This window comes from Paraburkholderia sp. GAS32, assembly GCF_050434225.1.
GTDB classification, from domain to species: Bacteria; Pseudomonadota; Gammaproteobacteria; order Burkholderiales; family Burkholderiaceae; genus Paraburkholderia; species Paraburkholderia madseniana.
Window position 1 is genome coordinate 285,181 of the sequence record NZ_JBNPVS010000001.1, and the last position, 57,671, is coordinate 342,851.

The 57,671-nt window shown below is 61.7% G+C and carries 48 protein-coding genes (2 of these 48 only partly in view); 23 read left to right on the plus strand and 25 right to left on the minus strand.

The features are described from left to right. Both P3T25_RS01325 and P3T25_RS01330 read right to left on the minus strand, forming a co-directional pair. A protein-coding gene (locus P3T25_RS01325) for an NAD(P)/FAD-dependent oxidoreductase (RefSeq protein ID WP_154559203.1) crosses the window boundary here: on the minus strand, window positions 1-808 show its 5' portion. It extends 995 nt beyond the left edge of the window; 808 of the gene's 1,803 nt are visible here — the first part of the coding sequence; the start codon lies at window positions 806-808; its stop codon lies off the left edge, out of view. Between the two features lie 81 nt (window positions 809-889). Beyond that, entirely contained in the window at window positions 890-2,032 is a 1,143-nt protein-coding gene (locus tag P3T25_RS01330; protein WP_154559204.1) for a sigma-54-dependent Fis family transcriptional regulator, read from the minus strand. Window positions 2,033-2,265: 233 nt separating this feature from the next. Here P3T25_RS01330 and P3T25_RS01335 point away from each other — a divergent pair, with 233 nt between their 5' ends. After that, window positions 2,266-2,580, plus strand: a complete 315-nt coding sequence (locus P3T25_RS01335) for a helicase (RefSeq protein ID WP_154559205.1) — start codon at window positions 2,266-2,268, stop codon at window positions 2,578-2,580. A gap of 90 nt (window positions 2,581-2,670) precedes the next feature. Here P3T25_RS01335 and P3T25_RS01340 read toward each other — a convergent pair whose 3' ends face one another. Further along, window positions 2,671-3,444, minus strand: a complete 774-nt coding sequence (locus P3T25_RS01340) for an MBL fold metallo-hydrolase (RefSeq protein ID WP_154559206.1) — start codon at window positions 3,442-3,444, stop codon at window positions 2,671-2,673. 184 nt (window positions 3,445-3,628) lie between these two features. Between P3T25_RS01340 and P3T25_RS01345 the strand changes: the two genes are divergently transcribed. The 4 genes from P3T25_RS01345 (at window position 3,629) to P3T25_RS01360 (ending at window position 6,193) form a co-directional block, all read left to right on the plus strand. Beyond that, on the plus strand, window positions 3,629-4,861 hold the full coding sequence (locus P3T25_RS01345; protein ID WP_171925991.1) for an NAD(P)/FAD-dependent oxidoreductase: 1,233 nt from the start codon (window positions 3,629-3,631) through the stop codon (window positions 4,859-4,861). Window positions 4,862-4,985: 124 nt separating this feature from the next. Next, window positions 4,986-5,561: an RNA polymerase sigma factor gene (locus P3T25_RS01350; protein ID WP_429357290.1), complete on the plus strand. Its 576-nt coding sequence runs from the start codon at window positions 4,986-4,988 to the stop codon at window positions 5,559-5,561. 12 nt (window positions 5,562-5,573) lie between these two features. Then, window positions 5,574-5,888, plus strand: a complete 315-nt coding sequence (locus P3T25_RS01355) for a hypothetical protein (RefSeq protein WP_154559209.1) — start codon at window positions 5,574-5,576, stop codon at window positions 5,886-5,888. Then, window positions 5,885-6,193 carry a 4Fe-4S dicluster domain-containing protein gene (locus P3T25_RS01360; RefSeq protein ID WP_154559210.1) on the plus strand — a complete coding sequence of 103 codons (309 nt, stop codon included), beginning with the start codon at window positions 5,885-5,887 and terminating at the stop codon, window positions 6,191-6,193. Before P3T25_RS01355 ends, P3T25_RS01360 begins: the two co-directional genes overlap by 4 nt. A gap of 17 nt (window positions 6,194-6,210) precedes the next feature. On the opposite strand, the gene P3T25_RS01365 is transcribed toward P3T25_RS01360, so the two are convergent. Continuing rightward, the gene (locus P3T25_RS01365) at window positions 6,211-9,009 is read right to left on the minus strand and encodes a bifunctional diguanylate cyclase/phosphodiesterase (RefSeq protein WP_429357291.1); all 2,799 of its coding nucleotides are present in this window, start codon (window positions 9,007-9,009) and stop codon (window positions 6,211-6,213) included. After that, a complete protein-coding gene (locus tag P3T25_RS01370) occupies window positions 9,006-9,800 on the minus strand; it encodes a substrate-binding periplasmic protein (protein ID WP_168435607.1) in 795 nt (264 codons plus the stop codon). Before P3T25_RS01370 ends, P3T25_RS01365 begins: the two co-directional genes overlap by 4 nt. 429 nt (window positions 9,801-10,229) lie before the next feature. Between P3T25_RS01370 and P3T25_RS01375 the strand changes: the two genes are divergently transcribed. Next, on the plus strand, window positions 10,230-11,738 hold the full coding sequence (locus P3T25_RS01375) for an MFS transporter (protein WP_154559234.1): 1,509 nt from the start codon (window positions 10,230-10,232) through the stop codon (window positions 11,736-11,738). A gap of 45 nt (window positions 11,739-11,783) precedes the next feature. On the opposite strand, the gene kdgD is transcribed toward P3T25_RS01375, so the two are convergent. From kdgD to P3T25_RS01390, 3 genes are all read right to left on the minus strand, one after another. Then, complete coding sequence (gene kdgD / locus P3T25_RS01380; protein ID WP_154559211.1) at window positions 11,784-12,701, minus strand: 5-dehydro-4-deoxyglucarate dehydratase; 918 nt, start codon at window positions 12,699-12,701, stop codon at window positions 11,784-11,786. 61 nt (window positions 12,702-12,762) lie between these two features. Beyond that, entirely contained in the window at window positions 12,763-14,112 is a 1,350-nt protein-coding gene (gene gudD / locus P3T25_RS01385) for a glucarate dehydratase (protein ID WP_154559212.1), read from the minus strand. Window positions 14,113-14,164: 52 nt separating this feature from the next. Then, the gene (locus P3T25_RS01390; RefSeq protein WP_171925927.1) at window positions 14,165-15,496 is read right to left on the minus strand and encodes an MFS transporter; all 1,332 of its coding nucleotides are present in this window, start codon (window positions 15,494-15,496) and stop codon (window positions 14,165-14,167) included. 431 nt (window positions 15,497-15,927) lie between these two features. Here P3T25_RS01390 and P3T25_RS01395 point away from each other — a divergent pair, with 431 nt between their 5' ends. Beyond that, the gene (locus tag P3T25_RS01395) at window positions 15,928-16,638 is read left to right on the plus strand and encodes a FadR/GntR family transcriptional regulator (protein WP_154559214.1); all 711 of its coding nucleotides are present in this window, start codon (window positions 15,928-15,930) and stop codon (window positions 16,636-16,638) included. A 174-nt stretch (window positions 16,639-16,812) separates the two neighbouring features. Here the strand turns inward: P3T25_RS01395 and P3T25_RS01400 are convergent, their stop codons facing one another. From P3T25_RS01400 to P3T25_RS01410, 3 genes are read right to left on the minus strand one after another with little or no spacing between them, the layout of a single operon-like run. Next, a complete protein-coding gene (locus tag P3T25_RS01400) occupies window positions 16,813-17,148 on the minus strand; it encodes an AtuA-related protein (protein WP_429357292.1) in 336 nt (111 codons plus the stop codon). 1 nt (window position 17,149) lies between these two features. Beyond that, window positions 17,150-18,508: an acyclic terpene utilization AtuA family protein gene (locus P3T25_RS01405; protein WP_171925926.1), complete on the minus strand. Its 1,359-nt coding sequence runs from the start codon at window positions 18,506-18,508 to the stop codon at window positions 17,150-17,152. 33 nt (window positions 18,509-18,541) lie between these two features. After that, complete coding sequence (locus tag P3T25_RS01410; RefSeq protein ID WP_154559217.1) at window positions 18,542-19,846, minus strand: CitMHS family transporter; 1,305 nt, start codon at window positions 19,844-19,846, stop codon at window positions 18,542-18,544. A gap of 99 nt (window positions 19,847-19,945) precedes the next feature. Between P3T25_RS01410 and P3T25_RS01415 the strand changes: the two genes are divergently transcribed. From P3T25_RS01415 to P3T25_RS01425, 3 genes are all read left to right on the plus strand, one after another. Further along, the gene (locus tag P3T25_RS01415; RefSeq protein WP_429357293.1) at window positions 19,946-20,857 is read left to right on the plus strand and encodes a LysR family transcriptional regulator; all 912 of its coding nucleotides are present in this window, start codon (window positions 19,946-19,948) and stop codon (window positions 20,855-20,857) included. Window positions 20,858-21,057: 200 nt separating this feature from the next. Beyond that, window positions 21,058-21,564 carry a DUF2844 domain-containing protein gene (locus P3T25_RS01420; RefSeq protein ID WP_233464774.1) on the plus strand — a complete coding sequence of 169 codons (507 nt, stop codon included), beginning with the start codon at window positions 21,058-21,060 and terminating at the stop codon, window positions 21,562-21,564. Window positions 21,565-21,594: 30 nt separating this feature from the next. Then, a complete protein-coding gene (locus P3T25_RS01425) occupies window positions 21,595-22,905 on the plus strand; it encodes a DUF3443 family protein (RefSeq protein WP_429357294.1) in 1,311 nt (436 codons plus the stop codon). A 235-nt stretch (window positions 22,906-23,140) separates the two neighbouring features. Here the strand turns inward: P3T25_RS01425 and P3T25_RS01430 are convergent, their stop codons facing one another. From P3T25_RS01430 to P3T25_RS01450, 5 genes are all read right to left on the minus strand, one after another. Beyond that, entirely contained in the window at window positions 23,141-23,353 is a 213-nt protein-coding gene (locus P3T25_RS01430) for a hypothetical protein (RefSeq protein WP_266262263.1), read from the minus strand. Between the two features lie 27 nt (window positions 23,354-23,380). Next, window positions 23,381-24,040: a gamma-mobile-trio protein GmtX gene (gene gmtX / locus P3T25_RS01435; protein WP_429357295.1), complete on the minus strand. Its 660-nt coding sequence runs from the start codon at window positions 24,038-24,040 to the stop codon at window positions 23,381-23,383. Next, window positions 24,037-26,619 carry a gamma-mobile-trio integrase GmtZ gene (gene gmtZ / locus P3T25_RS01440; protein WP_154567794.1) on the minus strand — a complete coding sequence of 861 codons (2,583 nt, stop codon included), beginning with the start codon at window positions 26,617-26,619 and terminating at the stop codon, window positions 24,037-24,039. The genes gmtX and gmtZ overlap by 4 nt, the downstream gene beginning before the upstream one ends. A 9-nt stretch (window positions 26,620-26,628) precedes the next feature. Next, window positions 26,629-28,029 (minus strand): gamma-mobile-trio recombinase GmtY, encoded by a 1,401-nt coding sequence (gene gmtY, locus P3T25_RS01445; RefSeq protein WP_154567796.1) that lies wholly within the window; start codon window positions 28,027-28,029, stop codon window positions 26,629-26,631. A 322-nt stretch (window positions 28,030-28,351) separates the two neighbouring features. Then, a complete protein-coding gene (locus tag P3T25_RS01450; protein WP_171925924.1) occupies window positions 28,352-29,203 on the minus strand; it encodes an IclR family transcriptional regulator in 852 nt (283 codons plus the stop codon). A 143-nt stretch (window positions 29,204-29,346) separates the two neighbouring features. Here P3T25_RS01450 and P3T25_RS01455 point away from each other — a divergent pair, with 143 nt between their 5' ends. The 5 genes from P3T25_RS01455 (at window position 29,347) to P3T25_RS01475 (ending at window position 35,907) form a co-directional block, all read left to right on the plus strand. Further along, entirely contained in the window at window positions 29,347-30,555 is a 1,209-nt protein-coding gene (locus tag P3T25_RS01455) for an acyl-CoA dehydrogenase family protein (protein ID WP_154562705.1), read from the plus strand. Between the two features lie 8 nt (window positions 30,556-30,563). Further along, window positions 30,564-32,801, plus strand: coding sequence for an acetate--CoA ligase family protein (locus P3T25_RS01460; RefSeq protein ID WP_154562706.1), 2,238 nt, complete (start codon window positions 30,564-30,566; stop codon window positions 32,799-32,801). 140 nt (window positions 32,802-32,941) lie between these two features. Continuing rightward, on the plus strand, window positions 32,942-34,336 hold the full coding sequence (locus P3T25_RS01465; protein ID WP_154562707.1) for an MFS transporter: 1,395 nt from the start codon (window positions 32,942-32,944) through the stop codon (window positions 34,334-34,336). A 138-nt stretch (window positions 34,337-34,474) separates the two neighbouring features. Beyond that, window positions 34,475-35,281: an alpha/beta fold hydrolase gene (locus P3T25_RS01470; protein ID WP_154562708.1), complete on the plus strand. Its 807-nt coding sequence runs from the start codon at window positions 34,475-34,477 to the stop codon at window positions 35,279-35,281. A gap of 398 nt (window positions 35,282-35,679) precedes the next feature. Further along, window positions 35,680-35,907, plus strand: coding sequence for a hypothetical protein (locus P3T25_RS01475; RefSeq protein WP_154562709.1), 228 nt, complete (start codon window positions 35,680-35,682; stop codon window positions 35,905-35,907). Between the two features lie 161 nt (window positions 35,908-36,068). On the opposite strand, the gene P3T25_RS01480 is transcribed toward P3T25_RS01475, so the two are convergent. Beyond that, on the minus strand, window positions 36,069-38,297 hold the full coding sequence (locus tag P3T25_RS01480) for an NADP-dependent isocitrate dehydrogenase (RefSeq protein WP_154562711.1): 2,229 nt from the start codon (window positions 38,295-38,297) through the stop codon (window positions 36,069-36,071). A gap of 412 nt (window positions 38,298-38,709) precedes the next feature. Here P3T25_RS01480 and P3T25_RS01485 point away from each other — a divergent pair, with 412 nt between their 5' ends. Continuing rightward, on the plus strand, window positions 38,710-40,899 hold the full coding sequence (locus P3T25_RS01485) for a TonB-dependent siderophore receptor (RefSeq protein ID WP_429357296.1): 2,190 nt from the start codon (window positions 38,710-38,712) through the stop codon (window positions 40,897-40,899). 48 nt (window positions 40,900-40,947) lie between these two features. Here P3T25_RS01485 and P3T25_RS01490 read toward each other — a convergent pair whose 3' ends face one another. Further along, window positions 40,948-41,865, minus strand: a complete 918-nt coding sequence (locus P3T25_RS01490) for a LysR family transcriptional regulator (RefSeq protein WP_171925920.1) — start codon at window positions 41,863-41,865, stop codon at window positions 40,948-40,950. Between the two features lie 319 nt (window positions 41,866-42,184). Here P3T25_RS01490 and P3T25_RS01495 point away from each other — a divergent pair, with 319 nt between their 5' ends. From P3T25_RS01495 to P3T25_RS01510, 4 genes are all read left to right on the plus strand, one after another. After that, window positions 42,185-43,699: an MFS transporter gene (locus P3T25_RS01495; protein ID WP_233464954.1), complete on the plus strand. Its 1,515-nt coding sequence runs from the start codon at window positions 42,185-42,187 to the stop codon at window positions 43,697-43,699. A 165-nt stretch (window positions 43,700-43,864) separates the two neighbouring features. Then, window positions 43,865-45,025: an iron-containing alcohol dehydrogenase gene (locus P3T25_RS01500; RefSeq protein ID WP_171925918.1), complete on the plus strand. Its 1,161-nt coding sequence runs from the start codon at window positions 43,865-43,867 to the stop codon at window positions 45,023-45,025. Window positions 45,026-45,292: 267 nt separating this feature from the next. Further along, entirely contained in the window at window positions 45,293-46,798 is a 1,506-nt protein-coding gene (locus tag P3T25_RS01505) for a collagen-like triple helix repeat-containing protein (RefSeq protein ID WP_429357297.1), read from the plus strand. A 77-nt stretch (window positions 46,799-46,875) separates the two neighbouring features. After that, complete coding sequence (locus tag P3T25_RS01510; protein ID WP_171925916.1) at window positions 46,876-48,144, plus strand: isoprenylcysteine carboxylmethyltransferase family protein; 1,269 nt, start codon at window positions 46,876-46,878, stop codon at window positions 48,142-48,144. Between the two features lie 208 nt (window positions 48,145-48,352). On the opposite strand, the gene P3T25_RS01515 is transcribed toward P3T25_RS01510, so the two are convergent. Continuing rightward, window positions 48,353-49,234, minus strand: a complete 882-nt coding sequence (locus P3T25_RS01515) for an EAL domain-containing protein (RefSeq protein WP_429357298.1) — start codon at window positions 49,232-49,234, stop codon at window positions 48,353-48,355. Window positions 49,235-49,667: 433 nt separating this feature from the next. Between P3T25_RS01515 and P3T25_RS01520 the strand changes: the two genes are divergently transcribed. Further along, complete coding sequence (locus P3T25_RS01520; protein ID WP_171925914.1) at window positions 49,668-49,946, plus strand: transposase; 279 nt, start codon at window positions 49,668-49,670, stop codon at window positions 49,944-49,946. A gap of 95 nt (window positions 49,947-50,041) precedes the next feature. Here P3T25_RS01520 and P3T25_RS01525 read toward each other — a convergent pair whose 3' ends face one another. The 6 genes from P3T25_RS01525 to P3T25_RS01550 form a co-directional block, all read right to left on the minus strand. After that, the gene (locus tag P3T25_RS01525) at window positions 50,042-50,461 is read right to left on the minus strand and encodes a histidine kinase (RefSeq protein ID WP_216674178.1); all 420 of its coding nucleotides are present in this window, start codon (window positions 50,459-50,461) and stop codon (window positions 50,042-50,044) included. A gap of 74 nt (window positions 50,462-50,535) precedes the next feature. Continuing rightward, on the minus strand, window positions 50,536-51,291 hold the full coding sequence (locus tag P3T25_RS01530; protein WP_154562813.1) for a COG4705 family protein: 756 nt from the start codon (window positions 51,289-51,291) through the stop codon (window positions 50,536-50,538). A gap of 229 nt (window positions 51,292-51,520) precedes the next feature. After that, on the minus strand, window positions 51,521-52,219 hold the full coding sequence (locus P3T25_RS01535) for a response regulator (RefSeq protein ID WP_154562727.1): 699 nt from the start codon (window positions 52,217-52,219) through the stop codon (window positions 51,521-51,523). Between the two features lie 25 nt (window positions 52,220-52,244). Then, window positions 52,245-53,627, minus strand: coding sequence for a sensor histidine kinase (locus P3T25_RS01540; protein ID WP_171925913.1), 1,383 nt, complete (start codon window positions 53,625-53,627; stop codon window positions 52,245-52,247). Window positions 53,628-53,812: 185 nt separating this feature from the next. Next, window positions 53,813-55,207, minus strand: a complete 1,395-nt coding sequence (locus tag P3T25_RS01545) for a sensor histidine kinase (RefSeq protein WP_429357299.1) — start codon at window positions 55,205-55,207, stop codon at window positions 53,813-53,815. Next, window positions 55,197-55,874, minus strand: a complete 678-nt coding sequence (locus P3T25_RS01550) for a response regulator (protein ID WP_027778124.1) — start codon at window positions 55,872-55,874, stop codon at window positions 55,197-55,199. Before P3T25_RS01550 ends, P3T25_RS01545 begins: the two co-directional genes overlap by 11 nt. A gap of 283 nt (window positions 55,875-56,157) precedes the next feature. Between P3T25_RS01550 and P3T25_RS01555 the strand changes: the two genes are divergently transcribed. Together P3T25_RS01555 and P3T25_RS01560 are read left to right on the plus strand one after the other, a co-directional pair. After that, complete coding sequence (locus P3T25_RS01555; protein WP_429357300.1) at window positions 56,158-57,177, plus strand: ABC transporter substrate-binding protein; 1,020 nt, start codon at window positions 56,158-56,160, stop codon at window positions 57,175-57,177. Between the two features lie 67 nt (window positions 57,178-57,244). After that, window positions 57,245-57,671: the 5' portion of an ABC transporter ATP-binding protein gene (locus tag P3T25_RS01560; RefSeq protein ID WP_097395642.1), read on the plus strand. 368 nt of this gene lie beyond the right edge of the window; the window shows 427 of its 795 coding nt (coding positions 1-427); it begins with the start codon at window positions 57,245-57,247; its stop codon lies beyond the right edge, outside the window.

Consider the following 57,671-nt stretch of genomic DNA (forward strand, 5'->3'; position numbering starts at 1 on the left):
TCGCTTCGTCATAGCGCGCGGACTTGCAAATAGTCGATCCCCAATAGTTCAATTCCATGACCTTGGTGTACATCTCGAGCCAGTCGCCGATCTTGTCCTTGGGTGTGAAAACCGGCCAGTTATCCGGGAACGGCAAATAAGGCATATGGTCGTACCACACCGGATCATGCAGACACAGTGACTTGTAGCGGTTACGCCACTGGTCGCCAGGACGGGGATTCTTATCGACGATGATCGTCGGCACACCCAGTTGCCGCAGACGCGCGCCCAGTCCAATTCCACCCTGCCCGCCACCCACGATCAAACAGTAGGGCTGCTCCGCTCGACCCAGCGCCTGCGCTTCGGCTTCCCGACGCTCCTTCCAGCTCGTTCGGTCCATGCGTGCGCCGTGTTCCGCACCCATCGGACGACGGTTGCCTTTGGGTTCCTCATGGCCTTTCAGCTCGCCCATGGTGGTCAGCAAAGTCCAGATCAGGCCATCCTTCACGCGGATAAAACCGCTGCCGCGGGCAACTTCCGTTTCGAAGGTGATCCAGGCCTGGGCTACACCGCCGGCTTCGGTCGGCACTTCATTTTCGGCGATCCGCAGCCTGGTCGGCTTGATGGCGCCGAGTTGCGCATCGAGCATGGCGCCGATCTGGTCGCGGCCCTCCATGGTTTTGATATTCCAGGTGAACGCAACCAGATCGCGCCAATAGCACTCAGGCTGAAACAACGCGACGGCCGCAGCGGTATCACCGCGTTTAAGCGCTGACTCCAGGGATTCCAGAACATTTCCGATAATCTTGCTTGCATTATTTTCAGGCATGGTTGCTCCTCCATTCGATACGGATTGGTGAAACGTCGAAGTAATACGCGGGTTCTTTGCCCGCTGGATAAGCGTGGACCGCTAGCGCCGGTGAGGCGGGACAATGCCGAACTTCGCGATCCGTCTGTAAAGCGTCGCGCGCGACATGCCCAAGGCTTTGGCTGTCTCGTCCGGATGCCATTTCGCATCCGTCAGGGCGGCGACGATGCGATTACGCTCAAGGGCGTCGATATCGGTGAGTGTGGGTTGCGCCTGAGGCGCGGGATTGCGGGGCTTCGGCGCAGCTTGCCGTTGTGCGCGAATGACGGGCGGACGAACGCGGGCATAGAGCGGCGAGCCGTTGCCCGCGAATTTGATCGTGACCATGTCGCGGCCTGGTCTGACATCCAGAAGACGCTCGGCGCGGACATCGAAGAGCTCGGAGACAGGTCGCGGCAGCCGATCGAGGCCCGGCACGCACTCTTTTGCCCGGCGATTTGCCGCAATTGCGTTTCCGTGCGCATCGAATGCGATCAGAATTTCCGGCTGGGCCTCCACGTAGTGACGATTGCGGTGCGCCAGCAAAACCCAGTAATGCGTGGTCGCGTTGAGAAAGAAGCTGTCCTCGATCAACACTGCGCTATGACGCACGATGTGGTTGATCAGACGCTGGCTTTCGCGTTCGTCGGGCGAGCGAATCGCCGATGCATCCAGCACGCCGATCAGTTCGCCTTCCAGCCCGAAGATGGGCGAGGCACTGCAGGTCAACGTGGTAAAGGCGGCCCGAAAGTGATCGGTCTTATGAACCGTGATCGGTTGGGAATCGAGCAGCACCGTCGCGACGCCGCAAGTTCCCTCTTCCTGCTCGGACCAGCAGGAGCCCAAATACAATCCCGCTCGTTTGAAATCGTGGCGACGATCCCGGTCAACGCGATAATCGATCGTCACGCCCTGCGCATCGGTGAGCATCACGCAGTAGTCCGCTTCGCGAACCGTCTCATGCAGACGCGAAAGGCATTCTCCCGACGCCCGTAAAACCGATTCTTCCCGATGCTGTACGTCGCGCAGTTCGGGCACGGTCAGAATCCGCGGCCCCTTTGTCAGGTCAGGATCGAGATGATATTGCTCGAGCGAGCGCCAATACGACGAAGTCAGCCGCGTAGCATCGCCGCCGCGATCAGGCATTCGGCCTTCGATCAACCTGCGGATCCGATCGATGTGTCTCACTTGCGGAACATAGGGCATGAATGTCTCCGGTCGGCTCGGCGCGCATCGTCATTCAGTGGCACGCTTAGGATGACTTTTAACATGCGGGTTCCGGAACAGCACATTGCAGTGCACCATCATTCCGGATGAGACTTTTGTCTCAGTCTGTTTGTCGTTGTGGGGACTGAGCGTAACCCGATTTCCAGAGTGAGGAAAACGGGGATGCGTTACGCCCACTGCTAGAATACTTGCCCTTTTCCTTGGAGACGCACATGTCCTGGTTCATCTATGAAGTGCCCGAATACAACGAAGACGGGGCGCGCATCGAACCGTTCAGCGACCTGCGTAGCCGTGTCCTGAAAGTAAGTGGTCAGGCAATGGTCGACGAACTGGAAAGCGTCCGCGAGAACGCCGCGACGACGGCGAACACGCCCGCCCACCCGCTGCGCACCGCGGAAAATCCTCACGTATTCCCGATCCCGTATGCCGACTCCATGATCCTGGTCGGGTTCATCTTCGAACTGAAACGGGAGTCCCGGCATCTGGTGGTGTCACCGGTGGAAATGCCCTGGCTGAAAGACGCGTAAGACGGGCTGTCGAGTTGGACCGTGCGCCAACCGTTTGCTGGCGCGCGAAGTCCGGCAGGTCACGCGCCAGTTTGTCGAGCCGGCCAGTGATCAGGTGCGTTTAGCCAGATAGGCGTCGACCAACTCAATCAGCCGTTCTCGCCCGAAGCTCCCGTCGTGCCCGGCGTGAACCACTTGCACGGGCAATTCGCGCAGCCGCTTCATAGTGCGCACATAGGTCGGAATATCCGCGCCACCTATCTCATCCAGCAGCGGGCCGTCGTAAATCGCATCGCCCGAGAACAGCGTGCCGGATGCCGCTTCCCATAGGCCAATGCTGCCCGGTGAGTGGCCGGGCAGATGCAGGACCTCAAAATGCCGGTTGCCGAGATCGACGATGTTCCCTTCCTTGACGATCTCCGTGACCGTTGCGGCCCGCACGCAATAGTCGGACATCGAGTAATCGGCGCTGGGAAGGGCCGTGATCAGATCGCCGTCGAACGGATAGCCTGCTTCGCGATACCGGCGAATGGCTGCGTCGCCCAATACCGATGCCAGAAGGGTGCCGCGCTCGCGCGGCGCACGCAGGTTGTCTGCCTCCAGCTCGTGAACCAGCGTGTGTTCAAACTCATGATGTCCGCCGATATGATCCGAGTGCGTATGCGTCGCAACGGCGGTGACGTCCTTCTGCAGCAGGTGCTTCGCGGCATCCTGCAGACTGGCGATACCCATCCCCGTGTCGATCATCAGATCCCGGTCACGGCCACGCACATGCCAGATATTGCAACGCATCAGCGGGACGACATGAGGTTCCCAAAGCAGCGTGATGTCGTCGCTGATGCGTTTGAGTTCGAACCATCGGTCGGCAATTGGTAATCGAGTCATGCGAGGTCGCTCCACGAGTGAGAGTCGTTACTCTGACACACTCTGCATCAACGGGCGGCAGTTGGTGGCATAAATGCCTCCGTCCCACGTCGCTCTGCCCTTCCTTTTCAATGAGTCCGGCCATGTAGAATTCGCTGCAACGGCGCGGCTGGCGTAACCGGCAACAGGTAAATTCATGACCACAATAAAATTCGATACCGTCGTGCTCGGCGCAGGCATTGTCGGCGTGAGCGTTGCCGTGCATCTCCAGAAACGCGGCCGCAGCGTCGCCCTGGTCGACCGCAAGCAGCCCGGCAACGAAACGTCGTTCGGCAACGCCGGGCTGATCCAGCGCGAAGGCGTGTACCCCTATGCCTTTCCACGCGACCTCGGCACCCTGCTTCGGTACGCGCGCAACCAGTCGCCGGACGTTCGCTACCATGCCGACGCCATACTCAAGACCGCACCATTTCTTTGGCAATACTGGCGCAATTCTCACCCGGCCAAACACGCCGCCATCGCGAAGTCGTACGCGACGCTGATCGAGCATTGCGTGGACGAGCACCGCGCGCTGGCGGCCGAGGCCGGCGCGAGCGCGTTATTACGCCCCACCGGCTGGATCAAGGTGTTTCGCACCGAAAAAGCATGGGACGCGGAAACCCGGGTCGCTGAACGGTGGCATCGGGAATATGGCGTCGAGTTCGAATCACTGGATGCGGGCCGCCTGCAACAGAAGGAGCCCGATCTCGACAAAGCGCTGACGGGCGGCTTGCGCTACTCGGCATCCGATTCCGTGAGCGATCCCAACGCACTCGTTACCGCCTACGCGAAGTATTTCGAAGCGCTGGGGGGACGGATTTTCATCGGCGATGCGGACTCGTTTCGCGAGGGTTGGGCGGTCGATACGCAAGCGGGAACGATCACGGCTTCATCAGCGGTAGTCGCATTGGGGCCGTGGTCGGATCGCCTGAGTTCGCGGCTCGGGTATCGCTTGCCGCTCGCCGTCAAACGCGGGTACCACATGCACTACGCACCCGAGGCAGGGGCTCGCCTGAATCATCCGGTTCTGGACGTCGAGAAGGGCTACGTGCTGGCTCCCATGGCAAAAGGCATCCGCTTGACCACGGGAGCGGAGATCGCGCACTGCGATGCGCCCAAAACGCCCACGCAGCTCGCCGCGGTCGAGCCGATTGCGCGTACGCTGTTTCCATTGGGCAAGCGTCTCGACGAAGAACCCTGGATGGGACGGCGCCCCTGCACGCCCGACATGATGCCGATTATCGGGCCCGCGACACGTCACAAAGACTTGTGGTTCGCGTTTGGTCACGCGCACCACGGGCTGACGCTAGGCCCGGTTACGGGCCGGCTGATCGCCGAGATGATGACCCACGAGGAGACGCTCGTGGACACCCAGCCGTTCAGGGTGGAGCGGTTCTAGAATCTGGCCGCGCAGCGAACGGCCGATATCACCGTCTTCGGACCAAACACCCCTGCCACCGGCGTAATAACGCCATTTTTCGCGGCGCCCACAATATTCCTGATCGTGAACCGTCTACAGACGTATGGAACCGCCGCGCACCCCGAAATCGATGATCGAACGAGATACCGACATCACTGCAACTGTGTTGCGTGAGCGTACGCAGCTCGGGAATTTCATCCGGCGTCGCGTGCACGATCAGGGCGACGCTGAAGACATCTTGCAGGATGTCTTTCACGAGTTCGTGCAAGCCTACCGTCTCCCTGCGCCGATCGAACAGGTTAGCGCGTGGCTGTTCCGCGTGGCGCGCAACCGCATCATCGACCGCTTTCGCAAGCGCCGGGAGCAACCGCTGGCCGACATGGTCGACGCCGCCGATGACGTCGAGTATCGACTGGATCTCGCCCTCCCGGCAACGGACGCCGGCCCGGAAGCCCTCTATGCAAGGTCGGTGCTGCTGGAAGCCCTGCAAGACGCGCTCAACGAATTGCCGGCGGATCAGCGCGATGTGTTCGTCGCTCATGAACTGGAGGGGCGCAGCTTCAAGGAGCTCGCCTCCGAGAGCGGTGTCGGCGTGAACACGCTATTGGCACGCAAGCGTTACGCGGTCCTGCATCTGCGCGTTCGCTTGCAAGCCGTGTATGACGAACTGGATATCTAAAGGAGCAGATAGATGAGTTTCAAACTGAGATGCTTCGGCAAGGCACTGCTGGTTCTGGTGGGCATCGCCGTGCTGGGATGGATGGTGATGGCGCTATGGAATTGGGTGATCCCGGCGCTATTCATCGGCGGCCGTGCGATCGATTTTCCGCACGCGATGGGCCTGCTGATTCTAAGCCGGATTCTGTTTGGCGGATTTCGAGGACGCGGCGGTTGCCACGGACGCCGGCATTGGCGCCGCTGGGAACGGATGACGCCCGAGGAGCGCGAAAATTTTCAGAAGAACCTGTCGTCCGTTGACGGCAAGCGCCCGGAGGATCGCGCATGAGCACCGCTTCGACATCCACATCCGCATGCAAACAGGCCGCCGGCGTGATTGCTCCCGTGGTCAATCTGAAACGGTGCGAAGGCAAGGGCGATTGCGCGGTAGTCTGTCCGGAGAACGTTTTCGACATCCGCCGGATCGATAAGGCCGACTACCAGCAATTGGGCGCGCTGCACAAATTCAAGCTGCGCGTACATGGAATGAAAGTCGCGTACACGCCAAACGCCGATGCGTGCCGGGCGTGCGGCTTGTGCGTGACTGCATGCCCCGAACGTGCCATTACGTTAGCCAGGATCGGGGCGTCATAACGATACCGATCGATTGATCAGCTTACCGTACCCGAACCGACGTTTCTCCCGTCACTCCCCGTCGACCGAACGTCCCTCCGGCTGCGGGAGCTGAACAGGTTCACAAACTGCTCGAAACCCTGAATCGGCAGCGGCTTGCAAAAGAGAAACCCTTGATAGGCGTGGCATCCTGCGACTGCCAGGAAATCTCGTTGCGCTTCAGTTTCGACGCCCTCGGCGATGACACCCAGGTTAAAACTTCGGGCCAGCGCCACGATCGTTCTCGCGATGTCAGCGTCGTTGGAGTCGACCAGGATGTCGCGCACGAACGACCGGTCAATCTTTAACTGGTCCAAGGGCAATCTTTTCAGGTAAGACAGCGACGAGTAACCCGTCCCGAAGTCATCCAGCGAAAAGGTCACGCCTCGAGCGCGAAGGGCGGTCATCTTTTCGATAATGTCCTGCACGTTCTCAACGAGAACACTCTCGGTCAGCTCGAGCTTCAACCTGTCCGCCCTCGCCCCAGTCCGGTTGATGACGTCAAGCACAGTGTCTACGAAGTCGGGCTCGCGAAATTGCCGGGCGCTGACGTTCACGGCCATCGACAGATGCGCCATCGATGGCCGCGTCGCCCATACTGCCAACTGGGTGCATGCGGACACCAATACCGTTCGCCCCATCTCGAGAATCAGCCCAGACTCCTCCGCGAGCGGGATAAACTCGCCTGGCGGTATCAGGCCGCGCTCAGGATGCTCCCAACGCACCAGCGCTTCCGCACCGGTTATGTGATTGCCGTCAACGACCTGCGCCTGATAGTGAAGAACAAACCGGTTCTCCTCGATGGCGTTGCGCAGCCCCACCTCCAGCTCGGCTCGCTTCAGCACCGCCGTCTGCATCGCGGGGTCGAAGAAGCACATGGCATTGCGGCCGCGCTCCTTCGATTTATACATGGCGAGATCGGCCTGCTTGAAAAGCTCGTCGGTGGACGTCTGGTCCCCATTGAATACGGTGACCCCTATGCTGGCGGTGCTTCGGAACCGAACACCGTTGAGCTCGTAGGCGTTCCCCAACACGGCGAGAATTTTTTCTCCCACCGCCACGGTTTCCATGGTCGCCTCGGCCTCGTCCAGATTCAGATTGCCCAGCACTACAACGAACTCGTCGCCACCGACCCGGGCAACCGTGTCTCCCTCATTGACGCTGCTCGACAGGCGATACGCGACCTGTCGCAGGAGCAGGTCGCCCTTGTCGTGCCCAAGCGTATCGTTCAGCGTTTTGAAGTGGTCAAGATCGATGAACATGAGGGCGCCGCAAACCCTGTTCTGCCGGCTGGTTACCATTGACTGTCTCAGCCGATCCAGAAGAAGCGCGCGATTGGGCAGGCGCGTCAGCGTGTCATAGAAGGCAAGTTCCAGGATTTTCTCCTCCGACTTCTTGCGCTCCGTGATGTCGCGGCCGCTGGTCCGAAAACCAACGAAGTCACCCCTCTGATTGCTGATCGGCACCCAGGAGACCGACAGCCAGAGGAGCGATCCATCCTTGCGCACGCAACGAAACTCGAGATCGTCGCCGCGCGAACCCTGAAGCCCCTTTTTGAATTCCGGCGCAACGCGCGGGATGTCCTCCGGATGGATGAGCGTGCGGGCGAAATCAGGCATTGCCATGCATTCGGCAACCGTGTAGCCCGTGTAGTACTCAACCGAGGGATTGATCCAGCGCGGTGTGCCGTCCGGTCCCCACCAGATTTCCAGGTTCACCGTGCAGTCGGCAATGGCGCGAAATTTCTCTTCGTTCTCGCGCAACTCCCGCGTCATCGCCGAAGCGAGGCGCATGGCACGCTCCCGCCCTGTCATCATGAGCCAGGTCAGAAGCGCCAGCAGCAGACTCAACCCCGTGCCGGTTCCGGCAATTAGCACCTCCGCATTACGCCCTAACCGGGATCGAAACTCGTCGGAGGCGCTCATCGACAGCATCCAGTCGTGTCCGTCCACAACCAGATATTCGTTTGCGGAGATGAGCGCGGGCGCATGCCGGTTGTTTGCTTCTGAAGTGCGATGCAGCAGCGCTGCCTCCAACGGCTCCACGCCATCGTAAATCGCCAACGAGACGCCACGGGGCTGTTCGCCGTAGAGACTGGCCATCACATCGTGCATACGGAACGATGCGTAGACCCAGCCGACAATGTTCGCCCGACGCTGCGCGACGTTGTCCTGCGTTTTGCCGGAAGCGTAGATCGGAAGATACAGGATGAAGCCGGGCCGGGGGTCCGCATCCATGTCGACCGAAAGGCGCACCTTTCCCGAGAGAACCGCGAGGCCAGAGTCGCGGGCTTTCTCCAACGCCGAGCGCCGCACCGGCTCGCCCCAGGCGTCAAAACCGGGCGAGCTGCGTGCAAGGCCAACAAAGGGCTCGCGCTGAACGACCGGGGCATAGTCCTCGCGCAGCCCGTCGGGATAAATCGTGTAGTCTGGAACGCCGCTCTCGCGCATGTCCGCTATGTGGGCCGCCTTACGCGCCGCGGGCACCCATTCGACCACACCCACGGCGTGGACCCCGGAAAAGTTCGCGTCAAGATTGAGCGCGCTCACATAGCGCCGGAACCTGTCGCGATCGATCATTCCGTTCGCGGCAAACAGGCTCTGCACGCCTCGCAACATCAGCTCGTAGGTCGCCATCCGCTGTTCGACGCGGCTTACTACGTCACTCACGGTGTAATCAAACTGGGTGCGAAGCTCTTTGCGAGTCGCCTGCCGTTCGTGATCCCACACTGTCCACGTCACGCCAAGCGACGCGGACAACACCAGCAATGGCAGCAGGACAGAGCGCAGCCGGATCACGGCGACGCCTTGAAGTTGACCATGGACTCGGCCAGATCCGGCCTGAAGTACTTTTCGAAAATACGGCGCACCGTTCCATCAGCACGCATTTCATCTACCAGCGCTCGCCACTTCTCCCGCTCGGCGGCCGGGAGTGCTTTCTTCGACATGATCAGACCGTGCGGCACCGAAGGATCGTTGAACTCAACGATCGTCGTCACGTCGCGGATCTTTTTCTCGTCCAGCGCGGGGTAATCGAAGGGCTCGATAATCATGCCCTGAATCTGTCGAAGAATAAGCGCCTGGTAAAGCGGTTCGAGCCCGCCCGCGAGGCTTACCCGGTTTTCCGACGTCAGTCTGTCGACCAGTTCGTTGGCCGAGGTGCTGTAGCGGAAACTGCGGATCACGCCGAGCTGGGCGCGTTTATTGTTTTCGAAGTCCGCGACGTTATGGATACCGGCGTCCTTGCGCACGAGCAGATAGTATTTATTACTGAAGTACCACGCAAACGAAGCATATTGATTGCGTTCGTCATTCGCGATTCCAGAAAGACTGAAGTCGAGTGCGCCCGACTCGATCAGTTTCCAGATACGTGCGCGTGACATCAGACTGACCTTGATCTGGCAACCGCTACGCCGGATCAACTCATCGGAGAAGTCTTTGTCGATACCGGTATCGGTGTCGAGCGAATAGAGCAGCCCATGGTCGTGCAATGCAAGCGTAAACGGCCGGGAACAATCCGGCCCGCCTGCGAACGCATTGCTGACGAAACACACTGCAAACAACACCCCGCCAAGCCAGTTTCGAATCACAACGCCTCCGTAGCGGAACGACGCCCAGTTAAGTTCTTATCCGTGATCACAATCCGACGGCATGTCCAGTCAGGCTTTTTTCTAAAGACCTGACTTTTATCACATATTCCGGGATGTTTTACCGCTTCAATGCGTCGCCGATGTGCCGCGAGCGCGCAAGATTTTCCTTCGCAAAACTTCCATACGCATTGTCGGCACCGTGCTGTCGTTCTTGAAGGCCTCCTGGCGACTTCTTGCCGTTGAGAATAGTTTTATGTAAGGGGAAACCCGTATAATCGCCGGGCGAGAGGTCAGACAACTATAAGACACAATAGTGGTCAAGACCCTGGCCGCGCCCTGCCGCGCAGCGCCTACCCTGACAAGCCCTTCTTTCCCAGCCCCGTGAATCCGACTGCGACTGCCCTGCCTTTCCGAAACGCCCTGCTCGCGATGCTCGGCATCGGCCTCGTCAACATGCTGGTCGCACTCGACCAGACCGTCGTCAGCACCGCGTTGCCCTCGATTGTCGCCGAACTACATGGCTTCGAGTACTACGCGTGGATTGCCAGCGCGTACCTGCTGGCGTCGGTGGTGACGGTCCCCGTGTTCGGCCGTCTCGGCGACTATTTCGGCCGCAAGCGTTTCGTGATCGCCGCGGTCATCACGTTCACGGTGGCGTCGGTGCTCTGCGGCGTGGCGAACGACATGCTGTTCCTCGTCATCGCGCGTGGTCTGCAAGGGGTCGGCGGCGGAATGATGGTAGGCACGGCGTTCGCGTCGATCCCGGATCTTTTCCCCGATCCGCGCGCACGGGTGCGCTGGCAGGTGGTGATGGCGGCCGCGTACGGGATCGGCACCGCGGCGGGTCCGTCGCTGGGTGGCTGGATGAGCGAGCACTGGGGCTGGCGCTCCACCTTCCTGATCAACCTGCCGGTCGGCGCCGCGGCGCTCTATTTCATCTGGGCGCATCTGCCCAACTTCCAGCGGCCGCACGAGGGCGAGGTCAAGATCGACTGGCTTGGCGCGGCGCTGGTCGCCATCGTGTTGGGCGGCCTGCAGGCTTTCATCGAAGCCGTGCCGAAAGACGGTCTGACGGCCGGCAACCTGGCGCTGGCGGCTTTCGTGATCGTGGGCGCCATCGCGTTGCTGGTGTGCGAGAAGCGCGCCACGCATCCGATCATTCCGCTCGACCTGTTCAAGGACGCGCAACTCGTCACGCTGTTCATCCTCGGCTTCCTGTCCGGCTTCGTGATGTTCTCGCTGATCTTCTTCGCGCCGCTGCTGTTGCAAGGCGGCTTCGGACTGTCGCCGCAACAGGCCGGCCTGCTCGCAACGCCGATTGCCGCCTGCATCGCACTCGGCAGCCTGCTGAATACGCGCATCGTCATTCACATGAAGAAGCCCACGCGGATTCTGTCGATCGGTTTTGCGCTGCTGCTGTTTGCAGCGATCGCATTGGCGTTTGCCAATCCGGAGACACCGCACGTGTGGATCGAATTGCCGATGGCGGCCGTCGGCATCGGCCTGGGTTTCATCCTGAACAATCTGAACGTGTTCGGCCAGGAGATTGCCGGGCGTGAACGCTTCGGCATCACGACGGCACTGCTGCAGTCCACGCGGATGGTGGGTGGGATGCTCGGCACCAGCATTGTGGCAACCGTGGTGCAGCACCACTACCGCAACGTGGTCACGCGCACGATGAGCGTGCTCGGCGAGCCGGCCGCATCGCAATGGCGGCCGCGCTTCGTCGATCTGCGCATCCTGATCGATGAAACGGTGCGCCTGAAACTGATTGCGGATACGAAGACGTCGGGACTCAATACGCTGGCGCTGATCGACACGGCACGCGATGCACTCGTGCAGTCGATTCATATTGGCGTGTGGCTGACGGCAGTGGCGGCACTTGCGGCCGCATTGCTCGTGCAGCGCATCTCGCACGTTGTGTTTCGCCGGAGTTGAGGGCGGCGAAATCTCCGCCACTACCTGCGCCGTTTATTGCGCCACTTATTGCGCGCCGAGCTTCTTGATCAGCGCGTCGAGTTGCGCCATTTCTTCTTCGGTCAGATCGGTCAGCGGCGCCCGCACCGGACCGGCGCTGTGGCCGACCAGCTTCGCGCCGGCCTTCACGATACTCACCGCATAGCCCTGACGGCGGTTGCGGATCGCCAGATACGGCAGGAAAAATTCGTCGATCAGCTTGCCGACAGTTGCGTGATCATCTGCAGCAATCGCGCGATAGAAATCCATCGCCGTCTTCGGAATGAAGTTGAACACAGCCGACGAATACACCGGCACGCCCATCGCCTTATAAGCCGCGGCGTAGATTTCCGCGGTCGGCAGGCCGCCGAGATACGAGAAACGGTCGCCGAGACGGCGGCGAATCGTCACCATCGCCTCGATTTCACCCACACCATCCTTGAAGCCGATCAGGTTCGGGCAACTGTCCGCGAGACGCTCGAGCATGTCCGCATTCAGCTTCGAATTCGCGCGGTTATAAACGATCACGCCGATGTTCTTCACCGCCTTGCAGACCTGCTCGACGTGCGCGGCAATCCCTTCCTGCGATGCCTCGGTCAGATAGTGCGGCATCAACAGCACGCCGCTTGCGCTGAGACGTTCGGCTTCCTGCGCGTAGTCGATCGCCACGCGCGTCGGGCCACCCGCGCCGGCAAGAATCGGTACCTTGCCCCGGCAGGTCTCGGTCGCCGTGCGAATCACGTTCGTGTAATCGCTTTTGGTCAGCGAGAAAAATTCGCCCGTGCCGCCGGCGGCAAACAGCGCGGTCGCGCCATAGGGCGCGAGCCATTCGAGGCGCGCAGCATAGGTATCGGCGCGGAAATCGCCTTGTTCGTCGAAGTCGGTCACCGGAAAGGACAGCAGGCCTTCGGAAACGATCGCTTTGAGTTCTTGGGGTGAGGTCATAACGTGAATAGTCGGTAAAAGCGGGCGGCCGCACGGAGCGCCGCTCAGATCATGAGGAAACTCAGCGCACCAGACACGGGCGCTTGTTATCGAACTTCCAGTTCGGAATCAGGTACTGCATAGCCACGCCGTCGTCGCGTGCGCCGAGGCCATGCTGCAGATACAGCGCGTGCGCCTTCTCGATCTCGTCCATATCCAGCTCGACACCGAGGCCGGCGGCCTGAGGCACCTTGACCTTGCCGCCGACGATCTGCAGCGGCTCGCGCGTCAGGCGCTGACCGTCCTGCCAGATCCAGTGCGTGTCGATCGCCGTGATCTTGCCGGGCGCAGCAGCCGCGACATGCGTGAACATCGCAAGCGAAATGTCGAAGTGATTGTTCGAATGCGAGCCCCAGGTCAGCCCCCACTCGTTGCACATCTGCGCCACGCGCACTGAGCCCTGCATGGTCCAGAAGTGCGGATCGGCAAGCGGAATGTCCACGGACTGCAACTGGATCGCGTGCCCCATCTGGCGCCAGTCGGTCGCGATCATGTTGGTCGCCGTCGGCAAACCGGTCGCACGGCGGAATTCGGCCATCACCTCGCGGCCCGAGTAGCCGTTTTCCGCGCCGCATGGATCTTCCGCGTAAGCCAGCACGTCGTGTTGATCGCGGCACAGGCGCACCGCTTCCGCGAGCGACCATGCGCCATTCGGGTCGAGCGTGACGCGGGCATTGGGGAAGCGTTCTGCGAGCGCCGTCACCGCTTCGATTTCGGCGTCGCCCGGCAGCACGCCGCCCTTGAGCTTGAAATCGTTGAAGCCATAGCGCGCTTGCGCTGCCTCGGCAAGCCGCACCACCGCCTCGGGGGTCATGGCCTCTTCGGTGCGAACGCGCTCCCAGTCGTCGCGCCCTTCCGCACCACTGTCATAGGGCAGATCGGTTTTCTTGCGATCACCGATATAGAACAGATAACCGAGCATTTCCACTTCGTCGCGTTGCTGGCCTTCGCCGAGCAGTGCCGCAACAGGGACGCCCAGATGCTGCCCGAGCAGATCGAGCAGCGCGGCTTCGAGTGCGGTCACCGCGTGAATGGTGGTGCGCAGATCGAAAGTCTGCAGGCCGCGCCCGCCGGCGTCGCGATCGGCGAACTGCGTACGCGCCTTGTTCAGGATCGCTTGAAGATTGCCGATCGACTGGCCGACAACCAGCGGACGCGCGTCGTCGATCGTCTTGCGGATGCTCTCGCCGCCCGGCACTTCGCCGACTCCAGTATGCCCGGCGCTATCGCGCAGAATGACGATATTGCGCGTGAAGAACGGGCCATGCGCGCCGCTCAGATTCATCAGCATGCTGTCACGGCCGGCGACGGGCACGACGCGCAGCTCGGTCACGATCGGCGTGGCGTTCGATTGGGATGAGTTAGTGGACATGATTGGGGACCAGGTAAATGAGTAAGCCGACTGGCGGCGGTCGATCGACAATTCAATGCGCTTTGCTATGAAGCGGCTCCGTCAACGCGTCGCGGTTCACACGGCGATTGCGGGTCAGGAAGCCGGCCGCCGCGGCGATCAGCGAAGCCACGCCCAAGGCGTACAGACCACCGGTAATCGAGCCGGTGTGCTGCTGCAGATAACCAAAAGCAGCCGGTGCGAAGAACCCGCCGAGGTTGCCGACCGAATTGATCAGCGCGATGACGGCAGCAGCAACGCGTGCGTCCAGATAACCCTGCGGGATCGGCCAGAAGAGCGAAGCCGCGGCCTTGAAACCGATCGCTGAGAAGCAGATTGCCACGAACGACAGCACAGGATTACCCGACGTCGAAGCGAACAGCCCGCACGCTGCAATGACGAGCGCCACCGCCAGCCACGCCTGCTGGAAACGCCATTTCGCGGACAACACCGCGAAGCAGTACATCGCGACCATGGCGATGAGCCACGGGATGGTATTGAACATGCCGACTTCGAAGTCCGAGAGTCCGCCCATCTTGCGGATGATCGTCGGCAGCCAGAAGGTGGCCGCGTAAATGGTCAATTGAATCGCAAAGTACAGGAAGCAGAACAGCAGAATCTGCGGATCCTTCAGCAGCTTCACGGCCGGCAAATGCGCGCCGCCGTGCGCCTCGCGCTCGGCCTGCTCCGCGGCGATCGCGCTTTCGAGAACGGTCTGCTCCTCGGCCGTCAGCCAGGAGGCATCGCGAATGCGCGACTTCAGCAGCAGCCAGCTAACACCGCACAGCACGATCGAGAAGCCGCCCTCGATGAGAAACATCCATTGCCAGCCGTGCAGGCCAAGGCCGCGAATCGACAACAGACTGCCTGTGATCGGACCGGACAGCACCGACGCAAGCGCGGAGCCCGAGAGAAAAACCGCCACGGCCTTGCCCCGCTCTTTCTGCGGCAGCCATTGCGTGAAGTAAAACACCACACCCGGGAAGAAGCCGGCTTCGGCGATGCCGAGCAGGAATCGCAACACATAGAAGGACGTATCGTTCCACACAAACGCCATGGCGGCCGCGACCAGCCCCCAGGTGCCCATGATGCGGGTCAGCCAGGCGCGCGCACCGTACTTCTGCATCAATACGTTCGACGGCACTTCGAACAGCGCGTAGCCGACGAAGAACAACCCGCTCCCGAGGCCGTAGGCGGCAGCGCCGATGCCGAGGTCCGTCTGCATGTGGGAATTGACGAAGCCGATGTTCACGCGATCGATGTAGTTCGCGATGAACATAATCAGAAAGAGCGGCAGCACGTGCCGCTTGACCTTCGAGACCGCGGACTCAAGCGGGTCAGCGGCGGCGGTGAGAGCAGATGTCAAGGTTGTCTCCAGTTCCGGCCATTCCAGCGGCCTGATCGAACGCACCGCAGCACATTCGAGCAGGCCGGGCGATTCGGTCCTAAAATGCGTGATACGTTGTCTGACGACAGTCTACCCCGTTCCATTCACCGATTCCAATGGGGTGTTTACCCTGCCATGCAAGCTGTATATACCGAGATGCAGCCGTCACAGCGCCACAGCAGTCGTTGAAGCTGTAGAATCGAATTAAGACGTCCGATGACATGACAAAAGACTTGCAAGCTGTGCCGCCTAGGTCCGGATAACGAGTCATCACCGCCCGCATCGGGAACACGAGATTCAAATCGTCACCTTTCGGACTGACGCTATGATGACTATGTCGAGACGCCACACGACGTCACTCGCACTCGCAACGTGTGAATTCCCAGCCGATTAGTCCATAAGCAACCGAGATGAGCAGCCTAACTGAGAAGGTGGTGGCCACCCTTTCCGATGAAATCCGCCGCGGCAGCCTGCGGCCCGGAGACCGCATCCCGACAGAAGTCGCGATGATGAAGCAGCTTTCGGTGAGCCGCTCCGTGGTTCGCGAGGCAATCTCGCGCCTGCAGGCGGCCAAAGTGGTCGAGACGCGTCACGGCATCGGCACGTTCGTTCTGGAGCCGGCCACGGAACAGTCCATGCAACTGCCTGCCGCCGACCTCTCCAGCATGCTGGACGTGATGGCGATCATCGAATTTCGCATCGACGTCGAGGCAGCCTCGGCCGCGCTCGCGGCAGCGCGACGCACCGAGCAGAATCTCAAGCAGATTCGCGCCGCACTGGAGCGCTTCGAGTCCGAACTCGAACGGGGAAGTACCGATACGTTGGCGCACGACATCGAGTTTCATCTGCAGATCGCGCGCGCGAGCGGCAACCGCTACTTCTTCGACGTGCTCAGTCAACTCGGCCGCGCGGTGAGCCCGCGCACGCGGCTCGGCACCGCCGAGATCGCGGAGCTCGACCATATCGAGCACCTGCGCAACGTGCTCAGCGAGCATCAGATGATCTATCGGGCCATCGAACGCCAGGACGCGGATGATGCGCGCGCCGCGATGCGCATGCATCTGAGCAATAGCCGCGAAAGACTTCGGCGCGCGCACGAGTTGAGCAGGGCGAGTGGCTGAGCCGAATGCCCGGCGATTCGGCGAACGAACTGACAGCGCTCGCCGACACAGACGATGCCGTGAACATGGAGACCGCCACTGTCACCCACGTGGACGAGACATGGCCCTCGAAGCTTGAACTTAGGGCCTCAGGTCAGGCTAGCGATATGCAGCAGCGGCGGCAATGCCAGCGAACTACAGAACTGGAGCGTTTCCACCTGCAGTCGGCGCTTCCACCTCCAGCCCCATCAACGCCGAACTCAACGATTTGCCGTGCGCGTCGAGCGCAAGCGAACGCGTCACACCTCCGCCGAGCGCATGGCCGAGTACGAAGTTGAATGCGGCGATACCAGGCAGTTCATAACGTACGACTTCGCCGCGCACCACGTCGTTCAGATGTGCCTTGACCCGTTCCGGTGTCAACACCGCTCGCAGATGCTCATAGTGCTTCGCGTCATAACAGATGACGGAAATATTCAGCGTGTTTCCTTTGTCGCCAGTCCGAGAATGAGCAAACTCACGTAGTTTCATGTCACGCCTCCACCAGCGAGAATGCCGGCTTGACATGCTCGCGCGGCAACAATACCGATTGCACCGCGACGACTTCGCGCGCCGACTTGGTCACGCCGCCACCGCCCGCCGGGCCGTTCGTGTAAAGCGTCTCTACCTCGTTGCCGATCCGCACTGCTTGCGCCAGCGATTCAGCGCGCCCGGCGACCCGTGCTCGCACTTCATAAGGCTCGGCGTGACCGGCAGCCAACGTGTCGCCATGCAATGCGTTCACGCCGATCAGATCGAAGCGTAATTCACGCGTTTCGACGCCCGTCAGGGCAAGCCTTTCCCGCACGATATCGAGTGCAAGCCGGGCACGCGCCAGCGCGCCGGGACCGCCGTATGAAATCTGCCCTTCGCCGATATAGCCGTCGAAGTAAGCGACCGACACCTTCAACGTATCGGTACGCGGCGTACCGCGCCCGCCGCTCACGCGAATGCGATCCGGCGCTTCCTGCATGACACGCACCTGAGTGAAATCGGCGACCACGTCCGGTTGCAGATAACGCTGCGGATCGTGAATCTCATACATCAGTTGCTCTTTGCAGGTTGCCTCGGTTACCCGGCCACCGGCCTGCGGGAGCTTGGTGATGACCACCGTGCCGTCCGGCGCGACTTCGGCGATGGGAAAGCCGAGCCTCGCGAGATTGGGCACGTCCTTGAAACCCGGATCGGCAAAATACCCGCCGGTGATTTGTCCCGCGCATTCGAGCAGATGGCCGGTCACAGTCGCCTGGCCAAGCGTCTGCCAGTCGTCCATCTGCCAGCCGAACTCGTGGATCAGTGGCGCGACGAACAGCGACGGATCGGCGACACGTCCGGTCAGGACGATTTGCGCGCCGGCCGCAAGCGCCTCGACAATCGCCGCCGAGCCGAGATAGGCATTCGCGGACACGAGGCGGTCACGGTACGAAGCGACGCTTTCCCCGGACTCCTCGAAACGGAAATTGCCCTGCCGCACGACGTCGAGTACATCGTCGCCGGTGACGGCGGCAATCTTCACGTCGCCGAGACCGAGCGCGCGCGCGATCCCGGCAGTCTTTCGCGCCGCCGCAAGCGGATTGGCCGCGCCCATGTTCGAAATGATCCGCACGCCGTTGCGAATCGCTGCGGGAAGCACAGCCGCCATGCGCGTTTCGAGCAACGGGTCGTAGCCCAGCTCAGGGTCTTTGCTGCGCGCCTGCTGCGCGATCGCAATGGTGCGTTCGGCAAGGCACTCGAACACGAGGTAATCGAGCGCGCCGTGTTCCGCCAGTTCGACCGCGGGTTCGATACGGTCGCCAGAATACCCCGCGCCCGCGCCGATTCGGACCGGCTGCCTATGTGGAGTCGCTATCATGCTGGTCGCTTCCATTCAGTCAAACAGTCAAGCTCACAACGAGAATATCCCCAGCACGACGCAGGCGATCGTCATGACGATCGACGCGCCGAACAGCAGGGGGAACGTGAATTTCTGATGGTCGGCGAGATCGATGCCGCACAGGCCGACCACGAGGAAGGTCGCCGGCGTCAGCGGGCTGACCGGAAAGCCGGTGGTCATCTGGCCAAGCAGCGCGGCCTGGCCGACATGCACGGCGGGCACGCCGAGTTGACCGGCCACTTCGGCAATCACCGGCAGCACGCCGAAGTAAAACGAGTCCGGATCGAACAGCATGCTCAGCGGCATCGACACCAGCCCGAGCGCGACGGGGATGTGGCCCGCCATGGCGGGCGGCACGAAGCCGACTGCCGCCTGTGCCATCGCTTTCAGCATGCCGCTGCCCTGCATCACGCCGGTGAACACGCCGGCCGCCAGCAGAATGCCGGCCATCATCAACGCAGCGCGCGCGTGAGCGTCGATCCGCTTGCGCTGCATGTCGACGTTCGGATAGTTCACCATCAACGCGATGCATAGTCCGACCATGAACATGATGGCCGGCGGAATCTTCTCGCCCATCACGACCATCGTGCCGAGTACGACGAGCGTCAGGACGATGTTGAACCAGAAGTTTTTCGGCCGGCGCAAGGCTTGCTCTTCGGGCGTCAACTCGCGTTTTGGCATCGGTGCGGAACCGTTCGCGGCAGTGAGGCCGAGCCGCTTTTCCTCGCGCCGCCCAAGCCAGAACGCCACGCCGAAGACGAACACCAAGCCGATCAACTGCACGGGGATCAGCGGGTTGAACAACGCCGAAATCGGCAGATGCAGCGAGGCCGACGCGCGGATCATCGGCCCCGTCCACGGCAGAAAATTGATGCCGGCGGCCATCGAAACGGCCGCGGCCAGCACGCGCCGGTCCATCTTCAAGCGGTCATAGAGCGGCAGCATCGCGGGAATCGTGACGAGAAAGCACACCGCGCCGGAACCGTCGAGGTGAATCAGCAGCGCAAGCAACGTGGTGCCCATCACGATCCGTGTGGGCCGCGTGCCGACCGCGCGCAGAATGCGGTCGATGATCGGATCGAGCGTGCCGGCGTCGGTGATGGTGCCGAAGTAGAGAATCGCAAACACGAACATGCCGACGACGGGCGCGAGGCTCTTGAGCCCGTCGATCACGAATTTGCTTGTCTGAAAACCGAACCCGCCGATCAGCGACGCGGCGAGCGGCACGATGATGAGCGCCACTAGCGGCGACATCCGTTTCGACAGAATCGCGCCGAGTAGCACGACGATGGTGGCTAGCCCCAGCAGTGGCAGCATGTCCTTGTCTCCGATGTTGTTTTTTACTGTGATCCAGCGTAAGTTCGAGGCGGCGATAAATCAATTGAAATGAATTGATCGCAGCTATTACAAACCATCATGGATCTGAACCTTCGAGACATTCGCGCATTTATCGCCGTGGCGCAGACAGGCAGCTTCACGCGCGCGGCCACGCGCCTGCATCTCTCTCAACCGGCCCTGACGGTGCAAATACGGCGCCTCGAGGAAACGGTCGGCCTGCGCCTGTTCGATCGCAACAGCCGCAACGTCGCACTGACGCCGACCGGCCGCGAACTGCTGCCGCTCTTGCAAAAATCCCTGCATGACATGGAGTACGTGCTGATCGACGCGCGTGCGCTCGGCGAGGGATCGAGCGGCACGGTGCGGATCGCGTGCTTGCCCACTTTCGCGGCGAGCGTATTGCCGGAACTCGTGCAGGACCTGAAGAAGACCGTGCCGCGCGTGAGCTTTCATGTGCGCGACGTGGTCGCCAGCATGGTCAACACGCTGGTGCGCAACGAAGAAGTGGATATCGGTTTGACCGGCGGCGAACTGGGCGACGCCAGCTTCGAGGTGCTGCATGCGGGCATCGACCGGTTGGTGGCGGTATTTCCGAAGCGCCATGCGCTGGCGCGCCGCAAACGCATCACGCTGGCCGACCTTGCCAGGGTCCCGCTCGTGCTCACCGCGCAGGGCACGAGCGTGCGGGCGGTGGTTGACAGCGCGTTTGCCGACGCGCACGCCATGCCGGAGATCGCGTGCGAGCCGACCTACATGATGAGCGCGGTCGCGATGGTGCGCGCGGGGCTCGGCGTGACCATCCTGCCGGCGTCGGCCCGCGAGGTCAGAGCGGAACCTGAACTGATAGTCCGCCCCATCGACGATCCCGCGTTCACCCGCCCTATCGCCCTCATCAAGAAGCGCGGCAGGACCCTGCCGCCCGTCACGGAAACCTTCGTTGCGGTGCTGATCGAAAAGCTCGGCAGAATTTCAACGTCCGGACAGGCTTGAGATCGCGGCGCGCCCGGACTCGCCAGTCCGCCGTGTTGCGCATTATCAGTTTCCCGCGGCTTACCTTTCAATTTCAAATAGAACCCGAATCGCCACGCTATTCGTCTGTTTTAATCGAAGCGAAGCGCGCTAGTATTTATATCGCGTGGGCGCGAGGAAACGTTCGCGCGCATTTTCCGAAAAACGTCGAAAACCAAAAAATGATAATCAGCCAATTTCGAATGCTCGTGGTGGCCGCGGCCTCGTTCACCACGGTCGCTCCGGCGTATGCAGGGTTAGGCGGCGCACCGACCTACCCCGTGACCGCCAGCAGTACCAGCGCAGGGGCGGCCAGTCAGGGCGGCAGCGCGGTGACCCGCTTTGCTGCAAGCGCCAATGCGGCTTCGCCCACTTACACCGTGAGTCAGACCACGCTTGCATCGGGCACCGTCGTAAACGAGTACATCGCGGCAGGCAACACCGTGTTTGCGTTGAGCTGGGAAGGCCCCGCCATGCCGCCGCTCAACACGCTGCTCGCCACTTACTTCCCGTCTTACGTGCAGGGACTCACCGACGCGCACGCAGCGCAAGGCGGCGGCTATGGCGCAGCCGTCGTGCGTCAGTCGGCTCTGGTCGTTGAAACGGGCGGCCATATGGGCGCCTTCGTGGGTCGAGCCTATCTGCCGCAAGCGTTGCCGCAAGGCGTTAGCGCTAACGACATCAAGTAAGTCTGTTAAAAATCAATCGAGAGAATAAAAGTGCGCAAAATCGCATGGATCATTGCCGCGGCGCTCGGGCTGAGTCTGGCTGGCTGCGGTGGGGGCGGTAGCGGGGGTAGCAACAGTGGCACCAACAGCAACACATCGATAAACGCACCGGGCGGCGCAAGTTCGCCGGCGACGTCGAGCGGAACAGGTTCTTCGTCCAACGTCCTCGCGGTGGATGCGTCGGCGGTGCCTACTGCAGTTGGTCCCGGCAATACGATAGCGGTGACGGTCAGCCAAACGGGCATCCACAATCAGCCCATGGTCAGCGTCACGATCTGTACCGACAGTACCAACGCCACCGCCAACTGCGCGACGATCCCGAATGTGATCGTCGATACCGCGTCGTTTGGATTGCGCCTGGTTCGCTCAGCCATTCCGGCCGCCACATTCAGTGCGCTCGCACCCGAACTCGCCCAGCCGAGCGGTCTGCCGCTCGCCGAATGTGCGTTGTTCGGCAGCGGCTACGCATGGGGTTCCGTCCACTATGCGGACGTAGCGCTTTCGGGCGAGATTGCACAGAAAGTACCCATCCACGTGATCGGCGATTCGGCACTGACCGTGGCCGCGCCGACCGAGTGCCAGGTTGGCCGCCCCCTGGTCACCACGACCGATATCGGCGCAAACGGCATCCTCGGCATCGGCGTGAGCCCGAATGACTGCGGCATGGCATGCCAGAACGCAGCGGTGTCGGCGTTCTACTACACCAACGCCGGCACGGCCACCTCGGTGCTCGTAACCGGACAGATCACCAATCCGGTCACAAAGTTCGGGCAGGATAACAACGGTGTGATTCTGGAGATGGGCCAGATTTCCGACAGCGGCAGCGCGACGGCTCAAGGTACGCTGGTGTTCGGTATCGACACGCAAGCCAACAACGTGTTGAACGGCACGAGCGCCACGCTGATCAGGACGAACGGGAACGGCGACTTCGCGTCGAGCTACGGCGGCACCACGCTGACGAAGACGTTCTTCGATTCCGGATCGACGGTGTTGTTCTTCCCCGACTTGACGATCCCGATTGACAGCGCGTCCGGATACTACATCCCGACGACGACGGTGGGGCGGACGTCAACGCTGGTGGCAACCAGTCCGGCGAGTGTCTCACTCGGTTTCAATATCGCAAACGGAGCGACGCTGAACGCGTCGGGGAATTACGCGTTCAATAACCTCGGTATCTACTTGTCGCGGCAGTTCGACTTCGGCATGCCGTTCTTCTATGGCCGGCACGTGTACTACGGCATTTCGGGCAAGGCGTCCACGGGTGGGGGCACGGGGCCTTATGTAGCGTACGTTTCGAGCTGAGCGGTATTAGTTCTGTAAATAAACCCGGCTCATGCAGTCTTATACCTTAACGGTACATAGTTCGCGAGCAAGTGGCCGGGGATTCAGTAAGGGCGGTGTTTTAAGCATCAACGCCTTGCGATGTATAAATACATCGTAATACACCGAAACTTCCAAGCGCCAGCCATTACGCTGGCGCTTTTCCTATTGCGTAATTCGTACGTCAGGGGGTTTGGTGGCGTTCCCTTTGAGCCTGTTATTCCCCAAGCGACGCCTCCCACTCCTTGCCATCATCAAGGATAGGATGGGTATCACTCACCACAACCAGCGGCTTGCCACGATGGGCCAGCGCAAATCGCGATATCGCGCCGGCTTGCCCTTCCGGCATTGCTTGGCAGTTCGAACCTAGTGCCCCGACCCACACATACTGCCTAGATTCAATGCAGGCAAGGTAATAAGCCACACTCATGTTGTTCCCCTTTAATTTTTGCTTTGCCTACGCAAGCACTTTTCGAATCGCCCGCGCGAACCCCACCTCAAACACTGTCCGGCCGCGCGCGTTGACGATTTCGCCGTGGCTGCCTTCCCGCAGTCCCCGTTCCTCGAGGTAATCGGCTGACACCGCTTTCCACAAGGCTTCGCGCTCGGAAGGCGTGAGCTGCGCGGCCTTGGCAAGTACGGTCACCGGCGGCGCTCCGGGCGCGGCTGTGATCGTCGCGCCCAGCGGGCGCCGGTCCACAGTCACCTGGGTGTTGGCCTTCAGCACGTTGAGCTGCGCCTTGAGCTTGTCGCGCTCAGCAATGATGGCCTGCATGATGGAGCGGATCGCCGGGTCCTCGATGCGCATCAGGTATTCGTGGCTCGCGAGCGTCTTCGGCGGCTTGGGCTCGGGTGGCCCGACGTAGGCGGCCCAGGCTTCAATCAGTGCCTTGTAGTCCGTCGACTGGGCGTTGTAGAGGGCACGCCCCTTCATGATGCCTTCGGCTTCTGCCAGGCGCCCGACGGCCGGCAGAGAGAAGTCGCGCGAGCCCGTCTCGTGCTGCCTGCGGCAGAGATCGTGCATCTTTGCCAGATTTGTGCGCCGGTTTGAGCGCCCGCCCTTGGCGAGCAGCGACTCCAGCACCGCGTCCGGGTGGATGTCGGTCGCACCATTCATGCTTCATCTCCTGAGAGGACCTGACGTCCAGCGGGGTGGGCAGGAGGCAGAAGTGAGGTGAGGTCTAGGTCGAAGTGCTGGCTGAGGCTCAAGCCTGCATCCATCAGGCGAATGACTTGGCGCTGGCCCAACGCGGGATTCTCCGGGTTCATCTGCTGGGCAAGGCGGCGCAGGAAGGCGTTGCCGGCGAGCAGTTGCTCCTGTTCACTCAACAGCATGAACACGGGCGGCAGGTCGTCGCGGTAGAGCACCGCGTCGAGCAACTGGCTACGGCGGAACACCGCCTTTCCCGGTTCGAGGTCGGGGTAGACCTCGACGTTTTCGCAGACGCCCGCAAGTTGCAGCAGCTCCGACTCCGTTTCCTCGAAGGCGACCTGTACGTCGCCCCCCGTGCCGGCGGCCACCAACTCCGTGCCGGAGCCTTGCGGCGCGTCGAGCGCCGCCTTGCAGCGTTCGATGAGACGCCAGCAGGCCACCAGGTCTTCGGCGAGGTCGCTGAAGCGCTTTATGGCGCTCTCCCACACCCGCTCAGCCTGCCGGCAGGCGTCGAGCCTGGAGAATGGCTGGCCAGCATCCTCGGCGTCCGCCTTTTGCCTCTTTAGGTCTTGCAGCGTGTTCTCGTGCGCGAGACAGGCGTTGCGCGCCTCGTCGAAGTGATAGGCGAGCGTGTTGAACTGGGCAACGAGCGCCGGTAGGTGGTGCGGCTCGGTCACGAACCAGCGGCAGCGCACGCAGTTGCGGCTGCCGCCCGGAACAGGTCCATACTTGGGAGCCGAGAGTGAGCCAATGTTCGAGCCGCCGTTGTAGCAGCCACCCACAACACTGTTATCCTCGACCTCGCTGGTGTTGCCGCCGACGAGACACAGGCCGTGGTGCATGGGCATCCAGCCCGCCGGGTTGCGCGCGGCCGGATGCTGCGGGACGGCGGCGGCGAGGATGGGCACGCTGTTACAGATGGCCTTTTGCAGCAACTCGTCGTGCTCGGTGTCGAGCAGGAAGTTTTGGATGCTCGCCTCTTTGTTCATTTCCAGCCGCTCCGCTGCACCGAGCAGCACGTCGCGGATGTGCGTCGCGCCGGGCTTGGTGTAGTAGAGGGTCATCAGCAGGCGGCTGTGGCCGACGAGTTTCTGCAGGATAGGGAACGGCACCTGGCCTTCGAGCGCCAGCGCGGTGATGAGGGATACGCGCAGGCTGTGCAGGGGGAAGAGGGTCGTCAGTCCATTGTTCTGTTCTTCCGGCGGCGGGAGGAAACGTATCGCCGCTCCGTTGTGATGGGTTTCACCTCGGTCGGCCAGCCGCAGTTCCAGTGCTTCCAGCAGCGAGAACCAGCAGCTGTCCAGCCCCCTGTTCCGGATAGGCCGATGACGTTCGCCGTCTCCCGCCTCCGGTATCCTGAAGAGGAAGCAGGTATCCGGGTAGCCCGCCAGTTGCACCTCGCTCTTTGCCTTCATGTGACGACCATCGAGTTCCGTCCAGGACGTCCGCCGCGAGACGGGGTTGTACTTCGCCTGCCAGTTGCGCAGCTTCTCCAGCCAGTAGAAGACATCCTGATGCACCGGCCCGCCAAAGGACCACGGCAGCACGTAGCCCTTCTCGGAACCGGACTTGGTGATGTCGGCGGTCTTGTTGGTGTTGATGTAGAGCACTGTCGAGACCGCCCCGACGTCGGCGAGCGGGTCATTGCGGCGAAACACGCCCTGTTGCAGCGGCTGGCGTTCACTGCCCTGAGCGAGCCGGCTCGGATTCAATGACCAGTTGCCCGCCGCGTAGCGCCAGGTATCGGCTTCACCCGAATCAAGCATGCGGACCTGGAAGGTGCGCAGCGGCAGGATGAGCTTCACGAGCAGGGCAACCCACCGCACCGGGCTCCACATCTCCAAGCGAGTTCCGTTCTTGAGGGGCCGCTCGCGCCACACGCAGTCCGGGTCGTTCCGGTCTATCTGTGCCTTGGCCACTTCGAACCAGTCGGGTGCACCGCGCCCACGCTGGCCGATTTCCACGCCCAAGGCGGCCTGCGCCCACTGCCAGTCCCGGAAGTGCGGTCCCGCCGCGAGCATCTGCCGCAGTTCGTCGATGTAACCATAGGGCAGCGGCGAATGCACGCTCTCGTCGCGCTTCGGCAGACCGCCATTGGACATCCGGGAAACGGGGTTGCGAAACGCCGGCGAGACCACCGGCCGGCCGTGGTCGTCGATTTCGCTGAACTCGCGCAGCAGCACGAAGTGCAGGAAGGCGTGGATGTAGTTGTTGTACTTGATACCTTTCAGGGAATCGGGGCAGGCTGTCCGGTAGAACTCAGGCAGGACGGTGGTGCACGCCAGGAAAGATGCCGGGTCGAGCGGTAGCCCCTGCTGGATTAGGTAGCGCTCCACGAACGCCACCAACCCGAGCAGTTTGTCACCCACGTTCGTTGTCTCTCCCTTCAACCATTCCACTGCTAGCGCGCGCCAGGCTGAGAGCTGCGGATAGTCGCGCTCGACCCAGCCTAAGTTGGTATCCGTGTCGCGGCTCACTCCTTTCCCGTTGCGAGCTTGAGTGGCAGGTGCCTTGGGCGCATACGCTTTCTTCTTTTCGGCCATAAGGGTTCCTCAGTCGTTGAGTTCGATGCCAGGCAGCAACAGGCCGGACGCGGACGGTGTCCCGGTGTGCCTGTCCCGCAATCGCTGCGCGGCCGCCTCCAGCTCAGCCAGTGCCTCTCGGGTATTCGCCTGCGTATAGACCTCCTGGCTCTCCAGCGAGGCGTGATGCATGAAGCGGCGGATGAGCGTCTTGTCGATGCCAGCGCTGCGAAGGCGCCGGCCGTAGGCGTGACGGTGTCCGTGTGGCGTTGTGCCCAGCGCCTTGCTCACCGTGAGCCCGATGCGCTCGCACGCTGCGGCATGGGCCTTGTTGTACTGGGTGAGCGTGTACATGGCGCCGACGGGCTCGCGGTTCAGGTTGATGAAGGCGAAGGGGTGGCCACGCTCGACGCGTGCGACCTGCTCGAGATAGCGGTGCCAGAGTTGCAGGAACCACTCGCCATACTCGGGCAGAAACCAGTACGCTTGCTTGTAGTACGCGGCGTCATGGGTGCCGCCCTTCCAGCCGGCGTGCCGCCGATCCATCAGATCGGTACGTGGCACCAGGCCAAACTGGTGGGCGAGATACTCCGCCCTGCTGCCTCTACGCGGGCGTCCAAGTTTGTCGCGCCAATCGGCAGGCGCGGAGCCGTAGCTTGGATGGTGAATCAGGACCTTGGCCTGCTTCAGATTGGCTGGATCTGGAAACACGTCGGGGATGAAGAGATGGAAAGGCTCGGATTCGCGAAACCCCGCCCCGTGTAACAGCAATGTGATGAGCATGCTTCGATAGTCATAACGACCACCCGCGCAGAAACCCTTCAGCAGTAATTCCTCAAAGCGCTCCTCAGGGAAGGCCGGCGGATCGCCTTTTTCGACATTCGGAGCGCGTCGGCTTCGCACGCGATATGCAGCCTGGGCGGAGGACGAGTTCGCCGCCCATATATGCCCAAGGAACGCCTTGCTGCGTCGGTACTGGTATGCAGCCTCATCGGTTTGCCGGTCGAAAGCCCCGCCTGCATAGCGGGGATTCACTGCGGCAGTCTCAGGGCGCACTTCCCCAAGCCAATCAAAAAAGTCGGAGAGATGCGTGATGATGTGCGACGCATCTCGCGGTGAACGTGGCGCCCAGCACAAGCCACTGGGGTCAAGGCCGGTGGCCCGATCAAACGTGCCGGTGTAGAGCCTCTGGGCGAAGTTCTGGAACAGACGATAAGTATCGCGCTCCGCCGGATTGGACTGTAGGTATTCAAGAAACATCCGGACGGACCGGGTTACCTTGGTCATCCATGCCAAGCTGCGGTCGTGACTACGAAAGAGGTAGTAGTCGAGCAGCGGCTCCAAGATACCCGCTGGCGTCAATACCACCGGAAGTTCCGCGTACACGCCTGTCCAATCGGTATGTATGCGCGCCTTGACCGTCACAAACATGTGAAGCGGTCGGTCAGCGGATTGAACAAAGCGACATCGCGGGACGGGCCACGCGGTGGAGCCTCGACGACACGCGGGATCACGACTACATCTCCAACTCTGCGCAAGCTATTCTCGCCATACATAAAAAGGCGCGGATTATACATACGATGCCATCGCACGGTATAGCTTCAACATCTGAAAGGCAAAAAAACACCCCTTCAAGAGGGGTGTTCGAAGTGAATTCCGCTCAGCGTTACAGAACTATGTATTCCTTGCTGGGGGGAATAACTGAGCGCCGGGTTTGTTTCTGGTGGCGTCGAATCTGCGCAAGCGCCCTCCGCTAATAAATCCCCATCGCCCCTTCAATACTCCGCACCATCGAAACCAGCCGTGGCCCGATGTCCCCTTCGAGCTGATTCTCCTTCAGCAGATAAGACGGCACGCCGCAGTTGAACACCAGAATCTCGCCATCGGCCGAAGGTTTCATCGGCACCGCGACGGCGTGGACTTCGCGTCGCAAGTCTCCGTACGAGACGCAGAACCCACGCTCATAGAAGTAATCGATGCTGCTCATCACGCGCTCGCGAAACGTATTCCATTCATTCGGCGACTTCACCGCGATCTCGTTGCAGAGCGCCTCGCGCCGCTCTGCCGGCAGCGCGGCGAGCAGCGCGCGGCCCATCGCGGTTCGCACGATCGGATAGCTCAGGCCGATATCCGCCGGCAACCCCAAAGGCGTCGTGCTGCGGCTGCTTTCCAGATACACGACATTGAGCCGGTCGCGCATGCCAAGCGAGACCGAACCGCGAATCTGATCGGCCAGGTCCTTCATCGACGGCCGCGCGATCTGCCGGACACTCAGGCTCGCGAGCAACGGATAGCTCAACGACAACACGGCCGAGCCGAGCTGAAACTTGTTGTTCATGCGATTGACACGCAGGTAGCCGAGCCGCGTCAACGTGTAGGTGAAGCGCGAGATGGTGGCCTTGGTCATGCCGGTGCGCGCCGCCAGTTCGGCATTGCCGAGTTGCGATTCGCGCGGCGTAAAGCAATGCAGGATGTCGAGGCCGCGCGCCAACGTGGTGGCGAATTGCCGGTCGCCGTCGAATTCGTCGGGCACGTAGCGCGCCTTCGAATCCAGATAGTCGCTTGCCAGCGCCGTGGCTTCGGGAAGCTTGTTGTGGGCTGCCATGGTCGCCTCCCTTCAGATAGCCAATTTTGCGCCTCCTGTTCAGCATATCCAAACTCTGTTCTGCAGAGTCGAACAAATGACGCCGGCGACCTGTAAATCTTCGATAGTGCAGTCATAAATCGACTCACATGACGGAGACAAGCATGACCAGCAACCCCTCGCATTTCGACTCGATGCTCGCCGACGTCGCGCGTTTCGTCCGTGAAGAAGCAATTCCGCGCGAAAACGAAATCGAGCAGGCGAATGCCGTACCGGCGGATCTCGTCGAACGCATGCGCGAACTCGGCTATTTCGGCTGGAGCATTCCACGCGACTTCGGCGGTGCAGGACTGTCCACGGAGCAACTCGTGCGCGGCGCATTCGCGCTTTCGCAGGCCTCGGTGGCATTTCGCGCGCGGGTCGGCACGAATACCGGCATCGGTTCGGAAGCGCTCGTCGCCGATGGCACCGACGACCAGAAGCAGCGCTATCTGCCGCGTCTCGCTTCGGGCGAATTGACCGGCGCTTTCGCGCTGACCGAAGCGGACGCCGGCTCTGACGCTACCGCGTTGCGCACGACCGCGCGGCGCGACGGTGGTCACTACGTCCTCGATGGCAGCAAGTGCTTCATCACCAACGCGCCGATCGCGGACCTGTTCACGGTGATGGCCCGCACCGATCCTGCCACGCCCGGCGCCGGTGGCATTTCCGCATTTCTCGTCGAACGTGGCATGCCAGGCCTCTCCACCAGCGCGCCTTACGACAAGATGGGCCAGGCGGGCTCGCCGGTCGGTGACGTAGTGTTCGATGCGTGCCGCGTGCCCGCGGCCAATCTGATCGGCGGTGTCGAAGGTCAAGGCTTCCGTACCGCGATGAAGGTATTGAACAAGCAGCGCATTCACCTGGCCGCACTGTGCACGGGCCCGGCAATGCGGATGCTCGACGAAGCCGTTGCGTACACATCGAAACGCGAGCAGTTCGGCAAGCCCGTAGCCGAGTTCCAGCTCGTGCAGGCGCTGATCGCCGAATGCCAGACCGAAATCTTCGCCGCGCGCTCGATGATTCTCGAAACCGCCCGCAAACGCGATGCAGGCGAAGACGTCGCGCTGGAAGCGTCGATGTGCAAGATGTTCGCCTCGGAGATGTGCGGACGCGTCGCGGACCGCGCGGTTCAGATGCTCGGCGGACGCGGCTATCTCGCGGGCAATGCGGTCGAGCGGTTCTACCGCGACGTGCGCGCGTTCCGCATCTATGAGGGCACCACGCAGATTCATCAGTTGAACATCGCGAAGATTACGCTGCGGCGCGCGGCTGAACGGGATCAGACGAAACAGAAGGACAGCGTTCACGCCGACGCTGCGCGTGCCGCATGAGCGCCCTTATGAACACCACCGCGCACGCTGCAAACACGCTCGACATTCGACGGCTCGTCGATCCACGCTCGATCGCAGTCATCGGCGCCTCGAACGATCCGAAGTCGATCAGCGGCCAGCCGATGCGCTTTCTCATACAGCACGGGTATCAAGGCGCGCTGTATCCGGTGAATCCGAAGTACGCCGAGATTGCCGGCGTGGCGTGCCACGGCAGCATCGCCGCGTTACCGGCTACGCCCGATCTCGCGCTGATCCTCGTCGCGGCGCGTCGCGTTCCCGACATGCTGCGCCAATGCGGCGAAAAAGGTATCGGCTTCGCGATCATCTACAGCTCCGGATTCGCGGAAGCGGGCGAAGCCGGCGCCGCGCTGCAGCGCGAATGCGCGGAAGTCGCGCAGGCGTTCGGCATCCGCGTGATCGGCCCGAACTGCCAGGGATTCGTCAGCACGGGCGCCGGCGTCTACGCCGGATTCGGCGCACCGTTCGGCGTCGATTACCGGCGTGGGGGCCTGTCATTGATTTCGCAAAGCGGCGGCTTCGGCTGCGCGTTGCTGCTGATGGCCGACGAACTCGGCATCGGCTTGCGCCATTTCATCACCACCGGCAACGAGGCCGACGTCAGCCTGCTCGATCTCGTCGATGCCTGTATCGCGGACCCGCAAACGTCGTTGATTGCCGCGTATATCGAAGGCTTGAAGGATGCGCGGCGCCTCGTCGACGTGGCCAACCGCGCGCTCGACGCCGGCAAACCGCTGCTCGCGTGGAAAGTCGGCAACACCGCCGACGGCGCCAAAGCAGCCACGTCGCACACGGCGAATCTGGGCGGCGCATCCGCGCTCTATCGCACGGCTTTCCGTCAGACCGGCGTGATCGAAGTCACCGATGTCGCGGATCTCGGCGACTACGCCAAGGCGTTCGAAGCCAAACGCCTGCCGCGCGGCAACCGGATCGCGGTCGTCACGCTCTCGGGCGGCGCCGGCATTCTGATCACCGATGCCTGTGCCGAACGTGGCATGTCCGTGCCCGCGTTGTCGGCAGATACGCTCGAACGGCTCAAACCGATCGTTCCCGCGTTCGCCTCGTTGAACAATCCGATCGATCTCACGGCGGGCATTCTCGCCGAGCCGAGGATTTTTGCCGACGCACTGCAGATCATTGCCGACGATCCGAACATCGACGCGATCGCGATCATGGCTGCCGCCGCGAGCGGAGAAGTCGCGCGCGTGATGGCCGAGGCAATCGTGCGCGTCTACGACGCCACGACCAAGCCGATGATGCTCGCCTGGAACGCCCGCCGCGACATGGCCGCCGGCGCATACGAAATGATCGAAACGCATGGCGTACCGCTGTATGCGACGCCCGTGCGTTGCGGTCGCGCGTTCGCGGCGTTGTCGGACTATGCGCAGGCGCAGCGGATGCGTGCGGCGGCGCGTAGTGCAGAACCGCTTGCACGTCCGCAATACGATGCAGAGCAAGCTCGCGCGCTGCTGGCTGTCAGTCAGGGCGACCTGACCGAACATGCCTCGCAGTCGTTGCTGCGCGATTACGGCATCGAAACGCCCAGGAGCGCGCTCGCGCACAACAGCGACGAAGCATGCGCCATCGCGCGGTCGATCGGCTTTCCGCTCGTCATCAAAGTGCAATCGCCCGACATTCCGCACAAGACGGAAGCCGGCGCAGTACGAGTCGGCATCCGCGATGAAGTGGCGCTTGCCGATGCCTTCGACGAAATCATCGCGAATGCGCGCCGCCATGTGCCCCACGCGCGAATCGAAGGCGTGCTGGTGCAGGAAGAGATCCGCGATGCGATCGAGATGATCGTCGGCATAGAGAACGATGCGACGTTCGGACCGGCTGTGATGTGCGGTCTAGGCGGGATCTATGCCGAGGTGCTGAAGGACGTGGCGTTCCGGCTGGCCCCGGTCACGCACGCCGACGCCCACGCGATGATCCGCGAATTGCGCGCCTTCGCGATGCTCGACGGTGCGCGCGGCAAACCGCCTGGTGATATCGAGGCCCTCGTCGAGACGATCGTCGCGCTCTCCACCATGGCGCTCGACCAGCAAGCGAGCCTGAAGGAGCTGGATATCAATCCGCTTTTCGTGCTGCCAGCCGGCAAGGGCGTACGTGCCGGCGATGCGCTGGCGCGCTGCCTGCCGCGCGCCGCGAATGCAGCCGGCTCCGTCAACGCCGCCGACGGCATGCACGAAAGCGAGCATTGTGCTCGAGATGTCGTGGACGGATAGTGAAGCGGTGCCGGGCCGCTTTGAGATCGGACGTCGCTGATTTGCCGCGCTATATACAGTGCTATGCACCGCGCGCCGCAATATGCATCGCAACATGCGCAGCGACACCCACCGCAGTTGGCATTCTTCGCGAGACCATCATGCACGGCTATTCGCATTCAGGCACATCGACCACGGACAACCTCACGCCCGTCGAGGTCGAACGCACTTACCGCAAGATCTTTTTCCGGCTGATTCCGTTGCTGTTTCTCTGCTACGTGATCAGCTATATCGACCGCGTCAACATCAGCTTCGCCAAGCTGCAGTTCATGCACGACCTCGGCTTCTCGGAGTCGACTTACGGCTTGGGCGCGGGGCTTTTCTTCATCGGCTACGTGCTGTTCGAAGTCCCGAGCAATCTGTGGATGCAGCGCGTCGGCGCACGCCGCACGCTGTTGCGCATCATGTTCGCGTGGGGGCTGGTGTCGAGTCTGATGATGTTCGTGCGCACGCCGACGCAGTTCTATGCGATGCGCTTCCTGCTCGGCGTGACCGAAGCGGGCTTCTTCCCCGGCATCATCTTCTATCTGAGCTGCTGGTTTCCCGGCGCGCGGCGCGCACGCGTGACCGCATTTCTGATGATGGCGACCGCGGTGGCCGGGATCATCGGCGGGCCGATGTCCGGGTTCATCATGACGCGGCTTGCCGGCGTCGGCGGCTTGCCGGGCTGGCAATGGCTGTTTCTTCTAGAAGGCGTGCCGGCCGTCACACTCGGCATCATTGCGTTCCTCATGCTCGGCGACAGGCCGGAAGACGTGAGCTGGCTCGACGCGCGCGAGAAAGCGCTGGTGTCGAGTGAACTCGCCGCCGACGAGAAGACCAAGCAAACCGGTCATCTCGACGGACTGCGCGGCGCGCTCGCGAACCCGCGCGTGTATTTCGCGGCACTCGTCTATTTCGCGGTGATGATGCCGTTCAACGCGATCGGCTTCTGGGCACCGACCATCATCCGCGACATGGGCGTCGCGAATGTGCTGGATGTCGGACTGTTGTCGGCGCTTGTTTTCATCGCGGCTGCGCTCGGCACCTATGTGGTGGGCGCCAGTTCCGACCGGACCATGGAACGGCGCTGGCATGTCGCGGCAAGCGCCTGCGTGACCGCGCTGGCGTTCGCGTTGCTGCCTGCCGCCGGCCATAACGTCGCGCTCGGTGTTGGCTTGCTGGCGCTCGCGGCGGCTGCATCGTACGGCTCGTTTGTCGTGTTCTGGACGATTCCGCAGACCTTCCTGCCGCGCTCGTCGGCCGCGGGCGGTATTGCGATGATCACGAGTCTCGGCGGCACGGGTGGGTTTGTGAGTCCAGCGTTTGTCGGCTGGGTCAAAACGCAGACCGGCAGTGCGCAATATGGGTTGATTGGCTTGGCGGTGGTGCTGCTGGCCGGGGTCGTGTTGATGCTGGTTGTATTTCCGGCGCCGGGGAGAAAAGTCGCGGTGCCCACGACGGGCGGCAATGCGAATGCGCCAGCGCAACATGGGCTCGGTCAGACTCATCAGTAAGCAGGACACACCGCTGCCGAAAGACGCCGCCCATCCACCGTCCAGGCGCGAAAATTCGTAGCTTTGTTGATTTTCTGGTGGCGGCGCTAGCAACCTGGTGGATCCTTGCGTTACTGAGCTCACCAGGAAGGCACCCTCATGCAATCCCACGACGACGACCTCACCCATTTCGAAGCCCATGGCGCAGCCCCGCTGCCGGTCTCGAACGACTACGGCTACGTCGAGCACGAAGGCGCGCGAATCTGGTACGCGTCCTATGGGACCGGCAAACCGGTGATCCTGCTGCATGGCGGTCTGGGGCACAGCGGCAACTGGGGCTATCAGGTCCCGGCGCTGGTCGGCTCGGGGCATCGCGTGGTGGTCATCGACAGCCGCGGCCATGGCCGCAGCACCCGCGATGCGCGTCCCTATATGTACGAGCTGATGGCCTCCGACGTGCTGGCCGTGATGAACACGCTGCAGCTCGACCGGGCCGCTATAGCCGGTTGGAGCGACGGCGCGTGCGTGGCCCTGGTGTTGGCCCGCCAGGTGCCGGAGCGGGTTGCAGGCGTGTTTTTCTTCGGCTGCAACATGGATCCGAGCGGGACGAAGAAATTCGTGCCGACGCCGATCATCGATCGCTGCTTCGGAAGGCATGCCAAAGACTATGCGCAACTCTCGGCAACGCCGGACGACTTCGACGCATTTGTCAGCGCGGTCAGCGAAATGATGAGAACCCAGCCCAACTACTCCGCGCGCGATCTGGCCGGGATTCGAGTGCCGGTTGCGATCGTCCAGAGCGAGCACGACGAATTCATCAAGCCGGAACACGCCGACTATCTCGCCCGCACCATTCCCGGCGCGAAGTTGATTCTTTTGCCTGGCGTGAGCCATTTCGCCCCGCTGCAACGGCCGGATGAGTTCAACCGCGTGCTGCTAGCGTTTCTAGGCCAGGTTCTTTCCTGAACAGAACGATCACGGGCGCAACCGCGCTCTGCCCCGAATGCGCCCTGCCCCACTATTTGGCCAACCCGCCAAAATTTCACGATGTGGCATGAGCCCTTGCTTCGTAAAAAATCGTGGTGCGTGGCACAAATTCGCCATTTCGCAATGCCGCCCCACGTTGCACATCGCAAAATTACGACAACAAGCCTTTATTTTTAAACGATATTTTTTGATCGAATGAACCGTCTAACAGCCCCTTGCGCCGTGACCTGCTGACGTAGACTCTTTTACAAGAGCCGGCGCTTCATGTGGTGCAGCAAAATAGACGGGACGAAAACGCAGTGGCAGTGTGTCCCCCCGCTCCATACATGAAGCCGCCGCGGCGCAGCGGTTTTTAAATGGCAATTGGGAGACTAAAAATGAAAGGCTTTCGCTTTGGATCGACCCAGGGAGCGTTCTACATTTTGCCGGGCCAGGGCGGTTGGGAGGCAACCTACGGTAACGAGACGCTCGGTGAATTTTCCAGCCCGCAACAGGCAGCCGATGAAGTCGCACGCGGCCTGACCTGCCCGCAGTTGACCGAAATCGACACGTCGACGCTCGACATTCCAGAAAAACTCAGCGATTGGGAAATCGTTCACGTGTGAGGGCAGGCATGACCGCCACTCACGTATGCGTAGAAACGACGATGGCGCTCCTGAGGAGCGCCATCGTCTTGTTTGCTGCTTACTTCAGGGCCTGCTTCGGTACTTTGAGCAACGGCCTCAGTACCTCATTCGGCACCTCACTCAGCACGTCATTCCGACCATTAAGCGACCGCGTCCACAATCTTGTTCAGCGTGGCGCTCGGGCGCATGGCCTTGCTCGTCAGTTCGACATTCGGACGGTAGTAACCGCCGATATCCACCGGCTTGCCTTGCGCTGCACCCAGCTCTTCGATGATTTTCGCTTCGTTGTCGGCCATCGCCTTCGCCACGCCGGCGAACTGCGCCTGCAAGGCAGCGTCTTCGGTTTGCGCAGCGAGTGCCTCCGCCCAGTACATCGCCAGGTAGAAGTGGCTGCCGCGGTTGTCGATACCGCCAATCTTGCGCGCCGGCGACTTGTCGTTGTCGAGGAACTTGCCCGTTGCCTGGTCCAGCGTCTTGGCCAGAACCTGCGCCTTCGGGTTGTGATACGCGCCGCTCAGGTGTTCAAGCGAAGCCGCCAACGCCAGGAATTCGCCGAGCGAGTCCCAACGCAGGAAACCTTCTTCGACCAGTTGCTGAACGTGCTTCGGCGCCGAACCGCCAGCGCCCGTTTCGAACATGCCGCCACCAGCCATCAGCGGGACGATCGAGAGCATCTTCGCGCTGGTGCCCAGTTCCATGATCGGGAACAGGTCGGTCAGGTAGTCGCGCAGCACGTTGCCGGTGACCGAGATCGTGTCCTTGCCGGCGCGGATGCGTTCGATCGAGAACCTGGTCGCTTCAACCGGCGTCATGACGCGGATATCCAGACCGCTGGTGTCGTGGTCCTTCAGGTATTGCTCGACCTTTTTGATGATCTGGGCGTCGTGCGCGCGCGCTGCGTCCAGCCAGAAAATAGCCGGCGTGTTGGTGGCGCGTGCGCGGTTCACCGCGAGCTTGACCCAATCCTGGACCGGTGCATCTTTGGTCTGGCACATGCGCCAGATGTCGCCCGCTTCAACCGCCTGCTCGATCAGCACCGTACCGGCTGCGTCGGTCACGCGCACCACGCCGTTCGCCGGAATCTGGAACGTCTTGTCGTGTGAACCGTATTCTTCAGCGGCTTGCGCCATCAGGCCGACGTTCGGCACCGTGCCCATGGTGACCGGGTCGAATGCGCCGTTCTTCTTGCAGTCTTCGATCACTGCCTGGTAGACGCCGGCGTAGCAACGGTCCGGAATCACCGCCTTGGCATCATGCAATGCGCCGTCCGCGCCCCACATCTTGCCCGACTCGCGAATCATGGCCGGCATCGAAGCGTCGACGATCACGTCGCTCGGCACGTGCAGGCTGGTGATGCCCTTGTCCGAGTTGACCATGGCCAGTTGCGGGCGTTGCGCGTATTGAGCCTTGATGTCGGCTTCGATCGCTTCACGCGTTTGCTCCGGCAAATCCTTCAGGCGCGCGTACAGGTCGCCGATACCGTTGTTCGGGTTGAAGCCGGCTTGCGCCAGCGCGTCAGCGTGCTTGGTCAGCACGTCTTTGTAGAACACCGAGACCACGTGACCGAAGATGATCGGATCCGACACCTTCATCATGGTCGCTTTCAGGTGCACCGAGAACAGCACGCCCTTGCTCTTCGCATCAGCGATTTCTGCTTCGATGAAGCTGCGCAGCGCGTTCCTGGAGAGCACCGAAGCGTCGATGATCTCGCCCGCTTGCACGGCCGTCTTTTCTTTCAGGACCTTCGCCGAACCGTCGGCGGCGATCAGTTCGATCTTCACGGCGCCGGCTGCTGCGATCAGCGCCGATTTTTCGCTGCCGTAGAAATCGCCGCCGCTCATGTGCGCCACGTGCGACTTCGAGTCCGCGCTCCACGCGCCCATCTTGTGCGGGTGCTTGCGTGCGTAGTTCTTCACCGACAACGGCGCGCGGCGATCCGAATTGCCTTCGCGCAGCACCGGGTTCACCGCGCTGCCCTTGATCTTGTCGTAACGCGCCTTGACGTCTTTTTCAGTGTCGGTATTCGCCACATCCGGATAGGGCGGCAGCTTGAAGCCCTGATCGCGCAGCTCGGTAATCGCGGCCTTCAGTTGCGGTACCGATGCGCTGATGTTCGGCAGCTTGACGATGTTCGCTTCCGGACGCGTGGTGAGTCCACCCAGTTCCGCCAGATCGTCGGAACCCTTCTGTTCCGCGGTCAGGTAGTCCGGGAATGCAGCGATGATCCGGCCGGCAAGCGAGATATCGCGCGTTTCAACGATCACGTCGGACGAGCGCGTGAACGCCTTGACGATCGGCAGCAGCGAATAAGTCGCCAGAGCAGGCGCTTCGTCGGTCAGGGTGTAGATGATCTTCGGCGATGTGGACATGTTTGATGCTTTGCTTGGTGAAGTGTTAGACAGAGCGTTGGTGGCGCTGAGCCGCGGGGTGGCGACAAAGCAGCAAGAACGCAGCGCGACCCACGGCACTACTTTTTACGGCCCGACCGTGAGTATATGCGTGTTTTCCAGTACTCGCTGCGAAACAAACATGCCGCCGCCACGCCCCGCACAGGGTCAAGCCCCGCCAGATAAGGCTTTGAGCCGAATGCCCTATGCCTTAAGACAGATGTCTTATAGATGACTTGCGATGCGAAACTAGCGATTGTTAATGCGAATCAGATGCATTACCATTCGTATGAAGTCGCAGTTTGAACCATCCGTTTAACAACCACTCGCTCGAAACTGGCCGTTTCGCACATCTTTGGTGCGCGGCGGCGTCACGCTGCCTAACTCAAACAACATGCAGAATTCATTTGTCGCAGGACGCCCAGCGCGCCCAACCTTTTTGCGCGGCCACCGCCGTGCTCCGTCGCTACTCAGTGCGGGGCTCCTCGTCAGCGTCGGCTTATCGTTGTCTACGCTGTCGTCCTCGGGATGGGCGCAGGTCGCGGCAAGCGACACGGCCGCCACCCTGCCTGCGGTGAGTGTGTCGGCAACGAAAGACACAACCGTGGCGCAGGCCGACACCGTCAGCGCCGGCGCACTGGGCTCGCGCAAACAGGTCGACACGCCGTTTTCGACGCGCGTGGTGACGAGCGACGAGGCGCAGGACCTGATGGCGGCAACCGCCAACGATCTGTTCAAGTACGACCCGGCGGTATCGGCCATTAGCGAAAACGCCATCAGCGAAAACGCGATATTCACCGTGCGCGGCATGCCGATCGACACGCTGAACAGCATCAAGGTCGACGGCCAGACCTTCCCCTCGTGGGACACCGATCTCTCGCTCGAGCCGTTCGAGCAGGTCGAATTGCTCAAGGGTCTGTCCGGTTTCATGTATGGCTTCGGTTCGCCGGGCGGCATCGTCAATTACGTGCTGAAACGCCCGACCGACGATCCCTACCGCAGCATCTCGATCGGCTACAAGTCGGCTGGCGTGTTCAGCGAAGCGGTCGATCTGGGTGGCCGCTTTGGCAATGACAACCGCTTCGGCTACCGCCTGAACCTCGTCAACGAAGACGGCAACACCGCGGAAGATCACGGTCACATCCGCCGCCAGGTAGCCTCGCTCGCGTTCGACTTCCGCATTACGCCGGACCTGACCTTTACCGCCGACGCCTTCTATCAGAAGCGCAAAACCAACGGCACGCTATTCGGCCTGATGTTCGGCAGCGGCCTCGGCATTCCCGACGCAAGCACCGTCACCCACGCGCTGACGCAACCGCAGAATTACTATCAGACCGAGATGGCTTCGTTCGGCACGGGGCTTGATTACCGCCTCTCCGAGAACTGGCATGCGAACGTGAAGTACCGTTTCGCCAAAGAAAACCGCACCAATTCGGACAGCTTCCTGTTCGTGACCGATAACGCGGGCAACTACTCGAACACGCTTTATGCGGCGATGACGCGTTACTTCTACCAGAACGTCGACGCGATGGTGCAGGGCAAATTCAACACCGGCAGCATCAGGCACGACGTGGTGATCGGCGCGGGTTTCGAGACGCAAACCAGCGAGTACAGCAACAGCGAAGGCTGGAATAACGGCTACTTCCTCGGCAACGGCAACCTGTACAACAGCACGCTGTTGACCAACGATGAAGTCAGCATCGGCTCGGATCTCTATCGTCAGCAGCGCACCACGCAGGCCGCCGTGTACGCGAGCGATACGGTGCAGCTCACATCGCGTCTGTCCGCCCTGGTCGGCGTGCGTTACACGCAATACCGCGAGCATGTGTACGACACGAGCGGCGCCGTATCGTCACAGTACAGCGCGGATCCGGTCACGCCGACCTTCGCGCTGATGTTCAAGACCGACCCGTACTCGACGGTGTACGCGAGCTATGTCGAATCGTTGGAACAGGGTGGCGCGGCATCGAACACCAACCTCAATTACCCGGACACATTCGGCCCGCTGAAGAGCAAGCAGTACGAAGTCGGCTTCAAGACGGACCACAGCAAGTGGGGCGCCAATCTTGCGCTGTTCCGTGTCGATCAGGGCTACAACTATACGAACTCGGCCAACATCTTCGTGCAGGACGGCACGAAGCGCTATACCGGCGTCGACGCAAGCGGCTGGCTCGCGCTGACGAGCGAATGGCGCGTGATGGGCGGCGTGATGTGGCTCGACACGAAGGCGGTCGACGTGGACGACGCCAGTGTCGAAGGCAAGCGCGTGTATGGCGCGCCGAGATTCACCGTGACCGGCCGGATCGAATACAACCCGTCATATCTGCGTCCGCTGACGCTGGCGTTCGGCGGCAAGTACGTCGGCAACCAGGCGGTCGACGCGGCCAACACACAGTTCGTGCCGGCTTATGTCACTTACGATTTGAGCGGCCGATACCAGACGAAAATCGCCGGCAAGGATGTGACTTTCCGCGCGGGGATCAACAATCTGTTCAACCGCCGCTACTGGACCACCGCGTGGGGCTATTACGTGGCGCCTTCGCCGACACGAACTGCCGTGGCTAGCGCTACGTTGCAATTCTAAGCATTGCGTAGGAACGAAGACGCGCCCGCAGCCGGGCGCGTTTCCTCGTCAGTTCGCTGGGGGCGCTCCAAGCATCGCGGGAATCTCGGCGACAAGCGCATCGATCGCGCAGCGCGTCTTCAACGCAAGATACCGGCTCTTCGGCCACACAACGTTGATCTCCTGTGAAGGTCGAAAACAATTCTCCATCACGGTCTGCAACTGACCTGTTGCCTCAAAACGCGCGAGCAGCCAGCTCGGTAGCCACGCCAGCCCGAAGCCCGCAACCGCGGCATCCACGATCCCCTGCATATCGTCAAAGCTAAGCTGCGGCACGACATCCGCGCGGCGGATTTGCCCATCGACATCGAGCACATTCCACTGCTCGATAACCCCGTTGCGTGAATAAGCAATGATCGTGTGCCCGTGGAATTCAGCCACACGGCCCGGCGTGCCGCAGCGCGCCAGATACGCCGGCGCGGCGCCAATACTTGCATACTGAACACCGAGCCGCCGCGCCGCGAGACTCACGCTATCGACAAGTGGGCCAATCCGCACGACGAGATCGAAGCCCTCTTCCACGACATCCACAAAGCGGTCCGCGACCGAAATGTCGATCTTCAATTGCGGATGCCTGCGCGCAAGCCCAAGCAGCACCGGCGCCACGCAATGATGACCGAAGGCCTGCGGTACGCTTACCCGCAGACGTCCTTTCGGTTCGCGACGCCCCGAGTCCAGATCGGCTTCGGCGGCCTCGAGTTCAGCCAGCGCGCGCACGCAACGGTCGTAATACGCTTGCCCGGCCTCGGTGAGACTCTGGCTGCGCGTCGTGCGATTGAGCAGACGCACGCCGAGACGCTTTTCGAGCCGCACGATGACTTTGCCGACCGCCGAGCGTGTGAGGTCCATGCGTTCGGCAGCCAACGCGAAACTGCCCGTCTCAACCACACGCACGAACGTTGTCACGCCGTCGAGAATGTCGCTCATACCCTCACCTTATTGGTTCCATGGAGGACGCATTTCCGGGATTTATTCGCGTCAATAGGGACTTAGATTCCCTCTATATTACACAATCCATGGTGGCCAAAGCCATCGACTATCGAGGTGAATTCCTATGTCCAGGTCCAGAAACGCGCCGCCGTCCTACGACGAAGGTTCCCAGACGGTTATCGCAGAAGAACATCCATCAAGCTTGTCGGACACGCGGGCAGCCGACGCCCTTTCGAGCAACGCCGCGCAATCGACGGCTCGCTTCTCCATCCGCAAAAACACTTTGGCGTTGGGCGCCGTGTGCCTGGCTTCACTGATGTTCGGCCTCGAAATCTCCAGCGTGCCGGTGATCCTGCCGACGCTCGAGCGCGTCCTGCATGGCGACTTCAAGGGCATGCAGTGGATCATGAATGCCTACACGCTCGGGGTGACGACGGTGCTGATGGCAACCGGCGCGCTGGCGGACCGATTCGGCCGCAGACGTATTTTCGTCATCGGGATCGCGCTGTTCGGCCTCACCTCGCTGATCTGCGGTTTCGCGCAGAGCGTGCCGACGTTGATCGTCGCGCGCTTGCTGCAAGGCGCGAGTGGCGGCGCGATGCTGATATGCCAGGTCGCCGTGCTCTCGCATCAATTCAACGAGGGACCTGAGCGCGTCCGGGCCTTCAGCGCGTGGGGCATCATTCTAGGTATCGGGCTTGGTTTTGGACCGATCATCGGCGGGATGATCGTTGCGGTATCGGGATGGCAATGGGTCTTCTGGATCCACGCGCTGCTTGCCGCTGTCACGTTGACGCTCGTTTTCGGCGGCGTCCGGGAGTCGCGCGATCCGCACGCGCACACGCTCGATGTGGCCGGCATCGTCACGCTTTCGCTGGCGGTGTTCGGCCTCACGTACTACATCACACAGGGCTCGGATCTTGGTTTCGCGAGTCTTCGCGCGATCCTGATTCTGGTGGCAACGGCCGTCGCCTTCATTGCTTTTCTATGCGCTGAGCGACTCAGTGCTCGCCCGATGTTCGACTTCTCCGTATTCAGGATCCGGAAATTTTCCGGCGCGCTGATGGGCTCCGCGGGGATGAACTTCAGCTTCTGGCCGTTCATGATCTATCTGCCGATCTATTTCCAGATCGGCCTCGGCTACGACAGCGTGAGCGCCGGTCTTGCGCTACTCGCGTACACACTGCCGACACTGTTATTTCCGCCGCTCGGTGAACGTCTTGCGCTGCGTTATGGATCGGGAATCGCGATACCTGCAGGCCTGTTTACGATCGGCCTTGGCTTCATGCTGATGAAATACGGCAGCAACGTCCCGCATCCCGGCGTGTGGACCATGTTGCCGGGTTGCATCCTCGCCGGCGCCGGCCTCGGCCTCACCAACACGCCTGTCACCAATACGACGACCGGTGCGGTTCCGGCGGAGCGGGCGGGCATGGCATCCGGGATCGATATGAGCGCGCGCATGATTACGCTTGCGATCAACATCGCGTTGATGGGGGCGATCCTGGTTGGCGGCATCCTGGTCAATCTGAGGGCGCGACTTCCTGCGACGCTCGACACCGCCCCGCTCGGACGACTGGCGGAGAAGATTGCCGCAGGAGACGTCGAAGCGGTCAGACGTGGAATCCCTGCACTCGCTACACTGGACCCATCCGGAACTGCCGTTCACGCCGCGCTAATAGACGGCTTTGGCTGGGTGATGCTTTATGGCGGCGCCGGAGTCTGGGTACTCGCCGCGCTGAGTTTTGTGATTTCGGGAAGTGCTTCGAGAAGGCTGAGAAAAATAGAAACGATCTCAACGCAGCAAGCGGTTCGATGCGACTCCTGCTAAATGCCAACGGTCGCCTGGTGCCTGTAGTAAAGCGATCCGAATCTGGTACAACTGACGTCTGCCTGCCCACCCGCGATAGCGAATGGTGGAATCTGGATTCTGAACGTTTGAAGTACCGATCTTGCTGGAGTAATCAATGGCCAGTGCTGACCTGCAGGTGAAATGATGAACGCATTCCGGTTTCAAACCGTGCCGACGATGGTCGTCGAATTTGGCGCAGCGCGCCGTCTCGGCGCTTTGCTGCGCGCGCAATTTCCGTCGCTCACACGCCTGTGCGTGGTGACGGATGGGTTTCTTCACCAGAGTGGGCTGCTGAATCCGGCGCTCGCCGATCTCGCGGCGTCCGGCTGGAATGCCACCGTGATCGACGACGTGATCGCCGATCCGCCCGAGCACATCGTGCTCGAGGCGACTGCGCGCGCACGCGAAGCCGGCGCGGAGATCGTGCTGGGACTCGGCGGCGGTTCGTCGATGGACGTGGCGAAGCTGATCGCCGTGCTGGCTCCGCAACAAGAGCAGGCGCTCACCGACATGTACGGCGTGAACAAGATCACCGTGTCGCGTTTGCCGCTCGTGCAGATGCCGACCACGGCAGGCACCGGCTCCGAAGTCACGGCCGTGTCGATCGTGACGGTGGGCGAGGCGAAGAAGATGGGCGTGGTCGCGCCGCAACTGGTCGCCGATCTGGCGATTCTCGACGCGGAACTCACGCTCGGACTGCCGGTTGCCGCGACCGCGGCAACCGGCGTCGACGCGATGGTTCACGCGATCGAGGCGTACACGTCCGCGCATTTGAAAAACCCGGTGTCCGACATGCTGGCGGTGAAGGCGCTCGAACTTCTGTCACGCAATCTGTTGCCCGCATGCGAGAACGGCCAGAATCGCGCGGCGCGCGAAGCGATGCTGCTCGGCGCGGCGTTCGCCGGCCAGGCGTTCGCCAATTCACCGGTGGCCGCAGTGCATGCGCTCGCGTATCCGATCGGTGGCATTTATCACGTCCCGCACGGTCTTTCGAATGCGCTTGTGCTGCCGCACGTGTTGCGGTTCAACGCCGAGGCCGCGGCGCATCTGTACGCGGAACTCGCGGACGTGGTCGTGCCGGGTATCACGGGCAGTGCCGAAAACAGGACGCAGGCGTTGATCGAACGGCTCGAACAGATGATTGCCGCGACCGCGATTCCGGCCCGGTTGCGCGATGTCGGCATCGAACGTAGCGGACTCGAACGGATGGCGAGCGACGCGATGCTGCAAACGCGGCTTCTGGTGAACAACCCCCGGCCTGTTACTGAGGCCGATGCGTTAGCGATCTATACGGCTGCGTTTTAATCGGCGAAGGGCGTAATTGAGGGCGGGAATCGCTGCGGTGTTTGGCGGCGGCTCCGCGCCGTTACGCCCGCCGGACGCGTTACGTAGCATGTACGTGGAACACGGCGCAACCACTTCAGGCTGAATCGTGTTTTTGATGCGGTAAATTCTTCATATCATAATATCTTCAACCATATATACGCTGAATCACCGAGATGAAGCCATAACTCGCATTTGGCGCGCAACTTGCAGTGTCAACCCCGCCAATAGTCGTTCAACGGGGACATCATGCAAAAATTCACCGGTCGGGCAGCCATCGCTGTCGCGACATTTACATTACTCGCGCTCTACGGTTGTGGATCGACCCTTAACACGCCCAGCGGGCTTGGTGGCGGTGGACTAGGCGGCACTTCGGGCAGCTCGGGTTCAAGCTCCGGCTCCAGTTCTGGTTCCAGCTCTGGCACCAGCAGCTCCGGTACCAGCAGTTCTAGCAGTTCTAGCAGCTCCAGCAGCTCGGGCGCCTCCTCGACCCCTCTCGGCACCGTCGTCACCCAAGTCAGTAACGTCGTCACTGCCGTGGGCACGGGTATCGCCGACACGGGTTCCACGATCACAGGCACCTCAGTCCCCGGCGTCAACGGCGCAACGACTGCGAATCTCGGCGCCGCCATCACCGATCTCGGCAACGGCGTCAACGTGCTCGGCAACGGCGTGGCCGCAGGTCTGGGCACGCTGGGCAGTTCGACCAATCCGCTTGGCCCGACCCTGACCTCCACATCGGGTCTCGTTACCAATGCAGGCGCGGCCGTTACCGCGGTCGGCGGTGTCGTGACGAGTCTCGGAACCGGGCCTCTTGCGCCGCTCGCACCCGTTACGTCGACCTTGGGTACAGTTGTCGGCGGCGTGGGTGACGGCGTCGTCAAAGTTGGCTCGGGATTGAACTCGGCGCTGACCAGCGCGCCGGTTCAACAGGTCGAAACCCAACTGAGCACGGTTATCAACCCGATCACCCTCGCCGTCTCGAATACGACGCAGACCATCGGCAACACCACGGGCCTCGGCGCGCCGCTCAACGGCTTGCTGGGCACCATCGGCAACGGACTCGATTCGGCCGGTCAGCAAGTGTCCGGCGCGACGGGTAATCAGGTGGGTAAAGACGTCGGCGGCGTAGTGAGTCAGCTTGGCAACACGGTCACGAGCGCAGGCGGACTGCTAACGGGCGCGACGACCAACCCGTTGGCGCCGATCGCCGGCCTGCTGGGCCCGCTTGGCGGACTGGGTGGATCGGGTAGCGGCCTTAGCATCCCGCCGCTGACCGGCCTGATCGGCAACCTCGGTTCGCTCGGTGGGACCGGCAGCAGCGGTAATCCGCTCGCGCCGATCACCGGACTCCTCGGCGGCCTGGGTTCGCTCGGCGGCACCTCTGGCGCCGGCAGTCCGCTCGCGCCGGTCACCGGACTTCTCGGCAACCTGGGTTCGCTCGGCGGCACTTCAGGCGCCGGCGGTCCGCTCGCACCGGTCACGGGTCTCGTCACGTCGTTGACCTCGACGCTGGGTGGCGCCGCGGGCCAAAACTCACCGCTCGCGCCCGTCACCGGTCTCGTGACGGCGCTGACTTCGACGCTGAGTGGGGCATCATCCGGTAAGGCCTCGCCGCTCGCGCCGGTCACGGGCCTCGTGACCGGCCTGACCGGCAACGCGGGCAGTGCGGGGAGCGGTTCGACCAGCACGAATCCGCTGGCGCCGGTGACGAACCTCGTCACCGGATTGCTGGGTGGTGTCGCAGGTAAATAAGCGGTAATCAGCACAGCGGTCGGGACTTAAAAAATCAGAAGCCCGGCCGCTATCTATGTCATGACTACGAGGATGACATGAACTCCACTCTGGATAACGTAGCGCACGTGCAGGAGCAGCGGCCGCGTTCGGCGACGCCGTTTTCCGTCGGCCTGCTTGGCATCGCCGTCGGCCTTCTAACGCTCTGGCTGCTACGCGACAGTACCGCGCTGGATGGCGCGCGCCGCAGCACCGCCGCCTGCCTCGCGATCATCGCGACGATCGCCCTGTACGAGCTGTTCGTCGCACGCGTGTATCTACGCCCAAGCGCCGGACTGACCGGTCAGGCGGTTCGGCCGCTCAGTGTCGCGCGTGTGAGTTTGCGTCTTGCCGCGCTGGCTTCCGTGTATGTCGGCATCGGTGTGCTCTACTGGCTCTTGCCCGAGTATCACGGCACGTTCTATAACCCCTTCTGGTCTCTGATCCTCACGCTCGCACCGTATCTGATCGTGGCCGCGCCGTTTTACTTTGCGTGGATGGACAGGCGTCAACGCGAAGTCGACGATGCCTATATGTTGTGGGGCCGCCTCGTATTCCTCGGGCAGCGCCCAGGCAACTGGAAGCCCGTGCGTGAAATGCTCGCCGGCTGGATGGTGAAAGCGTTCTTCCTGCCGCTGATGATCACCTATCTTTCCACCGATGCGGACCATATCGGCGCATCGCTTGCGACCGCCATGAACGCGCCGTTCTCACTGGCGACGTTCAGGTTCATGTACGACCTGTCCTTCACGATGGACCTGATGTTCGGCACGGTAGGTTATCTGTGCACGTTGCGCATTCTCGATACTCACGTGCGCAGCGCGGAGCCGACCACGCTCGGCTGGCTGGTTGCACTTCTCTGTTATCAGCCGTTCTGGTCGCTGATCTCGGCCCAGTACATGCACTACCAGGGCGCGATGTTCTGGGACAACTGGCTGATATCCGTGCCCATTGTCCGAATCATCTGGGGCACCGTGATCATCGCCCTGGTCTTCTGCTACGCGCTTTCCACCATCGCATTCGGATTGCGATTTTCGAACTTGACCAATCGCGGCATCATCACGTCGGGCCCTTATCGCTTCACGAAGCATCCCGCCTACATCACGAAGAACCTCTCGTTCTGGATGGTCTCGGTGCCGTTCATCGAACCCATGGGCTGGCAAGTCGCGCTCACGCACTGCTTCGCGCTGGCGTGCGTCAATCTGCTGTATTTCATGCGCGCCAAAACCGAGGAGCGGCATCTGATGAACGATCCCGACTATCGCGCCTACGCAGAATGGATCGCGCGGAACGGGCTGTTCGCCAGGATCACACGTGCGTTTCAATAAGATGTTTATGCTATGAATGCGGTCGAGTGCGTCTATTGCAGCGCACCATTCTTCAGCGGCGTGACGATGGCGATGAGCTTCTTTGACCACCGGCAAGCAGTCGCCGGTGGAAGCAGACGATAGCGCCCGTTGCCGATTTTCCGCGAGCAGTCGGTGCTCGCCTCAACGACATCGCACGCAGGACGTTACGTAACGTCCTCTGCCGTGGTCACGAGTCGCGGCTTGGCGCCAGCACATTCGCCAGCCCGGCCTTCGGGCGAGAGAACAGGAAGCCTTGCACTAACGCTTCTGGCCATGACGCGCTCAACCATTGCAACTGTGCTTTGGTCTCCACACCATTCACCACGACCTGCACGTCAAGCGCATGCAGCAGATCCAGCAACGCCGACGTCACTACGCAGGCGCGAGGATCGCGTGGAACCGCTGCCATCAGCTCAGGCGCGATCGTGACGGTGTCCACGTCGATTGCGCCGAGCAGTGCGAGCGAAGACGCGCCGTTGCCCCACTTGCCCAGCGAGATGCCGGTTCCCGCAGACCGAAGGTCGGCCGTCAAGGTACGCAAAGACAGCAGACGTGCTGCGTCTGCGCTATCGGGCACTTCGATTTCAAGCAGGTTGCCCGGCACGCCATACGATCGCGCGATGCGCGTGAGGTCGTCGGCAAACGATTCGAGCACGGCTACTTGCGCCGGCACCGTGATCGCGACCGGCAGCAGCGCCATCTTCGACGAGAGGCACTCGCGCAGTTCACGGCACACGCCGTCGACGACGAACAAGGCCATCTCCAGCGCGACCTGCGGGTGTTCGAGCGGCATCATGAAAATGCCGGGAAGCAGCAGCCCGTAGTCGGGATGCGTCCATCGAACCTGCGCTTCGAGGCGCGCCAGCGCGCCGCCTGCCGCGCGATAAGCCCCCTGAAACACGAGATGAAACTCACCCGAGCGCAGACCTTGGCGGACGCGGCTTTCGAGTTCGCTCAGCGCCATGGAATCGTCGCGCGAGTCGTTCCAATCGGTCTGTTCAACGCAAGCGGTACGTGTGCCGAACGTGGTTGCGAGCGATATAGGCTTTTCATAGTCGAGCGATAGCATGGCGTAGGCGCAATTTATTAACCTGGCTAAAGCACGCACATGTCGTGCCAGCAACACGTTCACCGCGCGACGCAACGGCGACCATGACGGGCAGGCCCTACTAGTCAACGGTTTACGGTCATCCGATCAAACTTGTCGAGGCGTAATTTCAATCGCCAAACGTCTGTATGAACGCGGATGTTACGTAGCGTTTCGCATCGACGTTACGGGACCATCGCACAGCGCGTTGAACGCGGCGATTACCACAAGTCCATCGCTTCAAACGGGGAAACCGTGTCATGCATTGTGAATAAGATCGCTAAACAACAAGCAATGAATGAGGCATCGCACTGCAACAATAAAATTTGACCGAGAAAAAAAGATTTACTAGTATCGGCACCAAACGCAGCATGCAACGACTGCGCATTCCCCACACAGTCATTCAAGGCGGCAGATGCTTCAGATCCCCCTCACCGACGCCGATTGGGCGCGTGTTCAGAGTCTTTTTCCTGAGGTTTCGTCTGGTCGCGGGCGACCCCGTCGCAGCGATCGCGAGATCCTCAACGCGATACTCTGGGTGCAGCAGACGAAAGAAAAGTGGCACAGGCTGCCGGCAACTTTTCCGCCGCAACAGACTTGTTATCTTCGGTACATGGCGTGGAAAAAAACGGGCGTTCTGGATCAGGTGAAGGAACGCCTGCCCTTGTGCGACCATGAGCTTTCGACCTGCTGAATCAGCGGTAAAAATTGTTTTGCATACCGTACCGGTTCAAAGGAGAACACATGTTTCACAGATGGCTTCAGTGATCGCTCGCGCCCGTCAGCGCGTCAGGCCTTCCCGTTCATTCGATCCATCACCGCCAGCAGATCAGCGAGCGCCTGCTTGCATTCCGCTGCGTTCGGCGTGCCGGCGCGTAACGCGCTCAGCGCGCGGTCGATCGCTTTGTCGACCGTGTGCCAGTCCGTTGCGGCGCGAGGCTTCAGCGAAGGCTCGGCGTCGTCCCAGGCGAGTTCCAGATCCTTGATGCGCGCCTTACCGCCCGCGAGATTGCCCTGGTCGACGAGTCCCGCGGTGTCGGCGGCGATCTTGCGGAACGGCGAAAGGTCGCCGAGCTTCGACGCCTTGACAGGCTCGGCTGCCTCGGCCGACGGAAAGCCGATCCCACCCGCCTCGCGATGCCCGAAGCTGATGGCGGAGAGGGCAATGAAAGAAGCGATGACGGCTTTGTTGAGCGTGCGTTGGTTCATGATTGTTCTCTTCCGTTTGATTCGACATACGATTGAAAAAGGGCTACATCTACGACTTGTCGAGCGACACGCGCTCAAGGTTCACGTGCGGCGATAGTGCGTGTGGACCGCTGTTCGACTGCACTCGCGAAGATGACCAGCAGGACGATGGCACTCAGAAAGAGCACGCTCGTATTGATCGTGCCGAGACCGATACCACCGTATGTGCGGGACTGCGAAAGCAGATCGCCGAACGAGGCGCCCAACGGCCGCGTCAGAATGTAGGCAAGCCAGAAAGTCAGCACCGGATTCCCGCCGACGTAGTAGATGGCGCACACCAATGCGATTAGCGCGCTGAATGCCACCACACCGATCATGAAGCCGAGCCCCAGCGCTTCTGTCGCGAGATCGCCGGCCGCGGTGCCCAGCGCGAAGGTGAACAACACTGCGGCCCAGTAGAAAAGCTCCCGCCGCGTCGTGTAGATGGTGTGAATCGACAGTGTCCGCTCACTGCGATACCAGAGCGCGAACACCACGGCCAGCGCGAGGGCAAACGCGATCGTGCTGGCATAGAGGCTGATGCCGAGCTTGTCGGTCAGTGCATCGGTAATCTGCGTGCCGACCACACTGACCAGCACCACGGTCAGCCAGTAAATCCACGGCACGTACTTGCGCATGCGAAGCTGCACGGCCAATGCGGCAATCAGCAACGCGAGCATCATCCCGCCGGTGAGCGCGGTGCCGAGCCCCACGTGCACGGCCAGATAGTCCGCGCCGGTCTCGCCGACGGTGGTCGCCATGATCTTGATTGCCCAGAAGACAAGTGTTGCCTCGGGCACTTTGTTGCGCATCTCCGCAACGCGATAAGTCGAGGTCTCTAGCAAGCGGGTTCTCCCATCAATAGGCATTTAATTCGACGTTGCGAGCAGGCGCGCTTGCGCTCGCTCGATGCGGCGAATAATGCAATGGGGAACCTTATGAAAGCCTTATGGAAGGTGCCAATGAAACGGCGCGAATCGCGGGTGGTCGAGAGGCGTCTTGAACGATCCTCAAGAAATCCTTAAGGATTGCTCTGATGCGCTATAGCGACTCGGCAAAAGCTTCGCACGACACTTCTTCGCGCAGAATGTAGCCAAGCCCGCGCAAGGTCATGATCTTCGCGCTGGAGCTCGCCAGGTGCTTGCGCAAACGGTGAATGTAAATGTCGATGGCATCGGCGCTGGGTTCGTCGTCGAGCGTGAAGACCTTGTCCATCAGGGTGGACTTCGAGACAGTCTTGCCCTGCTTCAGCATCAGCGTTTCGAGGATGGCGTGTTCGCGCCGCCGTAACGGCAAGGGCTCGTTTTGCAGGACGAATTCACGGGAATCGAACAGATAGCGCAGATCGCCGCAGTCGATCGACTGGCCCTTATCGCCCGCCGCCTGACGGCGGATCAGCGCCTTGATGCGCGCCACCAGCTCGCGCGCGTCGAAAGGTTTGACGACGTAGTCGTCCGCGCCAGCCGAGAAGCAGGCTACTTTGTCGTCAGTCGAACCGTTGGCGGTGAGCATCAGCACCGGCACGTTGTCGCGTTTGCGGCGCAGACGCGCCAGCACGTCCTTGCCGCCAATGCCCGGCAAGCGCAGATCGAGCAGCACCGCGTCGTAGCACTGCACGCCGAGCAGCGTCTCCGCCCGCTCGCCGTCCTGCGCCCAGTCAACCACGAAATTCTCGACCTGCATCAGGTTCATCACCCAGCGCGCGAGGTCAGCGTCGTCTTCAACGAGCAGCAGTTTCATCGGTTTCCCCTGATTTGGAGGCGCATCAAACCGCCGCCGACCATAGTCGCATCTCGACGGTGGCGACGAGGCCAACACCGCCCTCTCCCGGCTCGAGCGTAACCGTGCCGCCTTGCCGGCGGGCGATCTCGCGCACAATCGGCAAGCCGAGGCCGGTTCCGTCAGCGTGGTTCGACGCGCGATAGAAACGCTCGAACACGCGCGCCCTCGCTTCGGCTTTGATACCCGGCCCATTGTCGATCACCCGCACGATCGCCCTGTCATTGCCGCGCTCCGTGTGCACGGTGACGCGGCCACCGGGTTGCGTATAGCGCAGCGCGTTGTCGACGAGATTGGTCACCAGCGCCGCGGTCAGCGCCTCGTCGCCGGTCACGTGTAGACCGTCTTCCAGCTCAGCGCCCAGATCGATTTCACGCGACTGCGCGAAAGCGATCAACTCCTCGAGCACACCCGCGATCAACGCGCTCAGATCGACCCGTTCGCGCGTATTGGAGGGCGCGGCGGACTCGGCCTGAGCGAGTAGCAACAGCTTGTTGGTCAAGGTGGTCAGCTTGCGGCTGCTTTTATGCATGCCGGCCAGTGCTTCGCTGAGCGGCACGTCCCGATTCTCACGTTGCCGCGCGAACTGGATCTGCGCCACCAGCAGCGCGAGCGGCGTACGCAACTGATGCGCCGCGTCGGAGATGAATTGCCGCTGCGTCGCGGCCTGCTGGCCCATGCGCGCGATGCACTGGTTGATCGCTTCGACGATAGGCGTCAATTCGACATGCAAGCGCGCCACGCGTATCGGTTCAAGTTGCGACGCGTTACGATCGGCGACGTCGTCTTTCACCTTCATCAACGGCCGCAATTCGAAAGTCAGCCCGAGATAGACGAACACCATCGCGAGCACCAGCGTGAGCACCTCGCCGAACAGTTGCGGTCGCAACAGGCGCCACACCATGGCGTCGCGCGAACCTTCCGTTTTTGCAACCGTTACGACGACTTCTTCGGTGCGGCCCGAGTCGTATAGCTGCCGCACGTAGGTAGCGGCGCGCACGGCACGGCCGTCCTCGAGATGGGTGGAGTACAGCATGGGGACGTCGCTCACGCCGCGCGGCACCGGTAACTCGGGACTGCCGGCCAGCAGGCGGTGGCCGCTCGCTTCGACGCGATAGAACACACTGTCCTGTTCCGGCGACTCGAACAGCTCGAGCGCGGCCGGCGGAATCTGGACCGACACGTGGCCGTTATCCCAATCGATGTCCTCGCCAATGATGCGTATCGACGATAGCAACGCGTTATCCTGAACCAGGTCGGCCGTGGTCTGCGCGTTGCGATACGAAATCATGCCGGAAATGGAAACGAACGCCGCCAGTGGCAGCAAGAGCCACCACAGCAAGCGTCCGCGCAAACTGCCTGAAAACACGATTCGTCGTTCCTTTCTGCTGACTGTCTCCGCTATATCCCACGTGCGCGGTGGGCGTTCGATGAATCGCCTGCCCAAAATTCTAGCGGTACAAATCCTTCTGTAAGCTTTCGAACACGCGTTTCCTGTGCCGATTGCGGGTTTGTCCCAACTACCTGTAACGCCGCCGATTTAAAGGGCTTGATTCAAACGGGCGAAGGTCCTTCCATCGGCGCGCGCGGAAACGAGACGGTCACGTGCACGCCTTTGCCGCCTTCGCCCGGCTTGAGCACGATCTCCCCGTGATGCGCGTCCGCGATTTCGCGCACGATGGCGAGACCCAACCCGGTTCCTTCAGTATCTGTCGACGCCCGAAAGAACGGCTCGAACACGCGACTGCGCGACTCGGCGGGAATGCCGGGACCGTCGTCCAGCACCGCCACGGTGATCGTATCGGCTTCTGCGCTGACCGCCACCGTGACGTGGCCGCCACTGCCGGTATAGCGGATCGCGTTCTCCGCGAGGTTGGCGATCAACGCCTGCAGCAGGCCGCGATGCCCTGCCACCGGCGCGGCGCCTTTCAGTTCCGCACCCAGATCGATATCCCGGGCTTGCGCGAGCAACGCCAGATCCTCCACCACTTCCATCGCCAGCGGCACCAGATCGACCGTTTCCACCGCCAGTTGCTTGTTGTCGGCGGCCTCGGCCTGCGCGAGCAACAGCAGCTTGTTAGTGAGCCCGACCATCGAACGATTACTGCGGTGCATCGCGGCGAGCGCCTCGTCGAGCGCGGGATTCAGGCCGTCCTGCTGGCGCGCGAACTGCAACTGCGTGCCGAGCAACGTGAGCGGCGTGCGCAACTGGTGCGCGGCGTCGGCGATAAAACGCCGTTGCGCGGCTACCTGTACGCCGAGCCGCGCGATACATTGATTGATCGCTTCGACGATCGGCCGCAACTCCGTATGCAGGCGCTCGACGCGAATCGGTTCGAGTTGCATGGGATCGCGGTCGGCAACCTCTTCCTTCACTTTCATCAGCGGCCGCAATTCGAAGGTGAGGCCGATGCAGGCCAGCGCGACCGCCAGCACGATCATCTCGATCTGCCGCACAAGTTGCGGTTGCCACAATTGCTGCGCCATCGCATCGCGCGAGCGCACCGTCTTGCCCACCGTCACCCGTACGCGGCGCGTCGCACCGTTGTCGTACATCAGGCGCACGAGGCCGACCGCGCGCACGGGCTGGCCATGGAGTTCAGTGTCGTAGTGATCGGCCGTGTCGGGCGAGCTTGCCGCGCGCTGCGGAAAATCCGGCGTACCCGCCAGCAGCCGGCCATCGTCGACCCGCACGCTGTAGAACACCTGATCGCGATAGGGCGACACGAACACTTCAAGCGCGGCGGGTGGCACATCCACGCGCAGAAAACCATCCACCCATTCCACTTCACCGGCGATCATCCGCGCCGATGAGATAAGTTGGTTGTCCTGCACCAGGTCCGCCGTGCGCCGCGCGTTGTCGTATTCCGCTTTGCCGGTGACGAACACGTATAGCGCAAGTGGCACCAGCAGCCACCACAGCAGGCGCATGCGCAGGCTATTGGTCATCTTCTTTCTTGCGCAGCAGGTAACCCAGCCCACGCAGCGTGACGATCGCCGCCGAACTGCCGTCGAGCTTCTTGCGCAGCCGCGAAATGTAGATTTCGACTGCATCCTCGCTCGGCTCGTCCGCGAGCGTGAAGATCGCGTCGACCAGCGCGGGCTTGGTTACCGTCTTGCCCAAACGCAGGATCAGCGTTTCGAGCACCGAGCGCTCGCGCGGCGTCACGTTCAGCGGCGCGCCCTTCAGCGTGAACTGGCGCGTGTCGATGTCGAACGCGAGATCGCCACACACCACCTCGCTCGCCTTCGAGGGCGACTGGCGGCGGATCGCCACCTTGATGCGCGCGATCAGCTCGCGTACTTCGAAAGGCTTGACCAGGTAATCGTCCGCGCCGGCGCCAAGCAGTTCCACTTTTTCGTCGATCGAACCGCTCGCCGTCAGGATCAGCACGGGCGTGGCGTCACCGCGCTGGCGCAAACGGCGCAGCACGTTCTTGCCCGACAGCTTCGGCAGATTCAGGTCGAGCAGGATCACGTCGTAGTGATTGGTGCGCAGCAAACGGTCGGCGGCGTCGCCGTCCTGCACCGCGTCGAGCGCGAACGCCTCCTGCTCCAGCATCTTCGCGAGCCAGTGCGCCAGCGTGGGGTTGTCTTCGATGAGCAGCAGCTTCATGGGGAGAACGGCGAAATAGGCAACTCAATGCGCAGCAAAAGTCAGGACGCCGATTGTGCCGTAAAACAAGGGCTTTGCGCGCGGCTTGCGTGGTTTGTGGCCCACGTTATGGGGTTTGCCAGGGGGTGGCCGCGCGATTGCGGTGGATTCTCGGGTTAACACCCATGATTTGCCCACAGCTCCGAAAGCTACCAGAAGGTTTCAGATTTCTATAATCGCCCTCATTCATCCAGAAAGCGCCGCATCCGCACCGGGCGGCGACTAAACCTCAGGAGACTGCTTCATGCGTAACTTGCGCCAGATTGCCGCCGTGTCAGGTGTTGCGTTTACCCTTGCCGCCGCGTCGGCCGTGGCTCATGCGGAGAAGCTGACGATCATGGTCGGCGGCGCCACCAAGATCATCTATCTGCCGGCCAAGCTCACGGAGCAGCTCGGCTACTTCAAGGACGAAGGCCTCGACGTCGAAATCCTTTCGCAACCGGCCGGCGTGGACGCGGAAAACGAACTGCTCGCGGGCGCGGTGCAAGGCGTGGTGGGCTTCTACGATCACACCATCGACTTGCAGAGCAAGGGCAAGGAAGTCCAGGCGCTGGTGATTTTCGGCCAGGTGCCGGGTGAAGTGGAAATGGTCTCCACCAAGGCGTCCGAAACGCTCAAGAGCATGGCGGACGTGAAGGGCAAGACGCTGGGCGTGACCGGCCTCGGCTCGTCGACCAGCTTCCTCACGCAATACCTCGCGCAACGCGCGGGCGTGCCGTCCACGCAATACACGCTGCTGCCAGTTGGCGCGGACAACAGCTTTATCGCCGCCATCAAGCAGAACCGCATCGACGCGGGCATGACCACCGAGCCGACCGTCTCGCAGTTGCTGAAGACCGGCGACGCCAAGGTGCTGGTCGATATGCGCACGCTGGAAGGCACCCGCGCCGCGCTCGGCGGCACGTACCCGGCTTCGAGCTTCTACGTGCAGCGCGCATGGGCCGAGTCGCACAAGGACGACGCCACGAAGCTCTCACACGCATTCGCGAAGACGCTGAACTTCATCGCGACGCATAGCGCGGAAGAGATCGCCGCGAAGATGCCGAAGGACTACTACGGCAACAATAAGGACCTGTACGTCGGCGCGCTGAAGGCGTCGCTGCCGATGTTCACGAAGGACGGCAAGATGCCCGCCGACGGCCCGGACACTGTCCTGAAGGTGCTGTCGGCGTTCAATCCTTCGGTGAAGGGTAAGCATATCGACCTCGCCAAGACCTACAGCAACGACTACGTGTCGGCAGCGGTCAAGACCGCCGCGAAATAACGCTCTCGAAGCAACGCCCTCGAAGCAACCCCCTTTCAACGTCAAGAGAACTGCGAGGCACCAGCCGATGAATCAACCTATGTCACGCGATACGCCCGCCATCGAGATGCGCAACGTGTCGTGCCGTTTCATCTCCCCGGATGGCAAAGCGACGATCGCGTTGCGCGACTTCAGCATGTCGGTGGCACGCGGCGAGTTCGTCGCGGTTGTCGGCCCGACGGGCTGCGGCAAATCGACCACGCTCAGCATGATCACCGGCTTGCTGAAGCCGACCACCGGCGAAGTGCGCGTAATGGGCGCGCCGGTGGACGGCATCGATCCGCGCATCGGCTTCGTGTTTCAGGCCGACGCCGTGTTCCCATGGCGCTCGGTCATCGACAACGTGGCGGCCGGTCCGCTGTATCGTGGCCGCTCGAAATCCGCGGCGTACGACGAGGCCAACGAATGGCTGCGCCGCGTGGGCCTCGACAAGTTCGGCAAGCACTATCCGCATC

Coding starts and splice junctions, on each gene's coding strand:
- P3T25_RS01330 (WP_154559204.1), bottom strand. CDS start 2,032: ATGCCCTATGTTCCGCAAGTGAGACACATCGATCGGATCCGCAGGTTG.
- P3T25_RS01335 (WP_154559205.1), top strand. CDS start 2,266: ATGTCCTGGTTCATCTATGAAGTGCCCGAATACAACGAAGACGGGGCG.
- P3T25_RS01340 (WP_154559206.1), bottom strand. CDS start 3,444: ATGACTCGATTACCAATTGCCGACCGATGGTTCGAACTCAAACGCATC.
- P3T25_RS01350 (WP_429357290.1), top strand. CDS start 4,986: ATGGAACCGCCGCGCACCCCGAAATCGATGATCGAACGAGATACCGAC.
- P3T25_RS01355 (WP_154559209.1), top strand. CDS start 5,574: ATGAGTTTCAAACTGAGATGCTTCGGCAAGGCACTGCTGGTTCTGGTG.
- P3T25_RS01360 (WP_154559210.1), top strand. CDS start 5,885: ATGAGCACCGCTTCGACATCCACATCCGCATGCAAACAGGCCGCCGGC.
- P3T25_RS01375 (WP_154559234.1), top strand. CDS start 10,230: ATGCTCGGCATCGGCCTCGTCAACATGCTGGTCGCACTCGACCAGACC.
- kdgD (WP_154559211.1), bottom strand. CDS start 12,701: ATGACCTCACCCCAAGAACTCAAAGCGATCGTTTCCGAAGGCCTGCTG.
- gudD (WP_154559212.1), bottom strand. CDS start 14,112: ATGTCCACTAACTCATCCCAATCGAACGCCACGCCGATCGTGACCGAG.
- P3T25_RS01395 (WP_154559214.1), top strand. CDS start 15,928: ATGAGCAGCCTAACTGAGAAGGTGGTGGCCACCCTTTCCGATGAAATC.
- P3T25_RS01400 (WP_429357292.1), bottom strand. CDS start 17,148: ATGAAACTACGTGAGTTTGCTCATTCTCGGACTGGCGACAAAGGAAAC.
- P3T25_RS01405 (WP_171925926.1), bottom strand. CDS start 18,508: ATGATAGCGACTCCACATAGGCAGCCGGTCCGAATCGGCGCGGGCGCG.
- P3T25_RS01410 (WP_154559217.1), bottom strand. CDS start 19,846: ATGCTGCCACTGCTGGGGCTAGCCACCATCGTCGTGCTACTCGGCGCG.
- P3T25_RS01415 (WP_429357293.1), top strand. CDS start 19,946: ATGGATCTGAACCTTCGAGACATTCGCGCATTTATCGCCGTGGCGCAG.
- P3T25_RS01420 (WP_233464774.1), top strand. CDS start 21,058: ATGATAATCAGCCAATTTCGAATGCTCGTGGTGGCCGCGGCCTCGTTC.
- P3T25_RS01430 (WP_266262263.1), bottom strand. CDS start 23,353: ATGAGTGTGGCTTATTACCTTGCCTGCATTGAATCTAGGCAGTATGTG.
- gmtX (WP_429357295.1), bottom strand. CDS start 24,040: ATGAATGGTGCGACCGACATCCACCCGGACGCGGTGCTGGAGTCGCTG.
- gmtZ (WP_154567794.1), bottom strand. CDS start 26,619: ATGGCCGAAAAGAAGAAAGCGTATGCGCCCAAGGCACCTGCCACTCAA.
- gmtY (WP_154567796.1), bottom strand. CDS start 28,029: ATGTTTGTGACGGTCAAGGCGCGCATACATACCGATTGGACAGGCGTG.
- P3T25_RS01450 (WP_171925924.1), bottom strand. CDS start 29,203: ATGGCAGCCCACAACAAGCTTCCCGAAGCCACGGCGCTGGCAAGCGAC.
- P3T25_RS01455 (WP_154562705.1), top strand. CDS start 29,347: ATGACCAGCAACCCCTCGCATTTCGACTCGATGCTCGCCGACGTCGCG.
- P3T25_RS01460 (WP_154562706.1), top strand. CDS start 30,564: ATGAACACCACCGCGCACGCTGCAAACACGCTCGACATTCGACGGCTC.
- P3T25_RS01465 (WP_154562707.1), top strand. CDS start 32,942: ATGCACGGCTATTCGCATTCAGGCACATCGACCACGGACAACCTCACG.
- P3T25_RS01470 (WP_154562708.1), top strand. CDS start 34,475: ATGCAATCCCACGACGACGACCTCACCCATTTCGAAGCCCATGGCGCA.
- P3T25_RS01475 (WP_154562709.1), top strand. CDS start 35,680: ATGAAAGGCTTTCGCTTTGGATCGACCCAGGGAGCGTTCTACATTTTG.
- P3T25_RS01480 (WP_154562711.1), bottom strand. CDS start 38,297: ATGTCCACATCGCCGAAGATCATCTACACCCTGACCGACGAAGCGCCT.
- P3T25_RS01485 (WP_429357296.1), top strand. CDS start 38,710: ATGCAGAATTCATTTGTCGCAGGACGCCCAGCGCGCCCAACCTTTTTG.
- P3T25_RS01490 (WP_171925920.1), bottom strand. CDS start 41,865: ATGAGCGACATTCTCGACGGCGTGACAACGTTCGTGCGTGTGGTTGAG.
- P3T25_RS01495 (WP_233464954.1), top strand. CDS start 42,185: ATGTTCGGCCTCGAAATCTCCAGCGTGCCGGTGATCCTGCCGACGCTC.
- P3T25_RS01500 (WP_171925918.1), top strand. CDS start 43,865: ATGAACGCATTCCGGTTTCAAACCGTGCCGACGATGGTCGTCGAATTT.
- P3T25_RS01505 (WP_429357297.1), top strand. CDS start 45,293: ATGCAAAAATTCACCGGTCGGGCAGCCATCGCTGTCGCGACATTTACA.
- P3T25_RS01510 (WP_171925916.1), top strand. CDS start 46,876: ATGAACTCCACTCTGGATAACGTAGCGCACGTGCAGGAGCAGCGGCCG.
- P3T25_RS01515 (WP_429357298.1), bottom strand. CDS start 49,234: ATGCTATCGCTCGACTATGAAAAGCCTATATCGCTCGCAACCACGTTC.
- P3T25_RS01520 (WP_171925914.1), top strand. CDS start 49,668: ATGCTTCAGATCCCCCTCACCGACGCCGATTGGGCGCGTGTTCAGAGT.
- P3T25_RS01525 (WP_216674178.1), bottom strand. CDS start 50,461: ATGAACCAACGCACGCTCAACAAAGCCGTCATCGCTTCTTTCATTGCC.
- P3T25_RS01530 (WP_154562813.1), bottom strand. CDS start 51,291: ATGCGCAACAAAGTGCCCGAGGCAACACTTGTCTTCTGGGCAATCAAG.
- P3T25_RS01535 (WP_154562727.1), bottom strand. CDS start 52,219: ATGAAACTGCTGCTCGTTGAAGACGACGCTGACCTCGCGCGCTGGGTG.
- P3T25_RS01545 (WP_429357299.1), bottom strand. CDS start 55,207: ATGACCAATAGCCTGCGCATGCGCCTGCTGTGGTGGCTGCTGGTGCCA.
- P3T25_RS01550 (WP_027778124.1), bottom strand. CDS start 55,874: ATGAAGCTGCTGCTCATCGAAGACAACCCCACGCTGGCGCACTGGCTC.
- P3T25_RS01555 (WP_429357300.1), top strand. CDS start 56,158: ATGCGTAACTTGCGCCAGATTGCCGCCGTGTCAGGTGTTGCGTTTACC.